At 36.4% G+C, this 57671-nt stretch carries 49 protein-coding genes, 2 rRNA genes, 2 pseudogenes and 2 riboswitches (1 of these 55 running past the window's edge); of the genes and pseudogenes, 10 read left to right on the top strand and 43 right to left on the bottom strand.

What is annotated here, in order from left to right; all coding sequences use genetic code 11:
- From JOC75_RS13810 to JOC75_RS13795, 5 genes and pseudogenes are all read right to left on the bottom strand, one after another.
- Window positions 1-404 carry the 5' end (the start) of a non-ribosomal peptide synthetase gene (locus tag JOC75_RS13810; protein WP_204954628.1) on the bottom strand. It extends 2692 nt beyond the left edge of the window, so 404 of the gene's 3096 nt are visible here — the first part of the coding sequence; it begins with the start codon at window positions 402-404; its stop codon lies off the left edge, out of view.
- A 135-nt stretch (window positions 405-539) separates the two neighbouring features.
- Entirely contained in the window at window positions 540-2291 is a 1752-nt protein-coding gene (locus JOC75_RS13805) for a methyl-accepting chemotaxis protein (protein WP_204954627.1), read from the bottom strand.
- Between the two features lie 302 nt (window positions 2292-2593).
- Window positions 2594-2685: riboswitch (cyclic di-GMP riboswitch) on the bottom strand.
- Between the two features lie 460 nt (window positions 2686-3145).
- Window positions 3146-3730 (bottom strand): pectate lyase, encoded by a 585-nt coding sequence (locus JOC75_RS23995; protein WP_338036591.1) that lies wholly within the window; start codon window positions 3728-3730, stop codon window positions 3146-3148.
- A 9-nt stretch (window positions 3731-3739) separates the two neighbouring features.
- Window positions 3740-4210, bottom strand: a pseudogene (locus JOC75_RS23990) (RICIN domain-containing protein); the annotation flags it as partial.
- 330 nt (window positions 4211-4540) lie between these two features.
- Window positions 4541-5530 carry a tRNA dihydrouridine synthase gene (locus tag JOC75_RS13795; protein ID WP_204954625.1) on the bottom strand — a complete coding sequence of 330 codons (990 nt, stop codon included), beginning with the start codon at window positions 5528-5530 and terminating at the stop codon, window positions 4541-4543.
- A gap of 497 nt (window positions 5531-6027) precedes the next feature.
- Here JOC75_RS13795 and JOC75_RS13790 point away from each other — a divergent pair, with 497 nt between their 5' ends.
- From JOC75_RS13790 to JOC75_RS13780, 3 genes and pseudogenes are all read left to right on the top strand, one after another.
- Window positions 6028-7581, top strand: a complete 1554-nt coding sequence (locus JOC75_RS13790; RefSeq protein WP_204954624.1) for an ABC-F family ATP-binding cassette domain-containing protein — start codon at window positions 6028-6030, stop codon at window positions 7579-7581.
- Between the two features lie 144 nt (window positions 7582-7725).
- Window positions 7726-8283, top strand: coding sequence for a methyltransferase (locus tag JOC75_RS13785; RefSeq protein WP_338036587.1), 558 nt, complete (start codon window positions 7726-7728; stop codon window positions 8281-8283).
- Window positions 8280-8705 (top strand): annotated as a pseudogene (locus JOC75_RS13780) (ATP-binding cassette domain-containing protein); the annotation flags it as partial. The gene JOC75_RS13785 and the pseudogene JOC75_RS13780, both read left to right, overlap by 4 nt.
- Window positions 8706-9380: 675 nt before the next feature.
- Here the strand turns inward: JOC75_RS13780 and JOC75_RS13775 are convergent.
- From JOC75_RS13775 to JOC75_RS13750, 7 genes are all read right to left on the bottom strand, one after another.
- Complete coding sequence (locus JOC75_RS13775) at window positions 9381-10991, bottom strand: ATP-binding protein (RefSeq protein ID WP_204954622.1); 1611 nt, start codon at window positions 10989-10991, stop codon at window positions 9381-9383.
- Between the two features lie 218 nt (window positions 10992-11209).
- Complete coding sequence (locus JOC75_RS13770; RefSeq protein ID WP_204954621.1) at window positions 11210-11698, bottom strand: CBO0543 family protein; 489 nt, start codon at window positions 11696-11698, stop codon at window positions 11210-11212.
- A 1183-nt stretch (window positions 11699-12881) separates the two neighbouring features.
- Complete coding sequence (locus JOC75_RS13765) at window positions 12882-13412, bottom strand: DinB family protein (RefSeq protein WP_204954620.1); 531 nt, start codon at window positions 13410-13412, stop codon at window positions 12882-12884.
- Between the two features lie 117 nt (window positions 13413-13529).
- Window positions 13530-13616 carry a WCX domain-containing protein gene (locus JOC75_RS24545; protein ID WP_476703448.1) on the bottom strand — a complete coding sequence of 29 codons (87 nt, stop codon included), beginning with the start codon at window positions 13614-13616 and terminating at the stop codon, window positions 13530-13532.
- Between the two features lie 631 nt (window positions 13617-14247).
- Window positions 14248-14628 carry a CPBP family intramembrane glutamic endopeptidase gene (locus JOC75_RS13760; protein WP_204954619.1) on the bottom strand — a complete coding sequence of 127 codons (381 nt, stop codon included), beginning with the start codon at window positions 14626-14628 and terminating at the stop codon, window positions 14248-14250.
- 239 nt (window positions 14629-14867) lie between these two features.
- Entirely contained in the window at window positions 14868-16247 is a 1380-nt protein-coding gene (gene rlmD / locus JOC75_RS13755; protein ID WP_204954618.1) for a 23S rRNA (uracil(1939)-C(5))-methyltransferase RlmD, read from the bottom strand.
- 433 nt (window positions 16248-16680) lie between these two features.
- The gene (locus JOC75_RS13750) at window positions 16681-17592 is read right to left on the bottom strand and encodes a diacylglycerol kinase (RefSeq protein WP_204954617.1); all 912 of its coding nucleotides are present in this window, start codon (window positions 17590-17592) and stop codon (window positions 16681-16683) included.
- A 296-nt stretch (window positions 17593-17888) separates the two neighbouring features.
- Between JOC75_RS13750 and JOC75_RS13745 the strand changes: the two genes are divergently transcribed.
- From JOC75_RS13745 to JOC75_RS13730, 4 genes are all read left to right on the top strand, one after another.
- Window positions 17889-18647: an AAA family ATPase gene (locus JOC75_RS13745; protein WP_204954616.1), complete on the top strand. Its 759-nt coding sequence runs from the start codon at window positions 17889-17891 to the stop codon at window positions 18645-18647.
- 300 nt (window positions 18648-18947) lie between these two features.
- Window positions 18948-19601: a hypothetical protein gene (locus JOC75_RS13740; RefSeq protein ID WP_204954615.1), complete on the top strand. Its 654-nt coding sequence runs from the start codon at window positions 18948-18950 to the stop codon at window positions 19599-19601.
- Between the two features lie 109 nt (window positions 19602-19710).
- The gene (locus JOC75_RS13735; protein ID WP_204954614.1) at window positions 19711-20268 is read left to right on the top strand and encodes a tyrosine-type recombinase/integrase; all 558 of its coding nucleotides are present in this window, start codon (window positions 19711-19713) and stop codon (window positions 20266-20268) included.
- A gap of 17 nt (window positions 20269-20285) precedes the next feature.
- Window positions 20286-21800, top strand: a complete 1515-nt coding sequence (locus JOC75_RS13730) for a potassium/proton antiporter (protein WP_204954613.1) — start codon at window positions 20286-20288, stop codon at window positions 21798-21800.
- 42 nt (window positions 21801-21842) lie between these two features.
- Here JOC75_RS13730 and JOC75_RS13725 read toward each other — a convergent pair whose 3' ends face one another.
- From JOC75_RS13725 to putP, 6 genes are all read right to left on the bottom strand, one after another.
- On the bottom strand, window positions 21843-22328 hold the full coding sequence (locus tag JOC75_RS13725; protein WP_204954612.1) for a hypothetical protein: 486 nt from the start codon (window positions 22326-22328) through the stop codon (window positions 21843-21845).
- A 283-nt stretch (window positions 22329-22611) separates the two neighbouring features.
- The gene (gatB, locus tag JOC75_RS13720; RefSeq protein ID WP_204954611.1) at window positions 22612-24042 is read right to left on the bottom strand and encodes an Asp-tRNA(Asn)/Glu-tRNA(Gln) amidotransferase subunit GatB; all 1431 of its coding nucleotides are present in this window, start codon (window positions 24040-24042) and stop codon (window positions 22612-22614) included.
- A 15-nt stretch (window positions 24043-24057) separates the two neighbouring features.
- The gene (gene gatA, locus JOC75_RS13715) at window positions 24058-25515 is read right to left on the bottom strand and encodes an Asp-tRNA(Asn)/Glu-tRNA(Gln) amidotransferase subunit GatA (RefSeq protein ID WP_204954610.1); all 1458 of its coding nucleotides are present in this window, start codon (window positions 25513-25515) and stop codon (window positions 24058-24060) included.
- A 13-nt stretch (window positions 25516-25528) separates the two neighbouring features.
- Entirely contained in the window at window positions 25529-25819 is a 291-nt protein-coding gene (gatC, locus tag JOC75_RS13710) for an Asp-tRNA(Asn)/Glu-tRNA(Gln) amidotransferase subunit GatC (protein ID WP_146950368.1), read from the bottom strand.
- Window positions 25820-26152: 333 nt separating this feature from the next.
- Window positions 26153-26530, bottom strand: coding sequence for an Hsp20/alpha crystallin family protein (locus tag JOC75_RS13705; RefSeq protein WP_204954609.1), 378 nt, complete (start codon window positions 26528-26530; stop codon window positions 26153-26155).
- A 113-nt stretch (window positions 26531-26643) separates the two neighbouring features.
- Window positions 26644-28107, bottom strand: coding sequence for a sodium/proline symporter PutP (gene putP / locus JOC75_RS13700; RefSeq protein ID WP_204954608.1), 1464 nt, complete (start codon window positions 28105-28107; stop codon window positions 26644-26646).
- A gap of 556 nt (window positions 28108-28663) precedes the next feature.
- Here putP and JOC75_RS13695 point away from each other — a divergent pair.
- A complete protein-coding gene (locus JOC75_RS13695) occupies window positions 28664-29083 on the top strand; it encodes a hypothetical protein (RefSeq protein ID WP_204954607.1) in 420 nt (139 codons plus the stop codon).
- An 86-nt stretch (window positions 29084-29169) separates the two neighbouring features.
- Here the strand turns inward: JOC75_RS13695 and pruA are convergent, their stop codons facing one another.
- From pruA to JOC75_RS13650, 9 genes are all read right to left on the bottom strand, one after another.
- Window positions 29170-30717, bottom strand: a complete 1548-nt coding sequence (gene pruA / locus JOC75_RS13690; protein WP_204954606.1) for an L-glutamate gamma-semialdehyde dehydrogenase — start codon at window positions 30715-30717, stop codon at window positions 29170-29172.
- A 303-nt stretch (window positions 30718-31020) separates the two neighbouring features.
- Window positions 31021-32214, bottom strand: a complete 1194-nt coding sequence (locus JOC75_RS13685) for a CamS family sex pheromone protein (RefSeq protein WP_204954605.1) — start codon at window positions 32212-32214, stop codon at window positions 31021-31023.
- A 15-nt stretch (window positions 32215-32229) separates the two neighbouring features.
- Window positions 32230-34236 (bottom strand): NAD-dependent DNA ligase LigA, encoded by a 2007-nt coding sequence (ligA, locus tag JOC75_RS13680; RefSeq protein WP_204954604.1) that lies wholly within the window; start codon window positions 34234-34236, stop codon window positions 32230-32232.
- Window positions 34237-34335: 99 nt separating this feature from the next.
- Window positions 34336-36573 carry a DNA helicase PcrA gene (gene pcrA, locus JOC75_RS13675; RefSeq protein WP_204954603.1) on the bottom strand — a complete coding sequence of 746 codons (2238 nt, stop codon included), beginning with the start codon at window positions 36571-36573 and terminating at the stop codon, window positions 34336-34338.
- 85 nt (window positions 36574-36658) lie between these two features.
- Window positions 36659-37342, bottom strand: a complete 684-nt coding sequence (gene pcrB / locus JOC75_RS13670) for a heptaprenylglyceryl phosphate synthase (RefSeq protein WP_204954602.1) — start codon at window positions 37340-37342, stop codon at window positions 36659-36661.
- Window positions 37343-37840: 498 nt separating this feature from the next.
- The gene (locus JOC75_RS13665; RefSeq protein ID WP_204954601.1) at window positions 37841-38200 is read right to left on the bottom strand and encodes a DUF3888 domain-containing protein; all 360 of its coding nucleotides are present in this window, start codon (window positions 38198-38200) and stop codon (window positions 37841-37843) included.
- Between the two features lie 360 nt (window positions 38201-38560).
- A complete protein-coding gene (locus JOC75_RS13660) occupies window positions 38561-38872 on the bottom strand; it encodes a YerC/YecD family TrpR-related protein (protein WP_204954600.1) in 312 nt (103 codons plus the stop codon).
- Between the two features lie 13 nt (window positions 38873-38885).
- Complete coding sequence (locus JOC75_RS13655) at window positions 38886-39932, bottom strand: DUF3048 domain-containing protein (protein ID WP_239589478.1); 1047 nt, start codon at window positions 39930-39932, stop codon at window positions 38886-38888.
- A gap of 37 nt (window positions 39933-39969) precedes the next feature.
- Entirely contained in the window at window positions 39970-41712 is a 1743-nt protein-coding gene (locus JOC75_RS13650; RefSeq protein ID WP_204954599.1) for an adenine deaminase C-terminal domain-containing protein, read from the bottom strand.
- A 113-nt stretch (window positions 41713-41825) separates the two neighbouring features.
- Between JOC75_RS13650 and JOC75_RS13645 the strand changes: the two genes are divergently transcribed.
- Together JOC75_RS13645 and JOC75_RS24365 are read left to right on the top strand one after the other, a co-directional pair.
- Window positions 41826-42107, top strand: coding sequence for a YgaP family membrane protein (locus JOC75_RS13645; RefSeq protein WP_239589477.1), 282 nt, complete (start codon window positions 41826-41828; stop codon window positions 42105-42107).
- Between the two features lie 444 nt (window positions 42108-42551).
- The gene (locus JOC75_RS24365) at window positions 42552-42656 is read left to right on the top strand and encodes an EYxxD motif small membrane protein (protein WP_338036586.1); all 105 of its coding nucleotides are present in this window, start codon (window positions 42552-42554) and stop codon (window positions 42654-42656) included.
- Here the strand turns inward: JOC75_RS24365 and purD are convergent.
- The 16 genes from purD to JOC75_RS13565 form a co-directional block, all read right to left on the bottom strand.
- Entirely contained in the window at window positions 42634-43905 is a 1272-nt protein-coding gene (gene purD / locus JOC75_RS13640; protein ID WP_204954598.1) for a phosphoribosylamine--glycine ligase, read from the bottom strand. The genes JOC75_RS24365 and purD overlap by 23 nt on opposite strands.
- Before the next feature lie 15 nt (window positions 43906-43920).
- Window positions 43921-45459, bottom strand: coding sequence for a bifunctional phosphoribosylaminoimidazolecarboxamide formyltransferase/IMP cyclohydrolase (gene purH / locus JOC75_RS13635; RefSeq protein WP_204954597.1), 1539 nt, complete (start codon window positions 45457-45459; stop codon window positions 43921-43923).
- A 19-nt stretch (window positions 45460-45478) separates the two neighbouring features.
- Window positions 45479-46045 (bottom strand): phosphoribosylglycinamide formyltransferase, encoded by a 567-nt coding sequence (gene purN / locus JOC75_RS13630; protein WP_204954596.1) that lies wholly within the window; start codon window positions 46043-46045, stop codon window positions 45479-45481.
- Entirely contained in the window at window positions 46042-47082 is a 1041-nt protein-coding gene (purM, locus tag JOC75_RS13625) for a phosphoribosylformylglycinamidine cyclo-ligase (protein WP_204954595.1), read from the bottom strand. Before purM ends, purN begins: the two co-directional genes overlap by 4 nt.
- A 128-nt stretch (window positions 47083-47210) precedes the next feature.
- On the bottom strand, window positions 47211-48623 hold the full coding sequence (gene purF, locus JOC75_RS13620; protein WP_204954594.1) for an amidophosphoribosyltransferase: 1413 nt from the start codon (window positions 48621-48623) through the stop codon (window positions 47211-47213).
- Window positions 48599-50827, bottom strand: a complete 2229-nt coding sequence (gene purL / locus JOC75_RS13615; protein ID WP_204954593.1) for a phosphoribosylformylglycinamidine synthase subunit PurL — start codon at window positions 50825-50827, stop codon at window positions 48599-48601. The genes purF and purL overlap by 25 nt, the downstream gene beginning before the upstream one ends.
- Window positions 50811-51494, bottom strand: coding sequence for a phosphoribosylformylglycinamidine synthase subunit PurQ (gene purQ, locus JOC75_RS13610; protein ID WP_204954592.1), 684 nt, complete (start codon window positions 51492-51494; stop codon window positions 50811-50813). The genes purL and purQ overlap by 17 nt, the downstream gene beginning before the upstream one ends.
- Entirely contained in the window at window positions 51491-51745 is a 255-nt protein-coding gene (gene purS, locus JOC75_RS13605) for a phosphoribosylformylglycinamidine synthase subunit PurS (protein WP_204954591.1), read from the bottom strand. The genes purQ and purS overlap by 4 nt, the downstream gene beginning before the upstream one ends.
- Window positions 51733-52464 carry a phosphoribosylaminoimidazolesuccinocarboxamide synthase gene (gene purC, locus JOC75_RS13600; RefSeq protein WP_204954590.1) on the bottom strand — a complete coding sequence of 244 codons (732 nt, stop codon included), beginning with the start codon at window positions 52462-52464 and terminating at the stop codon, window positions 51733-51735. Before purC ends, purS begins: the two co-directional genes overlap by 13 nt.
- Before the next feature lie 127 nt (window positions 52465-52591).
- The gene (purB, locus tag JOC75_RS13595; RefSeq protein WP_204954589.1) at window positions 52592-53884 is read right to left on the bottom strand and encodes an adenylosuccinate lyase; all 1293 of its coding nucleotides are present in this window, start codon (window positions 53882-53884) and stop codon (window positions 52592-52594) included.
- A gap of 15 nt (window positions 53885-53899) precedes the next feature.
- A complete protein-coding gene (gene purK, locus JOC75_RS13590; protein WP_204954588.1) occupies window positions 53900-55027 on the bottom strand; it encodes a 5-(carboxyamino)imidazole ribonucleotide synthase in 1128 nt (375 codons plus the stop codon).
- The gene (gene purE / locus JOC75_RS13585) at window positions 55014-55502 is read right to left on the bottom strand and encodes a 5-(carboxyamino)imidazole ribonucleotide mutase (protein ID WP_146950345.1); all 489 of its coding nucleotides are present in this window, start codon (window positions 55500-55502) and stop codon (window positions 55014-55016) included. The genes purK and purE overlap by 14 nt, the downstream gene beginning before the upstream one ends.
- A gap of 118 nt (window positions 55503-55620) precedes the next feature.
- A riboswitch (purine riboswitch) is annotated at window positions 55621-55722 on the bottom strand.
- Between the two features lie 86 nt (window positions 55723-55808).
- On the bottom strand, window positions 55809-56009 hold the full coding sequence (locus JOC75_RS13580) for an NETI motif-containing protein (RefSeq protein ID WP_204954587.1): 201 nt from the start codon (window positions 56007-56009) through the stop codon (window positions 55809-55811).
- Between the two features lie 300 nt (window positions 56010-56309).
- Entirely contained in the window at window positions 56310-56732 is a 423-nt protein-coding gene (fosM, locus tag JOC75_RS13575; protein ID WP_204954586.1) for a FosM family fosfomycin resistance protein, read from the bottom strand.
- 340 nt (window positions 56733-57072) lie between these two features.
- Window positions 57073-57188, bottom strand: a 5S ribosomal RNA gene (gene rrf / locus JOC75_RS13570).
- A gap of 347 nt (window positions 57189-57535) precedes the next feature.
- Window positions 57536-57671: ribosomal RNA gene (locus JOC75_RS13565) — 23S ribosomal RNA — on the bottom strand; the annotation flags it as partial.

Genomic DNA, 57671 nt, shown 5'->3' with positions numbered 1-57671 from the left:
TTACTCGTAGAATCCTTAATAATATATTGATTACGCTCCTCAGGATTTTCGGGCGTTAATGGCACATACACTGCCCCAGCCTTCATAACTCCTAGCATCGCAATAATTGCTTCAATACTACGATCCATAAAAACCGAAATGTAATCGCCAATTCGAATTCCTTGTGAAATCAGATAATTAGCAACCATATTCGATTTCTCATCTAAAGCCTTAAACGTAATTGTTCTATCTTGACCATCTGAAACGGCTATATGCTCTGGATACATGGTAGCTGTTTCCACAAAAACATCATGTAAGCCTTTATTAGTATGGAAAAATTGGTCTGTATGATTAATTTCTGACCATAAGCTCTCATCCACAACTGATAGTACCTTCACTGGCTTTTGTTTGACTAATGTTGGCATCTATAAACACATCCTGTCCATTTATTTGAAAATATCCTTAGTTTTCGTATATGATCCCTCTGCAAAGTTTTAGCACCAAAAACCTATAGAGACTTTTTCCCTATAGGCCTGGTAAATAAAAAGCAATTTTAAGTACTATACTTTTAAAGTTGATACTGCTTCTTCAAGACTATCAATTACTTTTTTCATATCCTGTGCCGAATCAACAATTTTATCAAATGAATCCTTCTGACCTTTAATACTATCTGTTAATGAAATAACTGTATCGCTATTTTGTGTTGTTAAATCTGTAAACTGTTCAAAAGTAGCCGTAATTTGTTGATTTTCTGCAGACATCTGTTCTGTTGCTGCAGATATTTCATCCATTTGAGCAGACACATTTTGCGCAGAATCAAGAATATCAGCAAAAAGAATTCCTGTCTCTTGTACAAGAGACACACCAGCGTTCGCGTATTTGACCCCATCATTGATTGAAATAACAGCTTCTTCTGTTTCTTTTTGAATATAATCTATTAATGATTTAATTTGCTCTGCAGAACCTTTTGATTGTTCAGCTAGCTTTTTCACTTCATCAGCAACAATTGCAAATCCTTTCCCATGCTCCCCTGCTCTTGCTGCTTCAATGGAAGCATTTAAGGATAACAGACTTGTTTGCTCGGAAATACTTGTAATCAGTCCAACAATCGAATGAATTTCATTAGAACGTTCATTAAGATTTCGGATAAGTTTTTCGGAGTTTTGAGACGATTGATTAATCAATCCCATTTGTTTTCCTACTTGATCAACTGAGTCACTTCCTTGCATTGCACGACTCTCAGTCTCTTTTGATCTTTCACTAACATTAGAAATATTACGAGCAACTGTCTCTACACCAACAGACAATTGTTGTAATGAAGAGGAAATTTCATAAGCAGATCCACTTTGAGATTCAAATCTTCCTGACATTTCTGACACGTCAGTAGTAATACGATCCATTTTTTCACTAGTTGCGCTTACAGAAGTGAATAATGAGTCATAGTTACTTGACGTATTCTTCGAAGCAGATCCAATCGAATTAATTAAACTACTTATATTATCCACCATCGCGTTAAAGCTAACGGCTACCCTACCTATCTCATCATTCGACTCTCTTAATCTCACATCGTAATTACCTGCTGTGACAGACTCGATCCCACTAGCAAGCTCACTGATTGGTTTATATAGTTTTCCTAATAAGAAATATTCCAGCACACCAATAACTACAACTACAATTAATAGAATCATACCTACAGTCATTAAAATATTTCTTTGACTATCTACAAAGCCCTGTGCGTTAAAGTCCATTCCATAATAAGCATAAACCTTACCATTTTCATCCACATACGGTTTAGCAACTGTAATCCACGTTCCTAAATCATCTGAATAAATATCAGAAACTACTATGTCCTTTTCAGCCGTCAGCTCTTTAACTAGCTTGACGATATTATCAGGCTGACCATACATATCCCCAATTGTTAAATCCGCTTCCGTTTTAAGTATGTCTAATAATTCTGACGGTGAAGCAATTAAACTCGTTTCTGATCCATTTTCTAGCTCAGTACCAAAAATATAACCTTGTGCAACTGAAGGTTGATAGTTTGATAAATCATCAAAATGACTAACCAAACGTTGAAGAGCTTCACTATTCTCATCATCTGTTTCCATTACTTCCATTACATCTTTAGGATCAATATCCTGTGACCATGTTTCAACAATTTGTTCAGCATCTGTTACTAGATCCTCTAACATAAACTTAGAATTAACAGAGTAACTTACCCCAGTTATTAAAATAGCAACTAAAGTAGTTGTGATGATACTAAATAAAATACTTTTTGTTTTTAATGATATATTTGAATACCATTTCTTCATTGTTGTACACTTCCCTTAAATTATTAAAATCTATTGTGAAATAACAAAAACATTGTCGACAAATATTTTATCGGCTATATCATCAAATTACTTAACTCTTTTAAAATTAATCTTTGTTAAATTTTGTTGTTGATTTCGCTAAAGGGAATCGCTTCCGTCGGCGGTCCGAGAGTCTCATACCTTTCACTACAATCAGCAAAGTGAAAAATCAACATAAAGCTTTAACATAGCCTAAAAATAAAGAGCTACCTCAATAAGAAGTAGCCCAAAAGAAGTCAAACAATCCCCAAAGTCGTTGATTGAAAAGCAACTGGCTGACCTATACTCTTATGTCTCGTATTTAGTCCCTATAGTTTTGCGTCCCATTTTTTCAAATAGTTTGCCTATATTAAATTTAGATATATAGCCTTAGGTAATATATCATACTTTTATCACAATCGCTATGCCGGAATAATAAGTCTGAATATTACGATTATATTAAATAATGCGAAAGAAAACAGGTTTTGATCCAATTGCTTTTTACTCCCTATTAAAAAACATATACGGCATATTGAATACGAGAAAATAGCAGAATATAAGATCCATATAATTCCAGAGTGTAATCCAAGGTACTAGTGATGGTGCAACCAAATGCAATTGTTGTATTTATAGCTAATATTCTACAAAAGGCAACCATAGAAATATTCGCAAAGAAAAGGACCGCCTCATTATTGACGGTCCTTTTTTTAAAGCTTCTTCAAATAATAATTCAATTATAATAGAATTTGCTTCACGTTGTTCATCATTGTAAGGTGAAAATTCTACTACCTTCCAAGGTGGTAATCACTCCCCTTAGAACTGCATCCTTACTACCACTAATTGAATTCTACATTGCCACTTTCTGATACATGCTTCACACCATACCATTTTTTCCCTACATTAGAATAACGAGTATTCACCATTCTAACTTTACTAGTACTGCTATCTGTTCGGAAAATTGCCTCGTTCATATCCGTGATAACAGAGCCTTCAATATAAACCTCTGTATGGAAAGTAGAGCCACCTAATTGACGAATCATTTTTCCCGCATCTCTCGCTGTAAAGTTTATAATATCTAATTGTGAAGGCGCATTGATTTGAAACATTTTGTCACTACCATGTTGAGCAGAACCACCTCGAATGACAACATGTCCTTCTTTTTTAATCGTCATTGCGTCCTCACCAATATCTTCCCAAACCACATTTTCTATTAAAGCATCACCATAGGTATGTACACCATCAGCTGCCGGTGCACCTAATACTACATTTTTCAATGTTGCTCCATCTTCTAATCGGAAAACCGATTTTTGACCTTCTTTTTGACTTCCATCTCCAACCGTTGTAGGATTTGCAACATACCTATTTCCCGACCCATCAAATACTTCACCGGCTTTTACTACGATTGTGCTGTTCACTACAATTGTTTCCTTTGGCTTTACTTCAACAAGCTTCCATTGTTGATTTGCTCCACCTAAATCATCATATTGTACAACATTTGCACCGTTTTCCTTAGACCTCTCATAGACTTCTAGTGCTTTGTTGCTAAAACGATTAATAATTTTAACGTAACCATTTCCTACATCAACAATTTTCCATTGTTGACTTTCACCATTCCAGTCCGTCCATTGTGCAACATTTGCACCATTGTCTTTATTCCAGTTACTTACTTCCATTGCCTTTCCGCTAAATACGTTTACAAATTTATGATAGCCTTGACCAACATCAATGACTGTCCATTGTTGGCTTGTGCCGCCCCAGTCATTGTATTGGGCAATATTCCCACCATTTTCAGTTGACCAACCATAAACTTCTAACGCTTTCCCACTTTGGCGGTTGACAAGCTTGTACTTTTTACTATTATCGTAGCTTGCTGCAAATGCGGGTTCTGTTACGACTAGCATTGAAAATAGTAGACCTAAAACAACAAATACTGAAACAAGTTTCTTCATTTTCCCATTCCTCTCCAAATAAATTGTAAGCTCTACCGGCCGGTTTAGATTACAAATCTATCATATAACAGCTATAGGAATTATTGGATACCGTAATAAGATCTTCATATAATTATAATATTCTGAAACATTACAGTATAAACTTTTACATAACAAACTTATATAGCAAAATTGACGAAAATAAGTCCAGTTCAATACCGTCCTTACACCCGCCAATTCACATAAACTCTAATTCTTTTATATCCTAGTTACTAGCCTACGCTATTACTCTGAATGAGAAAACTACTTCTCCGATTCCATCACTACATCGAAATTAGTTGACTCAAAGCTATCAAGTAATGCACGGACTTCATCTGTTGATTTAGTATTCATTAGCTGATTCCTTAATTCACCTGCACCTCGGAATCCTTTGACATATATCTTAAAAAAGCGATGAAGAGCAGTGAACTTACGTAGCTCTAAGCCTGAGTATTTATCATGAAGATCCATATGCAGCCTTAAGAGATCAAGCAATTCATTACTACTATGATTCTTCGGCTCTTTTTCAAAAGCAAATGGATTATGGAAAATACCACGCCCAATCATAACTCCATCAATATCAAATTGCTGAGCAAGCTTTAATCCAGTTTGATAGTCAGGGATATCTCCATTGATTGTCAGAAGTGTATCTGGTGCTACCTCGTCACGAAGCTTCTTAATTTCTGGAATCAGCTCCCAATGAGCATCTACTTTACTCATTTCATTTCTAGTACGCAGATGAATAGATAGATTCGCAATATCTTGTTTCAAGATATGTGTTAACCAGTCGCGCCATTCGTCTACTTCTGAGAATCCAAGCCTTGTCTTTACGCTTACAGGCAATCCTCCTGCTTTTGCAGCTTGTATTAAATCTGCTGCAACCTCAGGACGAAGGATAAGTCCACTTCCCTTTCCATGCTGTGTCACATTAGGTACAGGACAGCCCATATTAATATCAATTCCCTTAAACCCAAGCTTCGCCATATCCATACTCATTTCACGAAAGAACTCAGGCTTATCTCCCCATATGTGAGCTACAATCGGTTGCTCATCCTCTGTAAAAGTCAAACGCCCTCGAACACTTTTACGCCCCTCTGGATGACAATAGCTCTCCGTATTTGTAAACTCTGTAAAAAACACATCAGGTCTCGCAGCCTCACTCACTACATGACGAAAAACAACATCCGTCACTTCCTCCATTGGTGCTAATATAAAAAATGGTCGTGGTAATTCACGCCAGAAATTTTCTTTCATAATTAAATTCAAATCCTCTCAATATGGGATATCAATACAAACGCTTGTCCCAAAATTACACAGAAAAAGGCCTATGCTTATTTTTCTTCTTTTACACTTATACCATGCTTTAGCACTTTTTATCAAATGGATTGGGGTTGTTTGTTTTTACCAGATTGGAGGGGGTGGCGGGGATGAGTGTTTTCACTAAACAATCATCTATCCCATTAACTATCATTCTAAGCTCAAGTAAACACTAAAATAATAAACCAACTTTTCACTTTAAGAAATTATTTAGGATGCGCAGTAATTATCTTCTAGTATCAAAAGAGTCCCTCTAAAATCTATAATATATGTAGTTGCTTTAGTGAACCTATTCTTATAATAAAGAAGGGGCAGACTTCAATTTAGCCCGTGAATTGAATATCATTTTGCAAAAAAATAAATTCAAGATAGAAAACCTAGTCTAAATCTAGTAAGATATCCACATGAGATATTAGAAGATAAGGGGTTAAAAAATGAGCGTATTAAACGTACAAAATTTAAGTCATGGATTCGGTGATCGTGCAATTTTTAATGATGTGTCTTTTCGACTTTTAAAAGGCGAACACGTTGGATTAGTTGGGGCAAATGGTGAGGGTAAGTCTACTTTCATGAATATTATTACTGGTAAGTTGCAACCCGACGACGGGAAAGTGGAGTGGTCACGAAAAGTTCGTGTTGGTTATCTAGATCAGCATGCTGTACTGCAGAAAGGTACTACGATGCGTGACGTTTTGAGTTCTGCTTTTCAATATTTATTTAATGCTGAAGCAGAGATCAATGAACTTTATGCAAAAATGGGTGATGAAGGTGCTGATATCGATGCATTACTTACTGAAGTTGGAGAGCTGCAAGAAACTTTAGATAGTAATGATTTCTATCAAATTAATGCAAAGGTTGAAGAAGTTGCTCGTGGTCTAGGATTAGACGATGTTGGACTCGATCGAGATATAGATGATCTTAGCGGTGGGCAACGTACGAAAGTTTTGCTAGCTAAGCTTTTGCTAGAAAAACCAGAAATCCTATTACTAGACGAGCCTACAAACTATTTGGATGAACAGCATATCGAATGGTTGAAGCGATATTTACAGGAATATGAGAATGCATTTATCTTAATTTCACATGATATTCCATTCTTAAACAGTGTTGTGAACTTGATCTATCACATGGAAAACCAAGAGTTAAATCGCTATGTTGGTGACTATGATAACTTCTTAAAAATACATGAAATGAAGAAGCAACAGCTAGAGTCTGCATACAAGCGTCAACAACAAGAAATTGCTGATTTGAAAGATTTCGTTGCTCGTAACAAGGCAAGTGTTGCGACTCGTAATATGGCAATGTCTCGTCAAAAGAAGCTCGACAAAATGGAAGTTATCGAATTAGGTAAAGAGAAGCCAAAACCAGAGTTTAACTTCAAAGAAGCTCGCGCAGCTAGTCGTTGGATTTTCGAGACTGAAGATCTTGTTATTGGATACAACGAACCACTTTCTCGCCCACTGAATTTAAAAATGGAACGTGGACAAAAAATTGCATTCGTTGGGGCAAACGGTATTGGAAAATCTACCCTTTTAAAAAGTATTCTTGGGTTGACTAATCCGATTTCGGGTAAAGTGGAACGTGGTGAGTATCAACACATCGGATACTTTGAACAGGAAGTTAAAGAGTCCAACTATAACACTTGTATTGAAGAGATCTGGAGCGAGTTCCCAAGCTTGAATCAGGCTGAAGTCCGTGCTGCTCTTGCAAAATGTGGATTAACGACGAAACATATTGAAAGTAAAATCGAAGTCCTCTCTGGAGGCGAGAAAGCCAAAGTTCGATTATGTAAAATTTTAAACACAGAAACGAATTTATTAATTCTAGACGAACCTACCAATCACTTGGATGTAGATGCAAAAGAAGAACTGAAACGTGCATTAAAGGCATACCGCGGAAGTATCTTGATGGTATCACACGAACCTGATTTCTATCGTGAAATTGCGACTGACATTTGGAATTGTGAGGATTGGACTACGAAAGTGTTTTAAATAAAGTTTAAGGGGTATCCCAGTTGAATTTTACTGGGGTACCCTTTTTCTCTTATTTCAACATGGGGTTTAGCCTCTACGACAGCACCTTAATTTTTGGGGGATTTTTGATATGTTATTACTTTCCCATGACCATTTGGTACAATGAGAGAAAAACTAGGGGCTATAATGTTTATGCTTTCTATCATTGTTTTTTCTATAGTGTTTTTTGCATTTATTTCCATTGTATATTCGACCATAAAAAATGGGATTTCACCTATGCCGACATCACCAAAAGTTAAGAAGGTTTTGGTTGTTAATCTCCCTTCTCATTCTGTAACTCAAATTGCTGAGCTTGGTGCGGGATGGGGAACATTAGCTTTTCAACTTACAAAAAAATATCCTAGTGCAACGATTACAGCTTTTGAAAATTCACTCATACCATACACATTTATGGTCATTAGAAAATTTTTATTCTCTCAAAACAATCTGATTGTTTCGCGAAAAAATTTTTATAAAGCCGACTTTTCAAATTATCACTTAATCGTTTGTTACTTGTATCCTGATGCCATGACTCGTTTAGAAAAACAATTTCACAAGCAGCTAACCAAAGAAACCATTGTCATTTCACATACCTTTGCCATCCCAAACCGCAAACCTAACAAAACAATTATAGCTAGTGATCTATATCAAACGAAGATTTACTTTTACTACTATTTTTAAAAAGTATTCTTGGCTTAATTGATCTAATTTCGGGTAAAGTTGAACACAGTTAGTATCAACACATCGGCTACTTCGAGCAGGAAGTTAATCAGTCTAACTATAACACTTGTACTGAAGAGATTTGGAGCGAGTTCCCAAGTATGACTCATGCTGAAGTCCGTGCTGCTCTAGCAAAATGTGAATTAACGACGAAACATATTGAAAATATAGTTGAAGTCCTTTCTGTTGGCGAAAAAGCCAAAATTCATTTATGCGAAATTTTAAACACAGAAACACATCTATTAATATTAGACGAACCTACCAATCACTTAGATGTGGACGCTAAAGAAGAACTGAAGCGCGCTTTAAAGGCATATCGTGAAAGTATCTTGTCGTTATCACACGAACCTGATTTCTATCGTGAAATTGCGATTGATATTTGATATTGTGAGAATTGGACTACATAAGTGTTTTAAATAAAGTTAAGGGTATCCCAGTTGAATTGTACTGGGGTACCCTTTTTCTCTTATTTCAACATTAGTTTATAACATAGGTATAACATATGAACGGTTCTAGTGTTTCTTCTGTGTTTACTAAAGTTTCCTCATTATCCCTTTACTAGCCATAAGAATATTGTTCATTAAAAAAGTGATTTGAAATTAGCTATAGCTTACAATAAAAGGAAGCACATCTTAATTCTCTGAGACATGCTCCCCTAATATTGCTTATTTTATTTCGCAAGCTTTGATTCATACGCAGAGAGGCAAAGGTTCTGTTGTTTCAGAAGCAGTAGAACTGTCCCCATGCATCAAAACACAATCGCTCATTCCGTTAACGATCATATCGCTGTTTCAGTATGATAAAGTTTTGCTTAATAGCCTTAAACGAAAATTGAATTGACAAGGATATAACAGGAAAAAGACCCGAAATCGTAAAAATTGTTTAACGAAATCAAGGTCTGACTGGTAACTATTATCACTATTCCAACAGGCACATAGATAAATAGTTATTTTTTTATTTAACAGGTGCTCAATGTTAGGAGAATCCTTAGAAATTAACATTATAGTCCATAGCATCTTATGCTCTATTCATCGTGTCAGCTTAAAATTAAGATAATCTTAATTTGTTTCCTTGTGAAGAGGGAGCTCAATTACAAACGTTGTCCCTGTATTTTCAATACTTTTAGCCGTGATTTGACCACTATGATTCTCAATGATTTTTTGAGAAACGGAAAGTCCTAAACCTGTGCCTAAGTCCTTTGTTGAAAAGAAAGGTTCAAAAATATTCATAAGGATAGCTGGTTGAATACCCTTCCCATTGTCCCTGAACATAATCTGGATAGTGTGATCTTTAATGTCCGTACAAATTCTTACAGTAAGTGGGTTATCACCTTCTGCTTGTAATGAATTTTGAAATAAATTAATAAATACTTGAAGAAGTTCTTCACGATTACAGAAGATATAGTGTTTTTCCGCATGTGAAGGTATATCAAAATCTAATTCTACATTGTAAAGCAGCGCTTCACTTTTAAGGAAATTCCATAAGTAATCTGTAAAAAAACATTTAACTTGAATTTTCTCAAACGCTTTCTCTGAAGGCTTTGCAATACTTAGAAAATCAGTAATGATTTTATTTGCACGATCAATTTCGGGAATTAGTAATTCGGTAAACATTTGCCCGATGTCTCTCCTCACTTCTTTTTCAAAATATTGAAGATACCCACGAACAGTTGTAAGTGGATTTCGAATTTCGTGCGCAATTCCCGCAGCAATTCGGCCTGCTAGTACTTGCTTTTCAGCTGCCTTAATCTTTTCCTCCATTATATAGCGATCAGTCATGTCACGTAGTTGTCCGTATGCACCAATAACCATTTCACCCTCATAAATAGGTTGGGCATCAAAGAGACAAATGATGGGATCACCAGTAGAGTTATGAAAAACGACTTCTTTACTATCATAACTTACTTCAGAAGTTAGGACATATTTGAAATAGTTTCCTATAATAGGAAGTTCATAACTACTAGAATTAGTAAAAGTATGATAAAAGATTTGCTTCGCAAAGTCAGTAAACTCTATAATAATCCCAGTTTCATTAGTAATAATGATTCCGTTTCTAGCTCCACTAAGCATTACTTGATTAAATATATTAAGCTTTCGATTTTGTTTTCTTAATAGCAACTCTCGTTCAATGGAATCTACTAGTTGACTAAGCATAGGCATAAACATGGAGTTATGAAAGTTAATTGGGACCATGATACTTATACTTCCAAGTAAATTATCCTCGTCTTTGTAATGAAACGGAGCACCGTAACATGCAATTTCGTGTAGAAACGTGTGGTAATGGTTCTCACCAATCACCTGTACCGGATGTCGCTGTTCTAAAGCCAAACTAACTACATTAGTTCCAGTATCTTCTTGTCTAAACAAACTTCCTATTGTGATACCTAAATGATCGATATTAGTTTTCATTTGTTCGTCCCCTGCTAATTCTAATAAGTAACCGTCAGAATCAGAGATTACGACTAATATATTAGTTTCTGGTAAAGAATGAATTAGTTTTTCTGAAAAGAAACGAACAACGGACAAGATTTCATTATAAATTTCTTGTCTCCTTTGAATCTCTTGTTTGGATAAAGTGACTATGGGACGAACGATCTCATCGGGATCCATCCCTATTTCTTTACACTTTTGCTTAGAAAGTGTGATATAACGTGGTTCCTTTTCGTTCAACTAGTAACACCTCAATAATAATAAATGAAAATTGTATTATAACATGAATCACTTGTCTTTTAACAAAGGGATTTTGCCCTTGGACTGCGCAACAATTTGTTCTGGTGTTCCTCATATATTTATTCAATATGCAGGCTACCGTTAGTGATACAAGGGATTACGACGGGCTTTATGTGCTACCGCTATTTCGTTAGTTGACCAACCATAATACATTTTCTTTAATTAATTTGATTATCTAATTTTCTTACAATCCCAATTACCGTTCTTGTTAATAGTGATTTAAAAATTAGACTACAAAAGGTATAATACCATTTCCATTTTCTACTCCATTCAATTAAATCCGTCTTTTTCTCCGCCAAGATTTCTATGAAAAAAGGTGGTATTGTAATAAAAATAAGCTTATAAATAATTGGAAGAATTTTGTCCTTTTGTGTCATTTGATTATAAAGAATGGTGAAAGTTGGGTATAGAAAGAAATCAAACAGTATATGAGTGTCAAATGATTTCGAAAATAAACGTACAGGATACTTCACTATTTTATGCTTTGATAAGATATTATCAATTAAACCGTTGGTAACGGCATTGAACAAATAAACGATTATCCAATCTTTTACTGGAGGCTTTCTGATAAGTAGAGGAATGAGTATCACTAAATTTATAATTAGTGTAATTCGTAAGAGCTTCTTCTGGGTTTTATTTTGTTTCATAACAAACATCCTTTTATGATTAAAGTTCTTATTAGGATGCTCATTCATATAGGTAATTATGAACTCGTAAATAAAATGGTCTCTGTTATGTCATTGAAAACACACATATATTAAGGCTGGGTAATATTTAGTAAAGTTCCGCCACGTTCTATTTTTTCATTTAACGCTAAAAAGCAACAAAGTAAAGAGTATTGATTTAATCTCCAAAAGGTTCAAAAAAAAGTTACTAATCATTCCCTTAAATTGTCTTAAAAAATACTCCAATAAAAGTCTGATCCTACACAATCTGGCCTGTTTACAGAAGAAAGAGATATGTTTAGAATCTTAGGTTTCATCCATTTAGACGTGTAATAACACTTACCTTTTGTTAATTGCTCTATTTTAAAAGGGATTTAAGATGCTTTATCTAATAAAGTTTAGTTGAGTTAATTATTATTTAATGAAGTGATGTTCTTATTCTATTCCTAAAGAAGCACTCTAGTATCCAAATCATATCGAGCTAATTTGATAAATAAATTTGATTTGGTTTTTACCACGCTACGAATCCATCAAAAGAACTCATTGCCTTTACTGTTTTATATCTTCATTATATGGTTCACCATAACATCTATAGAGCGAAATTTATTGTTCAAAGATAATATAAGAGCGCCACCTAATAGGTAAGCGCTCTAAAATCTTCAAGGTGTTACACTTCAACATCTTTTCTTTAAAAAAGCCCAAACTGCAATTTTTTAAGATTGTCTCATACGAAACACTTCACAAATATCTCAAGATACTTCTTATCGTTTGTATTTTTAATACGGGCGCATGTATTCATTTTGAGAGATCTTATTTAGAAGGTTGTCACTATAGTTCTTTAACCAATTGGGCATAAACTAACTATAATCAAACAGGTCGTACCCATCATTGAGACCACTATAATCCTTCATTTTCGGATCAGTTAACTCCCCGAGAAAATACATTATACCAAACTGTACAAAATAGTCGTGTTAACCCGACAAATGACAAATAAAGAGAATGAACCAACAATGCAGATTAGCCATTCTCCTGTATTTCGGTTTATCATTACATAACTTCTCCAATGGACGTAAATGGTCCTAGTCCAGCACCCTACATGAAAGAGCTGCGCGATATACCCTCTACAGCTTGCTAGACATGTGAAGCAGATACAAATTCCACATTGTCATTTTTCTAGGACATTTAACAATCGTTCAAGCTGCAAGAAATGATGCCTGAAGTGCATCTCTACCAGTAAAAACCACTCCGTAGCATTTAATGCACCGAATTTTGGATGAATAATTTTATCGCCGTCTGGAGCCTGATTCAATGCTCTTTCTATTCGTTTCATCCTTTCCACTACGTCTCGAAGTCCTTCTATCAGCTGCTCCTTACCCTCCGGCTGCGGTGTTGTATACGACGAAGCTGGGACCTTTATCCGAATCGGCGGAAAACTTCCTAGCTCAAATAAAACCTTGCCATCCTCCGTTTTTCCCTTCGTTACCCCCGTTACATCATCGCCTCCAGCCAAACATTGCTCAATGTTACGCAGCATATAATGCGCCGACTGAATCAAATGCACAAACAGCTGCCCAATGGACCAATCCTCATCGTTTGGTGCTACAAGTAATTGTTCCATTGTAATATCTCCCAATTCTAATAAATAGCGTTCAACACTCTTTTCAAACACTTGCAACGCATCAGCAGTACTTCTCATAAAAACACACCCCTCATTCTTCTTGATTCACTCCAAAATATAAATATGCTACTGACGACAGTGTCAGTAGCATATTTATTTTTTTTTGGCTTCTTCCCGAATCTGGAAGCGTAAAGACTACGGTTTTAAAACCTCAACCTCTCCTCCCCAGCTCAGGATATAATGCAAAATCACCTCCGGCGTTCTAACGTGAAAATGGATCAAGACATTCTTTCAGCTCCTCTACCTCTTCCATCTAAAAGCTAGTCGACTCAAGAAGTAGGATTCTAAAATTGCCGAGCCTCCGCGCATGGTTAGGGGCGAACTTGTACCATATTCGAGGCTGGAGCCTACCAGCAATATCATAAAGCGGATACGGTGCAAAAGTGGTCATTAAAATGCAAAAAAACCTGATCACCAAACTTGCCCTATTTGTGAGGCAGAAAGTGTACCTTAAATTGAATTTTCCTTTGGAATGGATGCACCAACTCGAATAACCCTTGAACGAGAAAGCATCACATCACTCCAACGTCTATCAGAAAATACTGAAGCAGATATACTTAGCTACATGGATTCGGCCCAAGTGCAATATTAAAACTTAAAGCTCATTAAGCGGGGTTGATTTATCTTTTAAAAGAGATTAACTTAAGACTTCCTTCAAATATACTGCTACTTCTACTTTCCGCTTTACCACTATTGTGATACGGTTCACCTTGGTTATATAAGAGGCAAAAAACAAGCATCAAATAATCCTATAATTGAAAAAAGAGTGCGATAATATTATCGCACCTTCTTAATTACTCTTCTAAAGCGTTTCAAATTTAATAATAACAAATGCCATTTTAAATAATTTTCATTAACTCTGACTATTTATTGCTAATAATAAGTTGGAAATTGCAATAGCATTCCAAATTATATGTAGTAGAATAGGGACAACTAATGATTTTGTTAACTTATAAAGCAGTAGGAAAATAGCACCAATAATAGTTATTGAGATTGTATGACCATTATGTAGTAATCCAAATATTACTGAGGATACTACAAATCCAATCCAAAAATTATACCTGTCCTTTAAAAAGCTAAAAAGGATTCCCCTAAATATGATTTCTTCCTTTATTGGCGTTAGTATTGTAAATACAAGGTATAAAAGAGAAACACTTAACCAATTAAAAGATAAATCAGATAAACTAAAAGTCTTAATTTGATCTACTCCATCTTCAATACGTAGAAGTTTCATAATTATAAATTGACTTACAAAAAATATTAAAAAGGATAAAATTAAATAAACATATGTTTTCCAATCTGTCAAAGGAAATAATGAGAACTTCTCCCTTAAACAACTTGATCAGATAAGGAGATCAGCTTGTTACTTCACAAATTGGTTGATAGGATAGAAATTAATACAGACGGAACAGCTAATATTTATTATCGATTTAAAGAACCAGCTGATCCATCCGTTCAAGATTGTTAAATTTTCTATTTTAATTCTATCAACGCACAGCACTCGACATGCGTCGTATGCGGAAACATATCAACAGGCTGAACCTCAACCGTCTCATATCCACCCTGCTCCAACACCTGCAAATCCCTCGCCAATGTCCCTGGATTACATGAAACATACACAACACGCTTTGGCTTCATATCCAAAATCGTCTTTAGCAGTGCCTCATCACAGCCCTTGCGCGGTGGATCAACAACAATCACATCTGCCGTATTACCTTGCTTGTACCACTCAGGAATAACAACCTCTGCTTCACCAACAGCAAACTCAGCGTTCTCAATTCCATTAAGCTCTGCATTACGTTTCGCATCCTCGATTGCTTCTGGAACAATTTCAACGCCAAATACCTTTTTCGCTTTTTGAGCAAGAAATAGCGAAATCGTTCCGATTCCACAATACGCATCAATCACTGATTCTTCACCTGTAAGCTTTGCATATTCTAATGCTTTGTCATAAAGCACCTTTGTTTGCTCAGGATTCACTTGGTAGAAGGAACGTGCTGAAATGGCGAATTTGATATCACCGATCTTGTCGTAAATATATTCCTCGCCCCATAGGACCTTTGTTTCGTCACCGAAAATGACATTTGTTCGTTTATTGTTTATGTTTTGAACAACTGATTTAATCTGTGGAAATTGCTCTGTTATTTTTGACAGAATTTCATTTTTGTGTGGAAAGTCAGTTGTTTTAGTCACGAATACAACCATTAATTCTTTTGTCACTAATCCATAACGGACCATAATATGACGCAGCCAGCCTTTGTGCTTTTCTTCGTTATAAGCACGAATTCCGTATTCTTCACATATCGTCTTGACGTATTGCACGATTTCGTCATTTTCAGCTTGCTGAATCAGACAACGCTCCATATCAATAATGTCATGACTTCGCTTTTGATAAAAGCCTGCAACAAGTCCACCTTCACGTTCACCAACAGGCACCTGTGCTTTATTTCTGTAATTCCACGGATCCTTCATTCCTAGAGTTTGATGAACCTTTACCTTCGTTAAATCTAGCTTTCCGATACGAGCTAGAACCTGCTCTACTTGTTTTCGTTTAAAATCAAGCTGTCCCTCGTAGCTCACATGCTGTAATTGACAGCCCCCACATTGTGAGTAAATCGGACAAGGAGCTTCAATACGATTTTTACTTTCTTCATAGATCTCAATCAATTTACCAAAAGCAAAACCCTTCTTAATACCGATAACTTTGATTTTCGCCTTTTCATCTGGCAGTGCATTTTCAACAAAAATTGGAAAGCCTTCTATTTTAGCAACTCCAGCACCTTCATGTGTTAGGTCCTCAAAAGTCACATCATAATATTCATTCTTCATAACTGGTGCTTGTAATTTTGGCATCATGTTCTTCCTTTTCTACCTTACTTCTTTCATCTATATTACCATACTCAATCTCTATAAAAAAATCTTCGGATAAAGGTGTATTCGCCCCTGTTAGTTATAAGTCTTTTAGCAACAATCATCCTCATGTGTTAAATCGAGCCTTACTACTTGTCCATTTTCCACCTTGATATGTTCATCTAATAATAAGCAATTTAGATCTTTTAGTTTTTTATAACTAGGTATGACACCAAGGGTTTATTGTGCGGAAGGTGCGAGACTCCTGCGGGAGCAGCGGGACAGGTGAGATCCCACAGGCGCTATGCGCCGAGGAAGCTCACCGCCCGCCCCGCGGAAAGCGAGCAACCTGTAGCACAATAAACCCTTCCCTATACCAAAGCTATAATGGTTTATAACTATAAAAAAACTTGGCAATATCACTAAGCCAAGTTTCCTACTCTTCCATTTGTCTCGCCTTATCAGATGACACAACAATATCAATATGCTGATACATATTAACAAATTCACCCGGAAGCATACCGCCATATTCACCATCTAAGTTAAGCTGCATTTTATCCTTATTAGAGACCTTTACTCTATTGGCCTTCGTATAAATCACATGCTCATCATTAATATGCTCGCCTCTTAGTGCTAAGCTTGCCACACGAATGAATTCCGCTAGATTTGCTTTTTTCAAAATTAATAAATCAAACATCCCATCATTTAGCTTCGAATCAGGTGCAAGCTTTTCAAAGCCACCAACTGAATTTGTAAGCGAAACGAGGAATAACATGATTTCTCCTTGAAACAGCTTGCCATCATATTCAATCTCTACCTCGGCAGGACGAATCGAAGGAAGCATTTCCATACCTTTTAAATAATAAGCAAGTTGTCCAACAACTGTTTTCAGCTTACTTGGCACTTCATACGTTAATTCTGTTAAGCGACCTCCACCGGCAATATTAATGAAATAATGATCATTCACTTTACCAATATCGATTTTCTTTGCTTCTCCATTCAAAATCACTTCAACAGCTTGAAGAACATTATTTAATGGTATGCCAATAGCTCTGGCAAAATCATTTGTCGTTCCAACTGGAATAACAGCAATCTGTGGTCGGTAATCTAAATTAGCAATCCCGTTAATCACTTCATTTATCGTACCATCTCCACCAGCTGCAACAATTAAATCAAAGTTGCGTTCAGCAGCGATCTTTGCTGCCTCAATTGCATCTCCCTCACATGTTGTCGCATGGCAAGACGTTTCGTAGCCCGCTTGCTCGAATTTTTGTAAAACCTCTGGTAGGTGTTTCTTAAAAAGCTCCCGACCTGAGGTTGGATTATAAATGATTCTAGCTCTTTTCATTCCCCATCATCCTATTATCTAAGAATGTATTTCTAACACTGAACAAGCAATAATTATACCTCTATGTAAAAATATCGCAAGTATCTCTATCTTACTTTGTCCTATTTTACAAACAATGAAACATTTATTTTCCCTTGTCTATATGTAAAATTCACAATTTGTAGATCGATCAGTTCATTTCTTTTTATTCCCAATTAATATTATCATCATGTTTTCAAATAAATGTAAAGCTTTAAACTCAAATAGTTGAACTTTTGTTAAAATATAACTAGGCATTTTTAAGCGGAGGATTGTAAATGGACAGAGAATATAATACCCAATACATTAGAAGCATTTATTTAAAAAGAGATGAAGTTCCATCATTTCAAACATATCCATTTCATTTACCAAGTATAAAGTCTCTTACAGAATTAGCTTTACATCCTGATGTAACATTTATTATCGGTGAAAATGGGATGGGAAAATCTACATTGTTAGAGGCAATCGCATTATCTATTGGATTTAATCCAGAAGGTGGTTCTCTTAACTTTAACTTTTCTACCTATGACTCACACTCAAGCCTTGAGAATTATCTTAAAATCGTCAGGGGTATCGCTAGACCTAAAGATGGCTTTTTCCTCCGAGCAGAAAGCTTTTATAATGTTGCCTCAAGTATTGAAGCAATGGATAGTGAACCTGGTCAAGGGCCACGTGTGATCGATTCATTTGGCGGAGTCTCTCTTCATGAACAATCACATGGTGAAGCCTTCTTCGCAACCTTTAACAATCGATTTCGTGGAAACGGCATATATATCCTAGATGAACCAGAAGCAGCACTTTCTCCACTAAGACAATTATCCATGTTAACAAGAATTCAAGATCTAGTGAAGGAAAAATCTCAATTTATTATCGCTACACACTCACCAATTATTATGGCCTTCCCTTCGGCAAAAATTATTGAATTAACAGAATCAGGCCTTCGTGAAACAAAGCTCGAAGACACCAATCACTACACAATTATGAAGCAGTTTTTTGATGATAAAGATCGGATGCTTCATCATTTGCTAAGAGAATGAAAAGGTAGATAGCTTGATGAATTAAAAATAAATTGACAAAGAAACTTCTCAATTCAATAATAAATTATAACCAATTTTTAACATTAGAGGATGGTAGAATTGAGAACAACATTTAAATACTTAACAATTTTCATATGGACAGTAGCATTTCTTTATTACCTTGATATTTTTATACCAAAAAACATTTGGTACTTTGTCTTAGGATTTCTAGGTCTATTTTTAAGTTACCTACTAATTAACAAGATTTTCGATAGTATACCTTATAAACAAAAAAGATAACTTTTTAAGGAGATATCAAAGATGGTCAGAAATAAAGCTGTCCTCATTGCTTCAGCTGTGTTTTTCAGTGTATGTATGTGTTTATACTTCCCGTTTCCTAACAACCAAACATTAGACGCACGTGAAACAGTCATGTCCTTCCCAATCAGAAATCAAGATGGCTATCTGCCCCTTGGTATATTTGGTGCACTATTATTTTTAATCTCCTTGATTTTACTTATTGTTGGTTTGAAGAAATATCATTTCCGCACGATTGTATTCGTTATGATTGTTTACTCAATTTTACCTAATTTCCTCATATCGATTTACCAAGAAACGTTGGCTAGTGGTATTTCAGCCGTTTCATATGATGGCAATGGAACTTGCAATTTTGATTCTGTAAAGGATGACGTATTAAATGGGGAATGTAAACTTGTTCTACATAACCGTAGCAATGAAGAGATATCCTTTGAATTGGAATTTTTAGATTCCTATCATTTTGAAGATGATTTGCGAATGGAATCACTAATGAATGTAAATGGACCACATATGATTACGATTGAAGCCAATCATAAAGAGACACTTCAAATGAAGGAATACCTCGAATTATATGATGTGCCCAATCATATCCATAGTGGATCATCGAATAATATAAATATAAAACTAATTGATGCAGAATCTTCCCGCATTTTATAATCCTTAAGCTCAGAGCCATGAACTCTGAGTTTTTTATTGAAGCAAATTCCTTTGATGTAACATAACCCTATTGTATAATCATATTATGTAACATAAGGGAGTTTTCATTATGAAAAACGTTGAAGCGATAAAAAGTGAAGAACAACTAGCTTCTATGCAAGCTTATTTAAAAGCTCGTTCTCACCGTGATTATTGTTTACTTTTGTTAGGCATTAATACAGGAATTAGAATTTATGATCTCTTACACCTACGTGTGGGTGAGTTTCTTAACAAAGATCATGAAATCAATGATTTTTTGCATTTTTCTATTTATAAAAACCCTCCTATTTATCTTAATGAAAGAGTACGTGACGCAGTTGCTGCTTGTATATCACATGGCTCTCTACGTCCAGAAGATTATTTATTTAAATCAAAAAAAACATCAGAGCCGATTACACGACAGCAGGCCTACCGAATTATTAATGACTCTGCAAAACAAGCAGGCATTACTGAAGCAATTGGTACACATACATTAAGAAAAACATTTGGTTATCACGCATATAAAAAGGGTATCGCTATTTCATTGATACAAAAGCGACTTCAGCAATCATCTCCCTCCGAAACAAAACAATACATTGGGATCATGAACGATTCTTCTATTGAAATCAGACTTGATGTAAATTTATAAAAAGTGAGTTGTTGTAAATGTTTGAAGAAATCATTCACACAGACACATTTGTATTATTAACAAGTATCCTCTTAATTGCCGGTGTTGTAACAACTAAATTTTCTGCTAGACTCGGTGTTCCAGCACTTGTTCTCTTTATCGTGATCGGAATGGTTATGGGAAGTGATGGATTAGGATTTATTCATTTTGATAATGCGAGCACCGCACAAATGATTGGTGTGTTTGCTCTTGTGATCATCTTGTTCGAGGGTGGACTGCAAACAAAGTGGAAAACATTACGCCCTGTAATTTTGCCTTCACTTTCTTTAGCAACATTTGGAGTTCTGTTAACATCAGGAATTGTTGCTAGTGCTGCTTGGTTTATTTTAGATTTAGGCTTGCTCGAATCATTATTATTTGGTGCGATCGTTGGATCAACAGATGCTGCTGCTGTATTTGCGGTGTTAAAAGACCAAAACATTAATGAACGAATCGGCACAACATTAGAAGCAGAATCTGGCTCAAATGACCCGATGGCTGTGTTTCTAACCGTTGCTATGATCGAGCTCATCACAATGCCTGATACGAGTATCATTTCGTTAATTGGTACATTTATTTTACAAATGGGACTAGGTGTGATTATTGGTTTTCTTGCTGGAAAATTAGTCGTAAAAGCATTAAACCGTATCAATCTGGATTCTAGTGGTCTTTACCCAATTTTTGCAATTGCCTTTGCTCTACTCACTTATGGAGTAACCGCATTTATGAATGGTAGTGGATTACTTGCTGTTTACATTTTAGCGATCGTGATTGGTAATTCAGAAATTGCCTACAGACATTCTATTTTCCGCTTTTCCGAAGGCTTTGCATGGATGATGCAAATTTCGATGTTTGTAATACTAGGATTACTCGTTTTTCCTTCTGATCTATTTACATGGGATGTTATTTTAAAAGGCTTATTACTTTCATTTATTCTTATTTTTGTCGCGAGACCAATCGCGGTATTTGCTTCAACAATCAATTTGAAATATACAAATAAAGAGCTCATCTTTCTATCATGGGCAGGGTTAAAAGGTGCGGTACCAATCGTACTGGCCACATTCCCATTACTAGCAGGAATTGAAGGTAGTCAATTAATCTTCAACGTAGTATTCTTCGTTGTTTTAACAAGCTGTCTTATCCAAGGTGCAACAATCACAAACCTTGCAGACAAGCTGGGCTTAACAGGTCCTAAAAAAACAACGCCTATGCATTCACTCGAACTTGTGTCTTTAGGAAAAGTAAACACAGAAATGATCGAATACGAAATTGAAGAGGACTCTGTCATCGCCGGCCAAACATTGCTCGATATCGAGTTTCCTGAAGGGGCTTTAGTCAATGCAGTCATCCGTTATGACCAGCTCATCACCCCAACAGGTAACACAAAAATCAAGCCGGGTGATTTCCTCTACATTCTGACTTCGAAGAAAAGCAAGCAGTCGTTAAAGAAGCTTCTTGAGGAGAAGAAGGAGCAGGAAGTTGTTGAGTCAGTTGAGGAAAAAGATACAGATTGATTATTAAGAGCTTGGATTAGTCCGAGCTCTTTTTTATATTTTTTAAAGTCCAATAACGTCCTCTGCTCCCCAAACTGCGAGCTCGTCCCCCGGACATGCAACGACTAGCCAAGTCTCCTCATCTAATTCGTCATAAGTGCTCCCAACCTGCCAGCTTTCATAATCTTGATGATGTCCCCATATGAAAAGCACCTCACCAGAGTCAAACGTTAAAAACAAATGTGGTCTTTCATCATGTAATGAAACCTCGGTTATTTTTTTCAAACGCAATTCGCAAAGTAATTTTGCGGATTCGAGCAGATCTAGCTTCGGCAATTCATTTTGGTGAGGGATCTCTTTTGGCATTGATTGATAAAGGCAAAAGTCGCTCTCAATATTGAGATATACCTGACCATTTATTTTCTCAGAATTTGTTTCTGTTTCTGAAAGTAGTAATTTAAGGCCGTAGAAATTAAGACCTTCAATTGTTGCTCCTTTGCATAGGAAGTTTAGTATGTTTAAAGCAGCTTTTTTGTCTTCTGGATTCATTTTGTCCTCCTAATGCTCATACTTAGGCATGGTTTTTGTTCCTAGCTGTAGTCTTGATTCTATATATTTGCTCTTTTCACCTGTTTATTTGCTGATTTGGTTCGTTTATTTGCTGATTTCTCCTTTTTATTTGCTATTCTGGCTCTTTTATTTGCTGTTTTCCGGAATATATTAGTTTTTCGACAAAAAACGACACGCAGGCATCAGCATCCCACCACACCAATTCCACGTGCCCACCACCATACAAAAAGGATGAAATCATTAAGATTTCATCCCTTCTAACTTATCTTTTTTGAATTTCTTCCATCAACAGCTTATTCACCAACGGAGGGTTTGCTTGTCCTTTTGTTGCTTTCATAATTTGGCCAACAAGGAAGCCGATTGCTTTTTGTTTACCGTTTTTGAAATCATCAACAGATTGAGGATTTGCGTCTAGTGCATCGTTTACAAATTTACGTAACGTTTCGTCATCAGAGATTTGGACTAAGCCTTTTTCTTTGACGATTTTCTCAGCGTCTCCACCGTTTTCGATTAGTTCTTTGAAAACCTGTTTCGCAATTTTAGATGAAATCGTGCCATTTTCGATTAGCTTGATCATGCCTGCTAATCCTTCTGCTGTTAATGCAACATCTTTAAGCTCTTTTCCTTCAGCATTTAAATACGCTGACACTTCACCCATAATCCAGTTCGATGCTTGCTTAGCTTCTGCACCTGCTGCTAAAGTTTGTTCAAAGAAATCAGACATTTCTTTGGTCATTGTTAATACCTGTGCATCATATTCTGGTAAGCCAAGGTCATTCATATAACGCTTGCGGCGTGCGTCTGGAAGCTCAGGAATTGAAGAACGAATACGTTCCTTCCACTCATCATCAATGTATAGCTCAAGAAGATCTGGTTCTGGGAAATAACGATAATCGTCAGAGCCTTCTTTTACACGCATTAGGATTGTCTTTTTCGTCGCCTCATCATAACGACGTGTTTCTTGATCAATCACCCCACCAGAGCGAAGCACCTTTTCCTGACGCTTTTCTTCATACTCAAGACCTTTTTGTACAAAAGCAAATGAGTTTAGGTTTTTAAGCTCTGTTTTTGTACCGAATTTTTCTTGTCCTACTGGACGTAATGAAATATTTGCATCACATCGAAGTGAGCCTTCTTCCATTTTACAATCTGACACCTCTGTGTATTGAATGATCGCTTTCAATTTTTCTAAATAAGCATATGCTTCTTCAGGTGTACGAATATCTGGCTCAGATACGATCTCTACAAGTGGAGTACCTTGACGGTTTAAGTCAACTAATGAATAACCATCACCAGAGTGAACAAGCTTACCAGCGTCTTCTTCCATATGAATGCGGGTAATTCCGATACGCTTTGTTTCACCGTTTACTTCAATATCAATCCAGCCATTTTCTCCGATCGGTTTGTCAAACTGAGAAATTTGATATGCTTTCGGATTATCTGGATAAAAGTAATTTTTACGATCAAACTTTGTTTCTGTAGCGACTTCACAATTCAAAGCCATACAAGCCTTCATTGCAAAATCAACAACCTTTTTATTTAAAACAGGTAATACACCAGGATAACCTAGCTCAACAACTGTTGTGTTTGTGTTAGGCTCAGCACCGAAGTGGTTTGGTGCACTTGAAAATATTTTAGATTCTGTTTTTAGTTCAACATGGACCTCAAGTCCGATGACCGTTTCATATTCCATTGTTTTTCACCCCTTTTACAGTTCAGGTTTTGCTTTATGATGATCTGTTGCTTGCTCAAATGCATGTGCAACGCGGTAAATTGTGCTTTCGTCAAAATGCTTTCCGATAATTTGTAAGCCAAGTGGTAATCCGTTTGATAAACCACATGGTACTGAAATTCCTGGTACACCCGCTAAGTTTACTGGAATTGTTAAAATATCGTTTGCATACATTGTTAATGGATCTTTTACATTTTCACCAATTTTAAATGCTGGTGTTGGTGTTGTAGGCCCGATGATCACATCATATTTTTCAAACACATCTTCGAAATCTTTTTTAATTAATGTACGTACTTTTTGTGCTTTTTTATAGTAAGCATCATAATAACCAGAGCTTAAAGCAAATGTTCCAAGCATAATACGACGCTTCACTTCGTTACCAAAGCCTTCTGCACGGCTTTGCTTGTACAACTCTATTAAGTTTTCAGCATTATCTGAGCGATGTCCATAACGAACACCATCAAAGCGAGAAAGGTTTGCTGAAGCTTCTGATGAAGAAAGTAAATAGTAGGTAGCTAGAGCATATTTTGAGTGTGGTAATGAAACCTCTTCCCATGTTGCACCAAGTCCTTCTAACACTTTTAACGAATCTAAAACAGATTGCTTCACTTCTTCTTGAACACCTTCACCTAAATATTCTTTAGGTACAGCAATTTTCAAGCCCTTCACATCACCTGTTAATGAAGAAAGAAAATCAGGTACATCAACATTTGCAGACGTGGAATCCATCTCATCAACACCTGAAATTGCTTGAAGAAGAAATGCATTGTCTTCAACATTACGTGTTATTGGTCCAATTTGGTCTAAAGAAGATGCAAACGCTACTAAACCAAAGCGAGATACACGACCATATGTAGGCTTTAGACCAACAACTCCGCAGAATGATGCAGGCTGACGAATCGAACCACCAGTATCAGATCCTAAAGAAAATAGTACTTCTCCTGCTGCAACTGCTGCTGCTGAACCACCACTAGATCCACCAGGAACAGTTTCAAGATTCCAAGGATTTCTCGTTAGCTTAAAACCTGAGTTTTCATTAGAAGAGCCCATAGCAAACTCGTCCATATTTAATTTACCGATTGTTACGGTTTCAGCACTTTTCAAATGTCTCACAACAGTTGCATCATAAATAGGATCAAAGTTTTCTAGAATTTTACTCGCACAAGTTGTACGAAGATTTTTCGTGACAATATTATCCTTCACACCAATTGGCATTCCAAATAAAAGTCCGAATTCACTACGACTATCTAGTGCCTCATCTAATTCTTTCGCATATGTACGTGCATTTTCTTCATTTAATGTTAAAAATGCTCCAACCTTGTCATCAACCTCTTGAATACGTTTATAAGAAGTATCAACTAAATCAGAAACAGTAATTTCTTTTTTATGTAAAAGTTCTTTTAATTCAGATATTTTACGATCAAAAAGCTCCATGCTTGTCCCTCCCTTATTCTAAAATTGATGGTACGCGAATATAACCATCTGCATGATCTGGCGCGTTTTTCACAACCTCTTCATTATCTAATCCCTTTTTCGGAATATCTTCTCGCATGATGTTCTTCATATCTAATACATGAGATGTTGGTTTCACATTTTCTGTATCCACTTCATTTAACTGTTCAGCAAATGTAATGATCGCATCTAATTGTTGTGTTAAAAGCACTGCTTCATCATCAGTAATTGCTAAACGAGCCAAATTTGCTACGTGTTTTACTTGATCTGTTGAAATTCTAGACATTTCCTCTCACCTCCAAAAAATCGTACAATCACAATACTCTGATGATACCAAAATAGTGCATAGTTAATCAACAATTCGTATAAAAAGCCTACATTTAATGAGGAGCTGGGTTGAGGTTAAATTGTGGATTTTGACTTATTTGCTGATTTATTATTTGCTGTTAGAGCTTATATATTTGCTGTTTCTCATACTATATTTGCCCTTTTTAGCGATATATTTGCTCATTCCCGCAATATATTAGTTTTTCGACACAATCCGACCAACACCCATCACCACATTAGTTTCACGCTCACCGCTAGCTCAGCTAGTGGCAGAGCACTACACTTCCTATCTCTACTCAATCTCGATCTTCGTCGGCTTCTTCTTATCTAATGTAATCTCAAGTAATCCATGACGATAAACAGCCTTCATATTGCGTTTAATCACATAATCAGGCAAATGAACCTTACGCACACCGCCTATTTTCCGTGTTTGATTTGCCTGCTCTTTCACTTTAATGACTAACTCATCACCGCGAATTTCCACATCAATACTTTCTTTCGCTACACCTGGTAATTCAGCTAGTACCTTAAATTGATGGTCTGTTTCTACAACCTCAACCCCAAAACTAGCATAATCATGCTTCCTAAAAGCACCATCTATCGTATCTAAAAGCGTATGCTTAGGTCGCTTTTTGAAAAAATCATTCATCATTTTCATTGGATCAGACATCCCGCATCCTCCTCATTTCCTTACTTCCTATATAATATGAAGAAAGTGGGATTTTGCCTCAAAAAAAGGGGTCAGACCCCATAAAGGTGTCTGACCCCTCCTATTATTTAAGATTATGCTTTGGCTTGCTCGAACTCTTCTTCCATTTCTTTTGATGGAGCTTCTGTTACTAAGCTCACAACCATTACTGCAATCCATGCGAAGATAAATCCTGGTACGATTTCATAAAGGCTGAATTCAATAACCCCTGAAGTCGTTAATTGCTTCCATACTACTACTGTAACTGCTCCTACGATCATTCCTGCCAGAGCTCCCCAACGATTCATACGTTTCCAGAAAAGAGAGAGAATGATTACAGGACCAAATGCAGCGCCGAATCCTGCCCACGCATAACTTACTAAATCTAATACTGAGCTATCTGGATTTGAAGCTAGTAAAATCGCAATTAATGCAATAGCCGCAACTGAAATACGACCAACCCATACTAGTTCTTTCTCAGAAGCATTTTTCTTTAAAATAGCTTTATAGAAATCCTCTGCTACAGCACTTGAAGAAACTAATAGCTGAGAATCAATTGTACTCATAATTGCAGCTAATATTGCCGCTAATAGAATACCAGATACCCAAGGGTCAAATAAAACATCTGTGAAAATAATAAATACTTGCTCTGCATCTGCAATTGGACTCTCCGCAAAGTAAGCAATACCTGCAAATCCTGTGAAAATTGCTCCGAATAATGCAAATACCATCCAGATTGTACCGATCATACGTGCTTTAGGTACATCTTTAACAGAACGTAATGCCATAAAACGTGTAAGAATATGTGGTTGACCAAAGTAACCTAATCCCCATGCAAGTAAAGAGATAATCGCTAAAGCTGACATACCAGAAAATGCATCAAGGTAAATAGGATCAAGTTCTCCTACTCGGTTTACTGTATCATTCCACCCACCAAGCTTACTTACTGCTACGATTGGAACAATAATTAATGCTAAGAACATTAGTATCCCTTGAATAAAGTCAGTCCAACTTACTGCTAAGAAACCTCCAAGGAATGTGTAGGATACGATGACAATTGCACCAATCCATAATGCTTGTGTATAAGATAGGCCAAATGAAGCTTCAAACAACTTTGCTCCACCAACCATACCTGATGATGTATAGAACGTAAAGAATAGTAAAATTACTAAAGCTGAGATAACACGTAAAAGCTTTGATCCATCTTTAAAACGATTTTCAAGAAAATCAGGAATTGTAATCGAGTCGTTTGCAACTTCTGTATAGCTACGTAAACGTTTAGCAACGAATTGCCAGTTTAAGTAAGCACCAATAGCTAAACCGACTGCAAGCCAAATCTGATTCATACCACCAGATGCGTATACTGCACCAGGTAAGCCTAATAATAACCAACTACTCATATCTGATGCACCAGCACTTAGTGCGGCAACACCAGGACCTAATCTTCTTCCACCTAATACATAGTCTGAAAGATTACTAGTCATTTTATAGGCAGCGAGACCGATACCTAACATACCAACTAAATAAATTATAAACGTAATTAATACACCTGTTTCCACTGATTAGTCACTCCTCTCCGTAAAATTTGTAATGATTGAAATTACAACTAAAACTAACATTGGTACAAATAACCAAAACCAAGTTGCTCCTGTAAGTGCGTAATCCATTGAGTAGTCACCTCCTAAAATTGCTGTCAACAAATCTCTATGCAAGCTTATGCAATTTAATGATGGATGATAAAAAATAGATTAGTAGTACCACATTGGCATAACCCTTAATAATCGTAACACAATTTGACAAGCACAACAAATCAAAGGCTTGTTCAAAATTTACCAAATGAATAAATATACATAAAAACGAATTAATTAGGCATAATATCCTACTTTAAGTTATATCTATTCATAAAAATTAATAAAATTAAATTTACAAAATCCATAAAAATTCATTATTTTTTTGCAGATTCATGTCAGATCCACCTAAAAAAAATTAAAAATTTTGCACCACTTATTTCTTAAAATAATCTCAATATAAGATGGGGATTTTTTGAAATTATAGAAGAAAATATGATTACATGATAAAATTTGTACAAGATTAATAAAATCAGGAGTGGATATGATGAAGAAATTTTTAATCAGCTTTGGTGCTATATTAGTTTTAATTGGAGCAGGCGGTATCGTTAATCATATATCAATGACCTTTAAAGCTGTTCAAGAAGAGCAGGAAATGTACGGTGGATCTCTTGAATTTATGATGCTACAGCTTAGCGGCTCAATGGGCCCTTACCTAACACTTATAATAGGTGGAGGTATCATTATTGCTCTTTCCGCCTTTTTACACGAATATCAAAAGCATAATGAGCTAAATTCACAGCTCATACAAGTATTATCTGAGCAGTTAAGTACAAAAGAGGTCATTGAGAAAAGCGCACCTCAGTCTAAACCAGATAACCTTAAACTAAACTCTGATTCTACTTCTACTTCTGACCTTGATGAAACTGAACAAAAAAAGGACGAGCGTTTGTATTGGAATGGATGAACTAAAAGCAAATAACTAGTACATTTCAAGAAAAAATCCTTAGTACTCCCATCACATGGTGCACTAAGGATTTTTTTAGTTAAGCTTTAAAGCATCTCAGATGTTGTTTTTGCTTGCATATGAAGCAATAAATAATCTGGTCCGCCTGCTTTAGAGTCAGTACCAGACATATTAAAGCCACCAAACGGCTGATACCCAACAATTGCTCCTGTGCAGCCACGATTAAAATAAAGATTTCCAACATGAAAGTCTTCTCTTGCTTTCTCAATATGAGCACGGTTGTTTGTTAGCACTGCGCCTGTTAATCCATAATCTGTGTTGTTGGCTATCTTTAGCGCATGATCAAAATCCTTTGCTTTGCAAAAAGCCACAACCGGACCAAAAATTTCTTCCTTCATTAACCGTGCATTTTCATCCACATCTGCAAAAATAGTTGGTTCGATGAAAAATCCCTGTGAATTATCACCATGACCTCCCGCAACTAATTCTCCTTCTTTTTTCCCTATTTCAATATAACTCATGATTTTGTCAAATGCTGCTTGATCAATAACAGGTCCCATATACACAGATGGAGATATCGTTTCACCCAATGATAAATTTTTCGTTAATTGAACAGCACGATCTAACACCTGTTCATACACATCCTCTAATATAACTGCTCTTGAACAAGCCGAGCATTTTTGACCGGAAAAACCAAACGCTGACGCAACAATTGATTGAGCGGCTAATTCTATATCAGCAGATGAATCAACAACAACCGTATCTTTTCCACCCATCTCTGCAATAACACGCTTTAACCAGATTTGACCTTCATGTACTTTCGCTGCTCTTTCATAAATTCTCACTCCTACATCGCGAGAGCCAGTAAAGCTTATAAAGCGTGTTCGTGGGTGGTCAACTAAATAATCCCCAACCTCTGCACCACTTCCTGGGACATAATTAACAACACCAGCAGGTAAACCCGCTTCCTCTAGCACTTCAATAAACTTAGCCGCAACCACTGGTGTTGTACTAGCTGGTTTTAAAAGAACTGTATTTCCAGAAACCACTGCAGCAGCTGTCATACCAGCCATGATAGCGAACGCGAAATTCCAAGGCGATATAATCACACCGACGCCTAACGGTATGTAATTAAACCGGTTATACTCAATAGGACGACTTTCAATTTTTACTCCATCCTTTAATGATAACATTTGGCGCCCGTAATATTCCATAAAATCAATTGCCTCAGCTGTATCCGCATCAGCTTCATTCCATGGCTTACCAGCTTCTTTTACTAAAAGCGCCGAAAATTCATGCTTACGTCGACGAACAATAGCAGACGCACGAAATAAAATATCTGCTCTCATCTCAGGCTTTGATTTTCTCCAGGTTTCAAAGGTTTCATCAGCAATGTTCATTGCTTTTTCAGCATGCTCTTGTGTTGCCTTAGAAACTGTACCAATTACTTCTTGTTTGTTTGCTGGATTCACCGAAACAATTTTATCCTTTGTTGAAATCCGCTCGCCACCGATCACTAAATCATAATCTTTATTTAAATAAGATTGGACCACCATTAATCCTTTCTCAAATTCCAACTTGTTTTCTTCAACTTTAAAATCAGTAAACGGTTCATGTTTGTAAGGTACAACCATTTCCTTCGCCTCCCCGTAAATAGTGAGAAAAACCTCTTCGATCCCATCTCAGTCAATCATCTTTTACCTTGAAACAAAACGAGAGCACACAAAAAAAGCCTACATATCAAACTACAAATGACAAAAAGCTTTTCGGTTTGGCTATTTATCATTCTTGGTTCATTCGTATGCATATTGTTATTTAGAAATGATTAACTTTTAGAAACAATGAAATCTATTAGCAAAAGTGTTTTAGTGTCATTTTCTAATAGGATTGAAAAAAGGATGACTCAAAGTTGCTTAAGTCATCCTTTTGATTTTATTCTATTTATAAATATGAACAGTCGGCTCTTCTTGATTTGGTTCTTTTAGAATAAGCGCTTCTTGGTTATCTGTTGACATCACGTTCACTTCTAAATCAATATAATCTGGAAAGTACTCCATTACCTTTCCTGTTACGAACTGCGTGAAGGCAATAACCTCGGCTTTACTATAAAATTGCATTGGGATTTCAATATCTAAATGGCTTAGCTCACCGTTTTTATAAAAGGCTTTACCGATCACTCCTGTGTAATTCGGGAAAAATTCCTCTATATCTGATTTAAATCGATTAAACATTTGGGCGTCATCTCGATAAGCACTTGTTGCGTCATTTGAAGGAAAGAAGAAATATTCTTCATCAATATCAACCCATTTACCAAGATCTCTACTACCTTCTTTTACAACTGCTTTAGCAACAAAATTCCCTGGAACGATCGAAGATTTCTTTTCTTGTTCAAAGATAGCGATCGTAATCGGAACTTTCTCTAAACCTTGCGTGCTTCTCACACGGTTAATCACTTCCTGAGCTATTTCCTTACCTTTAGCCAAAAGCTCTGCGCGATCAATGTTTTTCTCCCGCGCATATCCATCTTCCTGTTTATAATAATGAACAGAATTCATAGCTAGACCGATAACAACACCACCTAATTCTGCTGTTTCATCTTTACGAATTAAGTAATTGTGCTCTAACATATGAGCCAAATAAATTGGATTTTCAGAATTAAGCTCTTCTAAGCCAGCGCCATTAGCAGGTTCTGGTAAGGCGGGATTTAACCCAAGCTCTTTGTATTCTTTTCCAGCCTTTTTTGCCTCTGCTTGAGCAATTTTTAGAGCTTCACCCGTTTTCTTACGGCTTACCCAGCTTCTGATATCATCACTTTTAATATATTGACCTTCTTGATACACATAATTATCTGGTGAAAATGTATCTTGAGCGACTCTCATTAACCCTGTTTCAAATTCATCAATATCTAACCTTGTATTCAATTGCTTTGACACAAGTCCTCTAGCTTCCCCAGGCTTAAAAGGCAAAATCATCTTATAGTACGAATCAGAAATATTGTACTTTGGGATAATCGCTTTTTCCTTTGACTCATCATTCGTTTCCTGCACGATTTCTTCTTGCTCTCCAAAATTAGGTGCACAAGCTGATAATAACAGAATACTAGCAAGCACCATAAATGATATTTTTTTCAAGTGATTACACACCTCTTATCTATTTAATTCCTCAACAAGCTTAGCTTCATCCCATACTTCTATATTTAGCTCTTCGGCTTTTTTCAACTTACTTCCAGCAGCTTCCCCTGCGACAACTAAATCTGTGCTTTTACTCACACTACCAGTTACCTTACCACCAAATGCCTCTATTCTTTCTTTTGCTTCATTTCTTGAAAGCTGCTCTAATTTCCCTGTTAACACAACCGTTTTACCAGCAAAATAAGAGTCACTATCTTCAACTTTAACTAATTTTGGACCTTTATAAGTCGTATTAACCCCTAGTGACTGAAGCTCAGAAATAAGCTCTTGAACATCTGGATTAGCAAAATATGTAGAAACACTATCAGCCATTTTATCGCCAATTTCATTAATCGCAATAAGCTCTTCTACTGATGCTTGTTGAAGCTGTTCAATTGTTTCAAAATTTTGTGCTAATGTTTTGGCTGCTTTAGCGCCAACATGACGAATACCTAACCCAAACAACATTCTCTCAAGTGAATTATCCTTAGATTGCTCAATGGCTTTTAATAAATTATCTGTGGATTTCTCACCCATTCGTTCAAGCTGCATTAGCTGATCTTTTGTTAATCGATATAAATCTGCAACATCCTTAATTAAGCCTTCTTGAAATAACTGAATCACAACACGTTCACCAAGACCATCTATATTCATGGCATTTCTTGAAACAAAGTGAATCAGACCCTCTGTGATTTGTGCTGGACATTGTGGATTGATGCAGCGAAGAGCTACCTCACCTTCAATTCGAACAAGCTCACTTTCACAAGCAGGACAATGTGTTGGCATTGTAAAGGCTTCTTCATCACCTGTGCGTTGCTCAACAAGTACATTTACTACCTCAGGGATAATATCACCTGCTTTTTTTACAACAACTGTATCCCCAATTTTAATGTCTTTTTCCTTAATCAAGTCTTCATTATGAAGTGAAGCACGCTGAACTGTTGTTCCAGCCACTCGAACAGGCTCTAAAATCGCAGTCGGAGTAATAACCCCTGTTCGACCTACACTCAATTCGATATCCAGTAGCTTTGTTGTCACTTCTTCTGCAGGAAACTTATAAGCTATTGCCCAACGCGGACTTTTTGCTGTAAAACCAAGCTCATCCTGCTGTGCTAGTGAATCTACCTTAATCACTATACCATCTATATCATAAGACAGCTTGGATCTTTGTTCCAAAAATCCCTCGATAAAAGAAATCACTTCCTCAATAGAAGCAAATTTTCTTCGTTCAGGATTCGTCTTAAAGCCTTCTTTTTCAAGCAAATCTAATGCTTCACTATGGCGTTCAATACCTGTACCACCAAGATCAGCAATACTATAAACAAAAATATCTAAATTTCTCTTTGCTGCAATCTTTGGGTCAAGCTGTCTAATTGAACCTGCTGCAGCATTACGTGGATTAGCAAATGGCTCTTCTTCAAGCTCTTCACGTTGTTCATTTAACTTTTCAAATGATTTCTTTGGCATAAATACTTCACCACGAACTTCAAATGAAAGCTCATTTTTTAGTCTTAAAGGAATCGAACGAACTGTTTTCAAATTCTCCGTTATGTCTTCACCAGTGGATCCATCACCACGTGTTGCACCTTGAACAAATAAGCCATTTTCATATCGTAATGATACAGCTAATCCATCAATTTTTAATTCAACAACATATTGAACATCCTCACCTACAGCTTGGATAACACGTCTATCAAAATCACGTAAATCTTGTTCATTGAATGCATTTCCCAGACTTAACATCGGTGTTTTATGAACAACCTTATTAAAAGCATCCAGAATTACGCCACCAACCCTTTGTGTTGGAGAATCAGACGTTTTTAATTCTGGAAAATTCGTTTCTACTGAGATTAGCTCCTGCATAAGACGGTCATATTCAGCATCAGGTACACTTGGCTTATCTAGTACATGATATTCATAGTTGTATGTATTTAAGAGCTCATGAAGTTCTTCTGCTCTTTTTGTTGCTGATTGTTTATCCATTCAGATGTCCAACCCTTTCTACTGAGCTTAATTTTGCTTATACATAGGTTCAATATAACCACCATTCTTATATACGAATGATGGTTATATTAGGTTCTATTAAACTTTAGAAATTGGAGCAAATTTTGCAAGTAGTCTCTTTATACCAACTGGACTTGGAAAGGCAATATCTAGCTCTTTACCTTCTCCAGCTCCTTTAACACTTACAACTGTTCCCGTACCCCATTTTTTGTGTGCCGCTTTATCGCCAACTGCCCAACCAATTTCATCTCCACCAGTTGATGCAGCAATTGGTCTTGAAACAGGCGGACGTTTTTCAGACGTTCGTGATGAACTGAAAGGTGATGAGGTAGACTGCCTAGATTGCTTAGCAGCAGCTTTTACTTTTTCATTTAAATTCTCAATTAACTCACTAGGAATTTCAGAAATAAAGCGAGACTCTGGGTTCATGCTTGTCCGACCAAAGAGTGTACGCATTTGTGCATTTGTAATAAACAGATCTTTTTCAGCTCTAGTTATTCCAACATAAGCAAGACGACGTTCTTCCTCCATCTCATCTTCTTCCATTAATGAACGACTATGAGGGAAAACACCCTCCTCAAGCCCAATTAAGAAGACAACGGGAAACTCCAGACCTTTAGCAGAGTGAAGAGTCATTAATACAACAGAATCCTTTTGCTCTTGATCATCTTCCTCTAGCTTGTCTATATCTGCTACAAGTGCTAAGTCAGTTAAAAAGGCAATTAGACTTTTGTCATCATTTGTTTTCTCAAACGACTGTGTCACAGACAAGAACTCATCAATATTCTCTAATCTACTTTGTGCTTCTAGTGTTTTTTCCTGCTTAAGCATTTCACGATAGCCTGACTTTTCAATAATCTCTTCTGCAAGCTCTGTTACTGATAAATAGTCCTGCATATTTACTAAGTTATTAATCATTTCTCTAAACTCAATAATGGCATTTGTTACTTTAGCACTTACACCAATTTGCTCAATTTCATATAATGCACTGAAAAGAGATAAATCATTATTTATAGCATAGTTCGCGATTTTATCAAAAGAAGTGGAACCAACTCCACGCTTTGGTACATTGATTACTCTTGTTAAACTAATGTCATCATCTGGATTTGATATTAATCTTAAATAAGCAAGCAAGTCCTTAATCTCTTTACGATCATAGAACTTAATACCGCCGACAATTGTATAATTCAAATTAGATTTAAGAAGAACTTCCTCTATAATACGAGATTGTGCATTCGTACGATAAAGAATCGCAATTTCGGAAAGCTTCTTTTCACCCGAATCAACAAGCTGCTTGATTTTACCTGCAACAAATTGACCTTCAGCTGATTCACTGTCAGCTCGATAATAAGTAATTTTTGCACCCTGCTGATTTTCAGTCCAAAGCTTCTTCGGCTTACGATTGGAATTATTTTTTATTACTTCATTTGCAGCTTGTAAAATTAATTTCGTTGATCGATAATTTTGTTCAAGTAAAATTACACTAGCGTTCGGGTAATCCTTCTCAAACGAAAGAATATTTGCAATATCCGCACCACGCCAGCGATAAATTGACTGATCTGAATCCCCAACAACACATAGATTCTTAAAGCGTGCAGCTAATAGTTTTACAAGCATATATTGCGCTCTATTCGTATCCTGATACTCATCAACATGAATAAACTGAAATTTTCGTTGATAAGATTCAAGGACTTCAGGAACAGTTTGGAACAATTGAATTGTCTTCATAATAAGATCATCAAAATCTAATGATTGATTTTTACGAAGCTTTTTTTGGTATTCTCTATAAACATCACTCACCATTTGCTCATAATGACTACTAGCCGATTTATCATATTCTTCTGGTGTAATTAGTTCGTTTTTTGCACTACTAATAGAACCTAGCATACCTCTAGGATCATATTTTTTAGGATCAAGATTTTTCTCTTTGAGTACTGTTTTTATGACAGACAATTGATCTGTCGTATCAAGAATGGAAAAGTTACGATTAATACCCATTCTGTCACTATCTCGACGCAATATTCTTACACACATTGAGTGAAATGTTGAAATCCATATATCATCAGCACCAGGTCCAAGGATAGCCTGAATTCTTTCTTTCATTTCTCTTGCCGCTTTATTTGTAAAAGTAATCGCAAGGATATTCCAAGGAGCTACTTGTTTTTCTGTCATTAAATAAGCAATTCGATGTGTCAAAACACGGGTTTTTCCACTACCGGCACCAGCCATTAATAATAATGGTCCATCGGTTGTTTTTACTGCCTTTTGTTGCATGTCATTCAAACCTGAAAGCAATTGATTTGATAGGAATTGCAACTTCTCCACCACCTTAATCAAACGTATGTTCTATAATTGATTTTACCCTTTATCTAATCTATGTTCAATGTTTTACCATAAAATTCTATTTTACAGCTGCTACGGTTTGTAAAGCAGCTTTCAAATCCGTGTAAATTACATTTCCTACTACCACTACATCAGCATGCTCTGCAAAGCTTTTTGCTTCATCAGCAGACGATATTCCTCCACCATAAAATAGCTTAGTATTTGATAATACCTTTTTAGTTTCTTTCACAACATCTAAATCTCCTAATTTTCCACTGTATTCTAAATAGAAGATTGGTAAATGAAACATGTTTTCTGCGACACGGGCATAAGCTTTAACATCTTCTATTGATAGATCTGTTGCGGCTTCTGTTAGCTTTGCAGCTTTACAGTCAGGATTTAATATGCAATAGCCTTCAACTACAATTTCATCCCAGTTCATAATTTCTCCATATTCTTTAACAGCTTCTTGGTGTAAATTGATCAGCCATTTTGTACTGTTACTATTCATGACGGATGGGATAAAGTATAAATCAAAGCCTGGAAGAATAGATTCTACAGTTGAAACCTCTAAAACACAAGGTATTAGATAGCGTCTGATTCTAGCCATTAAGTTTAACACATTATCTTCTGTAATATTGTCACTTCCACCAACAAGAATGGCATCTGTGCCAGATTCACATACTTTTTCTAGGTCTTCGTCACTGATTTCTTTATCGGGATCGAGTTTAAAGACATGCTTCCACTCGTTAATATCATACATTGCTGGACTCCTCCATTCAAAAACATCCAATCTTTATTATAGCAAATTACTAGTAGGCACAAAAACTTAAATAGAGATGTATTAAATGGATAATTTGCTAAGTTTGGTCATTGTAGTAGAAGGTAAAGTTTTATGAGCAAACAATCTATTACTTTACAACCAAAAGCAGGCTTACTTTTTTTAGCTCGCTTAAATTTGCCTGTTGATTTCCGTTGCAGGTGTTCGCTTTCCGCGGGCGGTCCGGGAGCCTCCTCAGTGCTTTGCACTTGCGGGGTCTCCCTCTGACTCGCATTCCCGCAGGAGTCTCACACCTTCCACTACAATCAACATAGTGCTGAGATAGAGTTTTAAGTATTCAATATATAAAATTATTCACAACTTTTTACAACGTATTGAGGTTAATAAGATACAAATTCAACGACGCACATATGTTTAACCAAGAAAAAAGAATTACTATTACTTTCTTAATTTTTAATAGTAACAACTTGGTATTAATAACTATTTATATTTTTGATGTTTATAACTCGTAACACTTACACCTGAAGGTACAACTTCTAGAGTTAATGTATCCTCTCCAATATAGTTGTGTGCTTTCTCAAAGGGGAATATTTTTATAACTACTGTAAAACTAAAGACTCTACCAGTCTGTGTTCGTTCTATGCTAATTATTTCTGTATCATAAAGAGCATATTGAGTAAGTTCTCCATAATAACCAACTACAGCATTGTCTATATGTGTAGTTAGTGTGGTAAGAAATGCATCAGGAAGTAGATATTTATCATTTTCCGCTTTCAAACTAATTGGTGAAAGTAATATTAAGCTTATTACCATTAAAGAAATAACAAGACACTTTTTCATTTGTTATCCACCTTGTCTTTTTCTTTCTAATATCTCAACTACAAATAACAGATATGCAACTGACTTTTATTTGAGCTATTCTTCAAAGATTGTAACTTAGTAAAGTACACTATAGTGGAATGTAGCGGAAGACACTTGACTCCTGCGGGCGCAGAGGAAAGCAAGTGTCTGCAGCGAAATGAAACGGATTTATTTCTATCTAATACCAACTTATTAAGTTTGCTAACACTTTAAATGTTTCACAACCCCTGTACCAATACAATACTTGTTATTTAAAATTTTAAATAACAATAAAAAAGAAGCATTATCAACCTAATGCTCCTTGCTCCCTCTATATAAACTCACACCAACATGAGCTTTCTATTCTTCTTCAACTTCCTTTTCCCCATGAACTCGCTCTAGTGCCATTGTGTAAGCATCATTACCATAATTCAAACAACGCTTCACACGAGAAATCGTTGCTGTACTAGCACCTGTTTCTGTTTCGATTTTATGATACGTAAACCCTTCACGCAGCATTCTAGCAACCTCAAGTCTTTGAGCTAAAGATTGAATCTCATTGACTGTACAAAGATCATCAAAAAAACGATAGCATTCCTCTAAATCTTTTAAAGACAAAACAGATTGAAAAAGCTGATCTAGTTCTTTGCCACGTAGCTTTTCTATTTGCATATTCATTCTCCTTTTAATTTTGCGATTGTGATATAAATGATTTCGATAAATCAGGAACAATATTGATCCACGTTCTACCCGGAGCTAGCTTCACAACTTCTCCGTCTTTAACAGGAACGATTCGTCCATCGTGGTTTTCCCATTGTATTTCCTGTTTTGTTCCATTTTGAAGGAGAATTGCATTTCCTCCAGAAGTTAAATTAAGTCCTCTTCTACCATAATCATCTATAATTCTGTGTTCCATCTCAACAACGAACACATTTGCTAATGTAACAGGTTCTCCACTTTCCAAATCTACCGATTGTTCATTACCACTATAACGGATATAGGCTTGCTCAGCTTGATTATACTCGTAAGTTGCTTGCCATGTAGCGGAGTTGTCATATTTTATGACAAACTTGTTCAGAGCTTCTCCTTGTACCTTTTCCACATCTTCTTCAGAAAGAAACTCAAAAGGCTCAACTTCTGCAGTTACTTCATAACCTAATTGATCTGCACCCTTTAAAATGTTTTCTTTTGAAATATATGAATTATGTGGTGCTTTACGGTGATCTGCTCTCCAAAACAGAGTGCCATCATAAAACAGACCATTTATATAGTCTGCTTCTCCAGCTTCAAGCATCTCTTTTGCATCTGGGCTCCATCCATGACTAACATATAAAGAATTAAAACCTTTACTTAAGTCAATATAATAATCCCTTGCACTTCTAACAGGTCCTATAATATCTGGTATTTCACTTTGAAATACCGCTAAAAATCTTGTTATATTACCCTCTGCAAGAACTTCATACACAATATCAGCTTTGTATAAACCTGATTGTGGTCTTGCGCTAGGATGATTATTAATCATTACCGCTACAGGACGTTGAGTCAGCTCTTGTTCCTCTGCTTCTAACCCTGTTAGAGGAAATGAAACGCTTTCTTCAACTTCAACTGCTACCGGTTCTTCCTTCACTTGAACTGGTTCTTTTTCTTTAGTGGAGGTCTTTTCCTCATCATTACTACATGCACTCACTATGAGCATAGAAAGAATAATAAATGATAATTTTCCCTTAAACAAATTAACACAACCTTATCGTTTTTTCCACTTTTATATTTTAACGCATTATCGATGGAAAGAGTACCGTTTTTTTCATCACATCAAAAATACCTCTTGGTGTAATTCTTATATATGGTAGATGTGTTGATGATAAAAACAACAAAGAATAAACCGGATCATCAAATGTATAGCCTCGTTCAATTAAGAGTGCGTTCAATTCTTTCTGCTTGTGAATCACATCTGTAAGCTTGTCATTTGATGCACTTCCATTTAAATGCAATGGCATTTCAAAGATCACTTCATCATTTTCAGTTAGAACCATCCCACCACCGATTTCTTTCATCCGACGAAAAGCTGATACCATTTCCTTTTTATTTTTACCGATAATAATGACATCACCAGTTGTTGAATAGGAGCTTGCAAAGCCTTGCACTTTATTGGCAAAGCCTTTAATAAAGGTGTTGATTCTCCATTCACCATTTCGATCAATAAGAGCTAAAAAGCTTTCATCATGTTGATACGATAGGTCATTTGCAGATCCATCAATTGTAATCGAGTATGGTTCCATGATGACCGCATTTCTCATTTTCATACCTAAAGGCATAGAAAACTGTAAATCATCTATTGTTAGCTCCCAATTTATATCGGCCTTCTGTAGCCCATAATCTCCCCAATTAATTTCTTGTTTTACTTCTATCTTTTCATTATCTTTACGAAGCCATGCTCCTTTAGACATAACACTTATTGGATCAGGTTGATCAATGCTTGATAAAATATTTAGTGTTGCCACTTTTCCAGGAGCTATTGCACCAATTTGGTCGTCAATTTGATAATATTTTGCCAAGTTAAATGAACTCATATTATACGCATCTATAGAAGGCACATTACATTCTAATGCAATATCTATACAACGATTAATCATTCCTTCTTCATAAAAAGAAGGAGTTGCTCCATCTGTTGTGTAATACAAAAAATCATAAGTTGCTAACCCTTCATTCTCAAGTTCCTTTAATAATTTTTCTAAATCAGGACGTATAGAGGAATGTCTTAAAGCAGCTGTATAGCCCATTTTCAACCGCTTAATCACATCTTTACCTGTCATTGATTCGTGATCACTATCTACACCGAAAAGCTTCATCTTCGTTAATGTATTCTCTGAAGCTCCAGGGAAATGTCCTTCCATTCTTTTTCCCTTTCTCTTTGTTTCTTGTAACCAGTATAATAGCCAATCATCTCCATCGGCCAGCTTTGGCCATCCTGTTAATTCTCCACCTTGTAAAACAGAGTCATGTTCTAGCCATTTCTTCACAAAGTCATGGGAAAGTACTTTTTCTTCTGAATGGACTTCTGTTTGTAAATCGAAGCGTGCCCACCAATAATAATGGAAATGTTGCTTCTCTAAATCATCGATTAAAGTAAGCGCTTTCTTTTTCTGGCATTGTAAAAGTAAAAAAAGATTATCACTAATTAATGTTGTTGTCCCTGTTTGTGACACATAACTTGCTAAAGTATGGGGATTATATAATTGAAATGGATGAGCATGTGGTTCAATATATCCTGGTACTACGACTTTTGTTGAGCAATCTATTACCTCAGTATTCGTCGTGATTTCAGGCAAATTGTTCCCAACATAAATAATACGATCTTCTAAGATCCAAATATTTGCTTTAATCCATTGTCGTAAATAAGAGTTCAAATATGTTGCGTTTTTCAATACAACAGTTGGTGCTATTTTATTTGCTAAAACATCAATTTGTTTTCGTATTGTACTGTTTTTCCATCTGAATTTTTTTTCGGGCATAGTAAACCCTCCATTTGTAGTTTGTAGCTTATTACTATGTTAACATATGGAAATTATTAACGCATTAACGTTTTATTGCATTTTCATGACAAATTTCTGGGAGGATTGTAATAATGATTAGACCAAACATTGGAATTGTTAACGCATTAATCAGAATCACATGTGGACTTTCACTACTATCTTGGGCTACATCCAAGTATTGCAAAAAGCCTTGGAGAGATTCATATATCATCGTGATCGTTCTTGCTGCAATGAAAGTTGGCGAAGGAATCCTCCGCTTCTGTCCGATCACATATATATTCGAAAACAACACAGAAACATTTTTTGTAGATGAAGACGATGAGTATGAAGATGAGGACGAGGAAGAATTTGAAGAGTCATACAATCCTTCTTAATAATAGAAGCACAAGCACCTTAAACAGCCCCGACAAGCAGGAAAAATCGCTCTTTGAATAGCTGGCTCCCTAAGCTATTTGTTTATTTTTCCCTTAAGTTGGAGCTAGGCACTATGTACTGAAATTTCATACTTTCTTATCCAATAAAAAAACGGGCCTGGTTAACACCAGCCCCTTTTCTTTATAAATGATAAATATTATTGAAAGTAGAGAATCTACTATCATTTAATTCAATTCTTATTTTTATTAATTAGAAAAACAAAAAACTTTTTAGGTTGCTAGTAACGGAAGGTGCGAGACTCCTGCAGGAATAGTGGGATAGGTGAGACCCCACAGGCGTTTACGCCGAGGAGGCTCACCGCCCACCCTGCGGAAAGCGAGCATCCTGCAGCGGCTAGCAACCTACACCATACAAATTCAAAACCAAATTATGGAGGTATTACTATGTTTCTAGAATATTTAACAGATATGTCATTCATTTTTATTGCGCTAATCGGCGGGATTGTCGCATTATGCTTTGCTTATATTAAGAAGAAACGCCGGACTTAATTGCCTTGTTGCCGATATCTTTACGATAAAAAAGAGCAGGACAAGCAATTTGATCGACTAGCTTATAAGCCTGTTCTTGTGCATCACTAATTGTTTCACCGTATCCTGATACAACTAAAACGCGACCACCATTATTAACAAACTGATCATTCACTTTTTTTGTTCCAGCATGAAAGATAACGGCATCGTCTGCTTTTTCTGTTAACTTTCCAATTGGTTGACCTTTTTCATAATCATTAGGATAACCCTGTGAAGCTAGAACAACACCTAAAACAGCTTTTGAAGACCATTTAAGTTCAACTGGCTGATCATTAAGAATGGCTAAAAGTGATTCAACTAAATCAGACTCAAGTCTTGGTAATACTACCTGTGTTTCAGGATCACCAAATCTTGCATTAAATTCAATAACCTTTGGTCCTTCTGACGTTAAGATAAGACCCGCATATAAAATGCCTGTGAAGTAGCGTCCTTCACTGATAAGAGCTTTTGCAGCTGGTTTTAAGATGGTTTCAACAGCTGTTTGGACCACAGTCTCAGAAATTTGTGGAACTGGAGAATATGCACCCATTCCTCCAGTGTTTGGTCCTTCATCATTGTCATATGCACGCTTATGATCTTGCGCTATAACCATTGGGTAGACTTTTTCACCTTTAACAAATGCCATTAATGAAAATTCTTCACCAGCAAGAAATTCTTCGATAACAACTGAGCTTGATGCATCACCGAATTTTTCATTTTCTAGCATGTCTGTGACACTTTCTAATGCTACATCAAGAGTTTCAGCAACGGTTACACCCTTACCAGCAGCTAATCCGTCAGCTTTGATAACAATTGGTGCACCTTTTTCATTAATATATCCTTTTGCCTGCTCAACATCTGTGAATGTTTGGTAGTCAGCAGTTGGGATATTGTATTTAATCATTAATTCTTTTGCAAAGTTTTTACTTCCTTCAATAAGAGCAGCCTCTTTTGTTGGTCCAAATACTTTAAGGCCAGCTTCTTCAAAGTCGTTGACAATCCCGTTTAACAAAGGTACTTCAGGTCCGACGATTGTTAAACCAATTTCTTCTTTCAATGCAAAAGCTAATAAAGCTTCATTATCATTTTCACTAATGTCTACTCTTGTTGCAAATTCATTCATTCCATCATTTCCTGGAGCAACGAATACTTCCTCTACAAGCTTACTTTGTGCGGCTTTCCAAACAAGTGCATGCTCACGTCCGCCCTGTCCTATAATCAGTACTTTCATGCTTTACACCTCTTCTTAATGTTTAAAATGACGTACTCCTGTAAAGACCATTGTAATTCCATATTCATCAGCCATACGAATAGAATCTTCATCACGAATTGATCCACCTGGTTGAATAATAGCTGTAACCCCAGCTTTAGCAGCCGCTTCAACTGTATCACTCATAGGGAAAAATGCGTCAGAGCCTAATGCACTACCTTGTGCTTTTTCACCAGCTTGCTCAATCGCAATTTTCGCCGCGCCAACACGATTCATTTGACCAGCACCAACACCAACTGTCATTTCATCTTTTGCTAGTACAATTGCATTTGACTTAACATGCTTAACAACCTTCCAAGCTAGCTTAAGATCCTTCCACTCATCTTCTGAAGGCTCGCGTTTTGTTGGAATGGTTACTTCTACATCATCAAGTGAAAGTGTATCCTCATCTTGTACTAGTAAACCACCGTGAACTGATTGAAGCTGCATATCTGCCTTAGAAGCTGCCGTTACATCAATTGTTAACAAACGAAGATTTTTCTTGCTTGTTAAAATACCTAATGCTTCTTGGCTAAATGATGGAGCAATAACGATTTCTAAGAAAATTTCATGAAGCTTGTGAGCTGTTTCGGCATCAACCTCATGATTAACAGCAACAATTCCGCCAAAAATAGACGTTGGATCTGCAGCATAACAACGAGTAAATGCTTCAAATACTGATGTACCAACACCAACTCCACATGGATTCATATGCTTAACAGCAACTGCTGCTGGTTCATTAAATTCACGAACAATTTGTAATGCAGCATCTGCGTCTTTGATATTGTTAAAGGAAAGCTCTTTTCCATGAAGCTGTTTTGCATTTGCAATTGATGCTACTGGAACAAATGGCTTTTGATAGAACGTTGCTTTTTGATGAGGATTTTCACCATAACGTAGAGATTGCTTTTTCTCAAACGTATATGTAACTGTTTCTGGATCTTCTTCACCAATTTTATTTGTTAAAAATTCAGCAATTAAAGCGTCATATGCAGCTGTATGTCTAAATACCTTTGCTGCTAAACGTTGCTTTTGAGTTAATGAAACTTCTCCAGAAGCTTTTAATTCTTCTAAAACTGCACTGTAATCTTGAGGATCAACAAGAACTGTTACATCTTCATGATTTTTTGCAGCAGAGCGAAGCATTGAAGGCCCACCGATATCAATGTTCTCAATTGCATCCTGGAACTCAACATCAGGCTTTGAAATCGTTTCTTTAAATGGATAAAGATTCACAACAACCAAGTCTATTGTTTCAATGTTGTTTTCTTTTAATTGATCCATATGACTAGGATTGTTACGAACAGCTAATAATCCACCATGAATATTAGGGTGTAGTGTTTTCACACGTCCGTCCATAATTTCTGGGAATCCAGTTACTTCAGAAATACCGATTACGTTTAATCCGTTTTCCTCAAGTAATGATTTCGTCCCACCAGTTGAGATAACCTCAACACCTAAATCGATTAACTCTTTTACAAAAGGAACTAGATTTTCTTTATTAGACACACTAACAAGCGCACGTTTCACTGACATATTTTTTCCACCTCTAGCTTTATTTTGACACCAATTCTTTAATAACCTTAGGGTATAACATATGTTCAACTTTATGGATCTTCTTAGCTATAGCTTCTATTGTATCTTCAGCTTCAATCTCAATTGCTTTTTGGGCAATAATCGGGCCTGTGTCCATTCCTGCATCAACAAAATGAACCGTAACACCTGTTACCTTTACACCAGCTTGAAATGCTTGTCCTATAGCATCTTTCCCAGGAAATGCAGGCAATAAGGAAGGATGAATATTGACAATTCTATTTACGTAGGCGTTTAAAAGAGTATCACCAATTAACCGCATATACCCAGCTAAAATCACAAAATCAATCTTGTTGTTTTCTAAAACAGACAAGATTGCCTGTTCGTAATCTGCTTTTGTTTCGTATTCTTTAGGAATAAAGCAATATGCAGGAACATTGACTGATTGAGCTCTCTCAATCACACCAGCCTGTGGTTTATCACTAACAACAAGACTAATCTCTGCATCTGTTTCACCAAGCTTTATCGAATCAAAAATTGCTTGAAAATTGCTGCCATTTCCTGATGCAAAAATAGCTAGTTTTTTCATGCAATCGAGCCTCCACCAAATGTCACACCAGTACCCTTTGTCACACGGCCAATTATATAAGCCTTCTCACCATTTTCCTCTAATTGTCCAATAACATCATGTAAAAGCTCTTCTTTAACCGCAAGAACAAAACCGATTCCCATATTAAAGACATTAAATAGATCTTCACCTTTTAGCTGTCCTTGTTCTTTTAAGAAATCAAAAATCTTCGGAATTGGCCATGAACCATAATCGATTTCAGCACCTGTTCCTTCTGGTAACATTCTTGGGATGTTTTCAATAAAACCGCCACCAGTAATATGTGCCATACCATCAACTTGATATTTTTTAATTACATCAAGAACTGGTTTAACATAAATTCTCGTTGGTGTGAGTAGCACTTCACCTAACGTTTCAGTAAAAGGCTCATATACTTTTTGTAAATCAAGCTTTTGATCTTCTAATAAAACTTTACGCACTAATGAGAAACCATTGCTATGAATACCACTTGATGAAAGGCCAATTAATACATGACCTGGCTCAATATTTTGTCCTGTTACAATATTGTCTTTTTCAACAACACCTACAGAAAATCCTGCCACATCATATTCATCTTCTTCATATAGCCCAGGCATTTCAGCCGTTTCACCACCAACTAAAGCACAACCAGATTGCTCACAACCATCAGCAATTCCTTTAACGATTTGCTCAATTTTCTCAGGGATTGCTTTACCTAACGCTAAATAATCTAAGAAAAATAATGGTTCAGCGCCTTGAGCTAATATATCATTGACACACATAGCAACAGCATCAACACCTATGGAATCATGCTTGTCAGCCATAAAAGCAAGCTTTAACTTCGTCCCGACACCATCTGTACCAGACACAAGTACTGGCTTCTTATAATTTAACTCACTTAAATCAAACATTCCACCAAAACCGCCAAGACCACCCATTACACCTAAACGCATTGTTTTTTCAACATGCTTCTTCATTCTTGAAACAGCTTCATAGCCTGCTTCAATGTCGACACCAGCTTGCTTATAAACGTCAGACATGCCTGCTTCCTCCTTAAGAAACCTTAGTAAATAGAACAAACTCTCATCTAATGTAGAACAGGAATCGAAATATCGATTCCTATCAATTTTTTATTATTGTAAAAACATTTTGGCTTACGCTTTTCTATTTAAGCTTTTTCGTGCGGTAAAACTGTATCTGGATAAATTTCAGTAGGATAACGACCTGTGAAGCATGCTAAGCATTGTCCTTTGAATTCACCTTCATATGGACGACCAATTCCTTCTAATAATCCCTCTACACTTAAAAAGGCAAGACTGTCTGCACCGATAAGCTCACGAATTTCTTCTATTGAATGATTTGATGCAATTAATTCTTCATGTGTTGATGTATCAATTCCGTAAAAGCAAGGATTTGCAATAGGTGGTGAACTAATACGAACGTGAACCTCTTTAGCACCTGCATCGCGAAGCATTGTTACGATTCGTTTACTTGTTGTTCCACGGACAATTGAGTCATCAACCATAACAACACGTTTTCCTTCTACAACACCACGAACAGCTGAAAGCTTCATTTTCACACCTTGTTCACGTAATTCTTGTGAAGGCTGGATAAACGTTCTGCCAACATAACGGTTTTTGATTAATCCCAGCTCATATGGAATGCCTGTTAATTCAGCAAATCCAATCGCAGCAGAAATACTTGAATCAGGTACACCTGTCACAACATCAGCAGCAACCTCAGATTCAACGGCTAAACGTTTGCCTAAGTTTTTACGTGCTGTATGAACATTAATTCCATCAATATTGCTATCTGGACGAGAGAAATAGATGTATTCCATACTACAAATTGAACGATTAATATTCATTGAAAAACGCTCAGAGCGAATTCCTTCGTCATTAATAATTAATAATTCACCTGGTTGAACATCTCTTTCATATTTTGCTCCAACTACATCAAATGCACATGTTTCAGAAGCAATCACATAAGCATCTCCCAAAACTCCGATAGACAATGGGCGTAGTCCATTAGGATCTAGCGCAACCATCATTTCCGTTTCTGTCATGATTAAAAAAGCATATGCTCCTTTAATGACTGTTAATGCACTTTTCACAGCTTCCTTCATATCTTGATAGCCACTTCTTCTGATAAGATGTGCTAACACCTCAGTATCTGAAGTTGTTTGGAAAATACTTCCCTGGCTCTCAAGCTGATGCTTAAGCTGTGTTGCATTCACAAGATTACCGTTATGAGCAAGCGCTAAGCCACCACTATGTGATTTAAAGAAAAGGGGCTGAACATTTTCATAACCGCCCCCACCTGCCGTTGCATAACGAACATGACCAATAGCTGCCTTACCTGATAATTCATTTAGTCTTCCATTAGCGAAAACCTCTGAAATCAGACCTAGACCTTTTGCACTTGTTAATTTTTCACCATCAGTTGTAACAATCCCTGCACCTTCTTGACCTCTATGCTGTAGACTGTGTAAGCCATAATACGTAATTTGAGCAGCGTCTTTATGACCCCAAATTCCGAAGACACCACATTCTTCATTTAATCCTTTGATTTCAGTAAGCACGGGATAGCCCCTTTCCATGCAGCCTTAAGTTCTTCTACAGATGCATCTACAAGAGTTTCATTGTTTGTGTTTTTAATAACAAGCTTATTAGAATCAGTTACTTCACCAATACATACAGCATCTACTAATTGTTCAAATGCTTGTTGGTTTTCTTTTTTCACTGAAATGATAAAACGAGTTTGTGATTCACTGAATAGTGCTGCTGTTGCATCACCAGTAAGTGTCACTTCAGCTCCTAAGTTTTTACCACCAAATAATGGCTCAGCTAGTGCAACAGCTACTCCACCTTCTGAAACATCATGTGCTGATGCTACAGTTTTTGCATGAATCGCTGATAATAGCTGATCTAATGTTTTTCTTTCTTTTGCTAAATCAAGCTCTGGAGATTGACCAAAGATTTTACCGTACGTAAGCTTTTGTAGCTCACTACCACCGAACTCAGGCTTTGTTTCACCGATTAAATAGATAAGATCTCCAGCTTCTTTAAAGTCTTGCGTTGTAATATAATCTGTATCTTCAATTAAACCAACCATACCGATTACAGGTGTTGGGTAAATTGCTGTTCCGTTTGTTTCATTGTATAAAGATACGTTTCCACCAATAACTGGTGTATCTAACACGCGACAAGCTTCACTAATACCATCTGCTGATTTTTCAATTTGCCAGAAAATTTCAGGCTTTTCAGGATTACCAAAGTTTAAGTTATCTGTAATCGCAAGTGGTGTTGCACCTGAACATACAATATTACGAGCAGCCTCTGCTACAGCAATTTGCCCACCAACCTCTGGATCTAAATAAAGATAACGAGAGTTACAGTCAGTTGTCATAGCTAAAGCTTTCTTTGTATCACGGATACGAACAACGGCAGCATCTGAACCTGGTGCAACAACTGTGTTTGTGCGAACCATATAATCATACTGATCGTAAACCCATTCTTTACTTGCAATTGTTGGTTGCTTTAATAGATTAATAAGTGTTTCTTTATAGTTATCTACTGAAATAGGTGCTACGTTCATTTGTTGGAACTCTTCATAGTACGCAGGTACTTTTGAAGGCTTATGATAAACAGGTGCTTCTTCAGCTAACGCGTCAACTGGAAGCTCACATACTACTTCACCTTTATGGAAAAGACGAAGCATTTTGTCGTCTGTTACTTTCCCAACTGATACTGCTTCTAAATCATATTTCTCGAAAAGGTCAACGATTTCTTGCTCTCTGCCTTTTTCAATAACAAGTAGCATTCTTTCTTGAGATTCAGAAAGCATCATTTCATAAGGAGTCATTCCTGATTCACGTTGTGGAATAAGATCAAGGTCCATTTCTATACCAGAACCAGCTTTACTTGCCATCTCTGCTGATGAACTTGTTAATCCAGCTGCTCCCATGTCTTGGATTCCAACTAACGCATCATTTTTAATAACTTCCAAGCAAGCTTCTAATAAAAGCTTCTCCATAAATGGATCTCCAACCTGTACCGCTGAACGATCTGCACCAGAATCGTCAGTTAACTCTTCAGAAGAGAATGTTGCACCATGAATTCCATCACGACCAGTTCTGGCACCAACATACATAACTGTGTTGCCAACACCTTTTGCTTGGCCTTTTTTAATGTCTTCATGATTAATCAACCCTACGCACATAGCGTTAACAAGAGGATTTCCTTCATAAGAATCATCAAATTGAATTTCTCCACCTACTGTAGGAATTCCGATACAGTTACCGTACCCAGCAATCCCAGCAACAACCTCTTCAAACAAATACTTCACACGTGGAGATTTTAGTTCTCCAAAGCGTAAAGAATTTAAAATAGCAATAGGTCTTGCTCCCATTGAGAATACATCACGGATAATCCCACCAACACCAGTTGCAGCACCTTGGTATGGCTCAATAGCTGAAGGGTGGTTGTGACTTTCAATTTTGAAAACAACCGCTTGATTGTCACCAATATCGACAATCCCCGCTCCTTCTCCAGGTCCTTGTAGAACCTTTTCACCTGTAACAGGAAATTTCTTTAAAATAGGCTTAGAGTTTTTATAACTACAGTGCTCAGACCACATAACAGAGAAAATACCGATTTCTGTGTAATTTGGTAAACGACCAATAATTTTTTCAATCAGAGCAAACTCGTCATCACTTACACCCATTTGTCTGTAAACTTTTTCATCTTTAATCATCTGGTTAGTTGGTTCAAGCAGTAGTGACATGAGATTCCCTCCAGTTTTTCACGATCGATTGAAATAATTTTAATCCGTCAGCACTTCCAAGTAATTCATCAACTGCACGCTCAGGATGTGGCATCATCCCTAATACATTTCCGCGCTCATTTGTAATTCCAGCAATATCTACTAAACTGCCATTTGGATTTTCTTCGTACGTAAACACAATTTGATTGTTTTCTTTAAGCGTTTGAAGTGTTTCTTCATCACAATAATAATTCCCTTCTCCATGTGCGATAGGAACTGAGATGATCTCATCCTTATCATAAGCTGAAGTAAAGGCAGTGTTATTATTTGCAACCTTTAAATGAACTGGTCTACACATAAACTTTAAATTTTCGTTTCTTTTCATAGCACCCGGAAGTAATCCTACTTCTAATAAAATCTGGAATCCATTACACACACCAAGAACTGGCTTACCAGCTTCAGCTGCTTTAACTACTTCCTTCATTACGTTTGAGAAACGAGCAATAGCTCCAGAGCGTAAGTAATCTCCATATGAAAATCCACCTGGTAAAAGAATGCCGTCAAATTGGCTTAAATCTGTTTCATCATGCCAAACATATTCTACTTCTTCACCAAGCTCATCTTTAATCGCATGATACATATCTACATCACAGTTAGACCCAGGGAAAACGATCACAGCGAATTTCACTTTGTGACAACCTCCTGTACCTCATAGCTAAAGTCTTCAATCACTGTATTAGCAAGTAGTTTTTCACACATTTCACGAACAGCTACATCTAAATCACGATCAGATTTCTCAATCGTTAATTCCATATATTTACCGATACGAACGTCTTGCACTTCATTATAAGACATACTGTGTAAAGCACTCTTAACAGCTGTTCCTTGTGGATCTAATACACTTTCTCTTAACGTGACATAAACTTTTACTTTGTACATGTTGATTGTCCTCCAAGTCTAGTTAAAATAACTTCATATGCATCTGTTAAACTGCCAATATCTCTTCTAAAAACATCTTTATCAAATTTTTCGTTTGTATTGATATCCCATAAACGACATGTGTCTGGTGAAACTTCATCAGCTAAAATAATGGTTCCATCCTCAGTGATTCCGAACTCAAGCTTAAAATCAATTAAGCGAACATCACAAGCTTGAAAATGTGCTTTTAGCACGTCATTTACTTTTCTAGCAAGTGTTTTTAAGGTTTCTACTTGCTCAGGTGTTGCTACTTCTAAAAGTGCAATATGATCCTCAGTAAGTAACGGATCACCTAATTCATCATCTTTATAGTAAAACTCAACAAGTGGGTTTTTAATTTCTGTTCCCTCTTCAATGCCAGTCCGTTTAGAAAGACTTCCTGCTACAACATTTCTCACAACAACTTCAAGTGGGATAATGGTTACTGATTTCACAAGCTGCTCTGTTTCAGATAATCTTTTTACAAAGTGATTTTCAATATTGTTTGCTGTAAGCTTTTCAAAAATCAATGTCGAAATCTCATTGTTTAGACGACCCTTACCAGTAATTTCTTCCTTTTTCACACCATTAAACGCTGTAGCAGAATCTTTATAAGAAACTAGTAAAATATTAGGCTCATTTGTTTTATAAATACGCTTTGCTTTTCCTTCGTATAGTAATTCAAGCTTTTCTGTGTTCATAAAAGCCCTCCTAAACAGAATTTTGGGAACATTCACTGTAAAAATGATGATACTGTTACATTTTCTAACCAAGTTTTTTGATCAAATAGATAGCAAGGGGCTATCTTAGACCCTTGCTATTTCTGTTTTAAAGACCTAGACGTTCAAAAATTGCGTCTACACCTTTTAGATGGTAGTTATAATCAAAGCAATCTTCTATTTTTTCAGCAGATAAGCGAGAAGTGATTTTCTCTTCGCCTTCAACAAGTCCACGGAATGGAACTTGCTTTTCCCAAGCTTCCATCGCTTTTGGTTGAACAAGATCATAAGCCTCTTCTCTTGTCATACCTGTATCGATTAAAGCAAGTAACACACGTTGTGAGTAAATCAACCCTTGTGTACGATCCATATTACGCTTCATATTTTCAGGAAATACTGTTAAGTTTTTCACGATGTTTCCAAAACGATTTAACATATAGTTAAGAGCAATCGTAGCATCTGGTAAGATAATACGCTCAGCAGATGAATGTGAGATATCTCTTTCATGCCATAATGGAACATTTTCATAAGCTGTTAACATATAGCCACGAATCACACGTGCAAGACCTGTCATGTTTTCAGAGCCGATAGGGTTCCGTTTATGCGGCATTGCAGAAGATCCTTTTTGACCTTTAGCAAATGCTTCTTCCACTTCACGAGTTTCACTTTTTTGCAATCCACGAATTTCTACAGCAAACTTTTCGATAGATGTTGCAACTAATGCGATAGCTGCCATATATTCTGCATGACGATCACGTTGTAATGTTTGAGTTGAAATTGGTGCTGGTTGTGTACCTAATTTTTCACAAACATATTTTTCAACAAAAGGATCGATGTTTGCATATGTTCCAACTGCTCCAGAAATTTTCCCAAACTCTACGCCAGTTGCTGCACGCTTGAAACGATCTAAATTACGCTTCATTTCTTCATACCAAAGACCAAGCTTTAAACCAAAAGTAGTAGGCTCTGCATGAACACCATGAGTACGGCCCATCATCACTGTATATTTATGTTCTTGAGCTTTTTCTTTTAAAATTTGCACAAAGTTCTCAATATCTTTTAATAGAATGTCATTTGCTTGCTTTAATAAATAAGAAAGAGCTGTGTCTACTACATCTGTTGACGTTAATCCGTAATGTACCCATTTACGCTCTTCTCCAAGAGTTTCAGAAACTGCTCTAGTAAATGCAACAACATCATGACGAGTTTCTAATTCAATTTCATTAATACGATCCACATCAAATGATGCATTTTTACGAAGAAGTGCAACATCCTCTTTAGGAATAACACCTAACTCTGCCCATGCCTCACATGCTAGAATTTCAACCTCTAACCATGCTTTGAATTTGTTTTCTTCTGTCCAAATTGCACCCATTTCTGGTCTAGTATAACGCTCAATCATTGATTTGCCTCCGTCCTATTTTAAACCCCAAATTTGATCAATCTGTTTTAATTCTTCTTCTATATCGTCACTCATAATCGTGATATGCCCCATCTTACGCTTAGCAATTGGCTCTTTCTTACCATAAAGATGAAGCTTAGATCTTTCTAATAAGTAAAGATGTTCATTAACCACCGATAAATCGTCACCTAACAAATTCACCATCACACCACTTTTTCTTAATGTAGTATGACCCAATGGTAGATTACAAATTGCACGAACATGCTGTTCAAACTGATCTGTTTCACATAAATCAATCGAATAATGACCCGAATTATGAGGACGTGGAGCTAATTCATTAATATAAAGCTCCCCAGTCTCCGTTAAGAACATTTCAACTGCTAGTGTCCCTACTAATTCAAAGCTATGTGAAAGCTTAATTGCTAGCTTTTCAGCGTTAGAAATAACCTCTTCTTCAACACGAGCTGGTACAATACTTTGATATAAAATATTGTCTTTATGAATATTTTCAGCTACCGGAAATGTTTTTGTCTCACCACTAACAGATCTTGTCACAATAACTGAAATTTCTTTTTCAAAAGGAACCCATTTTTCTAAAATACACGTTCCTTGGTTAAGTAATTGGTTTGCTTCTACTAAATCTTGCTCTGAACGGAGAACAACTTGACCTTTACCATCATAGCCACCTCTGCACGTTTTAAGCACACTTGGGTATTGAAGAAGCTCTACAGCGTCATTTAATTCAGCTTCTTTATGAACAATTCGGTAAGGAGCTACTTCACAGCCAGCATTTACGATGGCAGCCTTCTCAGTTTCACGATCCTGAGTTAATAATAATAAAGAGCTTTTTTGAGGAAGATATGCATGCTCCTCTAACCATTTCAGTGCTGTATAATCTATATTTTCAAATTCGTATGTGATCACATCACTTACGCTCGCTAATTTTTTTATAGCAGCTAAATCATCGTAACTCGCAGTAATCTCTATATCTGCTAGTTGACCACAAGGACAATCCTCTGTTGGATCTAGCACAGCAATCTTATAACCTAGCTGTCTAGCAGCAATCGCCATCATCCGGCCTAATTGACCGCCACCAATGATTCCTATTGTTTGACCAGGTAGAATTTGCTTATTCAAGCTCATCACTACTTTCTAGTACCTTTACACGTAGCTCGTTTCTTCTATTATCTAATACAGCTGCTAATTGCTCATCAAACGCTGAGAGAAATTGTGCTGCTAACAAGCCTGCATTTGTAGCACCTGCCTTACCAATTGCTACAGTTGCAACTGGTACACCACCAGGCATCTGAACAATGGAAAGCAATGAATCCATACCATTTAATGCTTTTGACTGAACAGGTATTCCGATAACTGGTAACGTCGTTTTTGCTGCAACCATTCCTGGTAAATGTGCTGCACCACCCGCACCAGCAACAATAACCTTTAAGCCTCTATCTCTAGCAGTCTCAGCATATTCAAACATATAATCAGGAGTACGATGAGCAGAAACTACCTTTTTTTCATAAGGAACATTTAATTCATCAAGTATGTCACAAGTATGCTTCATTGTTTCCCAATCAGATGTACTTCCCATAATAACTCCAACAACCGGATCCAATCTATTCCCCACCTTTTACATATCTTCATCCTATAAAAATAGCCCGATACCTAACTTTCTCATAAAAAAAGAGAAAGCTAGTATATCGGGCTCGGATCTAACTAAATACCGAATCGTTTATACTTACACTTTCCCTCATAGTCCGATGATTTACGGTCAGCGGGTAGAAACTTCTGGGCCATATTCCCAATTTTATATGAGGTTACCGTTAATTAATTATTTACATGTTTTATATTAACAATGAAGCTATTCGATGTCAACGTAAAATCGAACGATTTATTTAATATATAATTTAATGTTCGTCTTTTACACTAACTTCCCTTCAAAAACGATCTTTCTACCACACGGTACATGTTCTACCATATTTTCTCTCATTTCTTCCTTGAAAATCGGCTGCTCCGTTCTTCTCACAGGAAAATAGCCCTCATCACTCATTCTTTGCAAGCAATCATCAATTGTTTCATTTTCTTCAACAATAAATTTCTTCTTACTTGGTTTCCTTGTCATCTTTTCTACTCCCTTTATCTGATCCTGATTATGTATAAATCATTATAGAATTCCCTTGCTATTAATAATATGTAGATAGTTGTCTTCACTTTAGTTTATATAGAGTAACAATTACTACCCTCAAAATCAACAACATCTGACAAATTCCCTTGTGCTTTTCTACGAAATAAATTTAGTATTTGATTGTTGCTTGTTTTTTATACTTTAAGTTAGTAGAATTGAAATCATTTCATTACGCTCCACTATAGTGTTAACAAGCAACAGAAGGAATAATGAAGTATAGCACCTTGTACGATAACCTCAATTATAAAATTGCATATGAGTTTTTTCATTTTGATAATAATCTAATCGATCCTGTAAAGTACCAGTATGAAACTCAAACTTATGTCCATCTAAATCAGTGAAATATATAGATTTCTTATCTCGTTTATCTCTCTCACGACCTGATAATATATTCACCTTTAATTCAACCAATTTGTTATAAATAGCTGTAAAATCCTTATCTTCAATCGTGAATGCTAAATGAGTGTAAGAATGTTTAATCTCATTACGTGGAATATCACTTTCCTCATTAAGAGCAAGCCATAATCCGTTTAAATCAAAATAAGCAGTTGACACTCCCTTAACTAATAGCTTTGCATCAAAAACCTCTTTATAAAATTCGATCGATTTATCTAAATCAGATACGGAATATAATAAATGATTAATACCTTTAACTTTCATCTGTGCACCTACTTTTTTTGTTTGTTATTTTCTAGAAGAAAAATATAGAGTATATAGTTTTATAAATTCATTATTATTAACTTACTATATTAATTCTTTTTTACAAACAAAAAAGACCAGTATTTCTACTGACCTTTCTATTCTATATGTGATGTTTTCTATAATAAGAGAAATGACATTCATGTTTATCACATAACATGCTCGAATTTCGGCATGTTATGTTTTTAGTCTCTACCTTTATACATAATCTCGTTCTAGCTTAATCAATAGTATGATCTCTCTTGACCTTTTTCACGCACAAAAAAAGACCAGTATCTCTACTGATCTCTTTTCATTCTTTACTTGGCGACGTCCTACTCTCACAGGGGGAAACCCCCAACTACCATCGGCGCTGAAGAGCTTAACTTCCGTGTTCGGCATGGGAACGGGTGTGACCTCTTCGCCATCATCACCAAATAAATGGTTTACGGCTTCCGATGAACTTCACATTTCTGCGTCATCGATGCTCGTCAACATCCTCACGTACTAAAAGTACGCTCCGGTGTCTCCTCTATCGATTCCTTGAACTGTTCGTTCCTCGAAACCCTTTTACTCTTTACAGAGTCTTCGGGAATATTATATTCCTTCAAAACTAGATAACGATTGTACAATTCAATTCAACTAAGTTTTCGCTCTTATTTTGTCCAGCTACAGAAGCCAAATCCTACGGTAATTTCACTCTCTCGGACGAAGTCAAAGAACAACTTCTACTCGATCGCTCCAATTCCCTATGGATTTAAGCGGGCTTCTTCCGCTTTTCTATTTAGGTTAAGTCCTCGATCGATTAGTATCTGTCAGCTCCACACGTCACCGCGCTTCCACCTCAGACCTATCAACCTGATCATCTTTCAGGGATCTTACTAGCTTACGCTATGGGAAATCTCATCTTGAGGGGGGCTT

The organism is Metabacillus crassostreae (genome assembly GCF_016908395.1).
Lineage (GTDB): Bacteria > Bacillota > Bacilli > Bacillales > Bacillaceae > Metabacillus > Metabacillus crassostreae.
The sequence above is the reverse complement of the archived record's forward strand: the minus strand, read 5'-3'. Positions and strand labels throughout refer to the sequence as shown.

What these genes read in the sequence shown, in the direction of transcription:
- purD (WP_204954598.1), bottom strand. Translation starts at nt 43,905, where the DNA reads ATGAAAGTACTGATTATAGGACAGGGCGGACGTGAGCATGCACTTGTT.
- purB (WP_204954589.1), bottom strand. Translation starts at nt 53,884, where the DNA reads ATGATTGAGCGTTATACTAGACCAGAAATGGGTGCAATTTGGACAGAA.
- JOC75_RS13665 (WP_204954601.1), bottom strand. Translation starts at nt 38,200, where the DNA reads ATGAAAAAGTGTCTTGTTATTTCTTTAATGGTAATAAGCTTAATATTA.
- JOC75_RS13740 (WP_204954615.1), top strand. Translation starts at nt 18,948, where the DNA reads ATGGTCAGAAATAAAGCTGTCCTCATTGCTTCAGCTGTGTTTTTCAGT.
- pruA (WP_204954606.1), bottom strand. Translation starts at nt 30,717, where the DNA reads ATGGTTGTACCTTACAAACATGAACCGTTTACTGATTTTAAAGTTGAA.
- JOC75_RS13805 (WP_204954627.1), bottom strand. Translation starts at nt 2,291, where the DNA reads ATGAAGAAATGGTATTCAAATATATCATTAAAAACAAAAAGTATTTTA.
- gatC (WP_146950368.1), bottom strand. Translation starts at nt 25,819, where the DNA reads ATGTCTAGAATTTCAACAGATCAAGTAAAACACGTAGCAAATTTGGCT.
- JOC75_RS13705 (WP_204954609.1), bottom strand. Translation starts at nt 26,530, where the DNA reads ATGTCTGATCCAATGAAAATGATGAATGATTTTTTCAAAAAGCGACCT.
- fosM (WP_204954586.1), bottom strand. Translation starts at nt 56,732, where the DNA reads ATGAAAGTTAAAGGTATTAATCATTTATTATATTCCGTATCTGATTTA.
- purH (WP_204954597.1), bottom strand. Translation starts at nt 45,459, where the DNA reads ATGTCAGTGAAACGTGCGCTTGTTAGTGTGTCTAATAAAGAAAATCTA.
- gatB (WP_204954611.1), bottom strand. Translation starts at nt 24,042, where the DNA reads ATGGAATATGAAACGGTCATCGGACTTGAGGTCCATGTTGAACTAAAA.
- purK (WP_204954588.1), bottom strand. Translation starts at nt 55,027, where the DNA reads ATGAGCTTGAATAAGCAAATTCTACCTGGTCAAACAATAGGAATCATT.
- JOC75_RS13750 (WP_204954617.1), bottom strand. Translation starts at nt 17,592, where the DNA reads ATGAAAAGAGCTAGAATCATTTATAATCCAACCTCAGGTCGGGAGCTT.
- purC (WP_204954590.1), bottom strand. Translation starts at nt 52,464, where the DNA reads ATGAACACAGAAAAGCTTGAATTACTATACGAAGGAAAAGCAAAGCGT.
- purL (WP_204954593.1), bottom strand. Translation starts at nt 50,827, where the DNA reads ATGTCACTACTGCTTGAACCAACTAACCAGATGATTAAAGATGAAAAA.
- pcrB (WP_204954602.1), bottom strand. Translation starts at nt 37,342, where the DNA reads ATGTATGATATTAACGAGTGGAAGCATGTCTTTAAACTCGATCCCGAT.
- JOC75_RS13735 (WP_204954614.1), top strand. Translation starts at nt 19,711, where the DNA reads ATGAAAAACGTTGAAGCGATAAAAAGTGAAGAACAACTAGCTTCTATG.
- JOC75_RS13785 (WP_338036587.1), top strand. Translation starts at nt 7,726, where the DNA reads ATGAGAGAAAAACTAGGGGCTATAATGTTTATGCTTTCTATCATTGTT.
- JOC75_RS13725 (WP_204954612.1), bottom strand. Translation starts at nt 22,328, where the DNA reads ATGAATCCAGAAGACAAAAAAGCTGCTTTAAACATACTAAACTTCCTA.
- JOC75_RS13770 (WP_204954621.1), bottom strand. Translation starts at nt 11,698, where the DNA reads ATGAAACAAAATAAAACCCAGAAGAAGCTCTTACGAATTACACTAATT.
- purM (WP_204954595.1), bottom strand. Translation starts at nt 47,082, where the DNA reads ATGTCTGACGTTTATAAGCAAGCTGGTGTCGACATTGAAGCAGGCTAT.
- JOC75_RS13760 (WP_204954619.1), bottom strand. Translation starts at nt 14,628, where the DNA reads ATGAAACTTCTACGTATTGAAGATGGAGTAGATCAAATTAAGACTTTT.
- JOC75_RS13645 (WP_239589477.1), top strand. Translation starts at nt 41,826, where the DNA reads ATGATTAGACCAAACATTGGAATTGTTAACGCATTAATCAGAATCACA.
- JOC75_RS13790 (WP_204954624.1), top strand. Translation starts at nt 6,028, where the DNA reads ATGAGCGTATTAAACGTACAAAATTTAAGTCATGGATTCGGTGATCGT.
- JOC75_RS13745 (WP_204954616.1), top strand. Translation starts at nt 17,889, where the DNA reads ATGGACAGAGAATATAATACCCAATACATTAGAAGCATTTATTTAAAA.
- JOC75_RS13730 (WP_204954613.1), top strand. Translation starts at nt 20,286, where the DNA reads ATGTTTGAAGAAATCATTCACACAGACACATTTGTATTATTAACAAGT.
- rlmD (WP_204954618.1), bottom strand. Translation starts at nt 16,247, where the DNA reads ATGCCAAAATTACAAGCACCAGTTATGAAGAATGAATATTATGATGTG.
- JOC75_RS13660 (WP_204954600.1), bottom strand. Translation starts at nt 38,872, where the DNA reads ATGCAAATAGAAAAGCTACGTGGCAAAGAACTAGATCAGCTTTTTCAA.
- JOC75_RS24365 (WP_338036586.1), top strand. Translation starts at nt 42,552, where the DNA reads ATGTTTCTAGAATATTTAACAGATATGTCATTCATTTTTATTGCGCTA.
- purS (WP_204954591.1), bottom strand. Translation starts at nt 51,745, where the DNA reads ATGTACAAAGTAAAAGTTTATGTCACGTTAAGAGAAAGTGTATTAGAT.
- purN (WP_204954596.1), bottom strand. Translation starts at nt 46,045, where the DNA reads ATGAAAAAACTAGCTATTTTTGCATCAGGAAATGGCAGCAATTTTCAA.
- JOC75_RS13795 (WP_204954625.1), bottom strand. Translation starts at nt 5,530, where the DNA reads ATGAAAGAAAATTTCTGGCGTGAATTACCACGACCATTTTTTATATTA.
- JOC75_RS13580 (WP_204954587.1), bottom strand. Translation starts at nt 56,009, where the DNA reads ATGACAAGGAAACCAAGTAAGAAGAAATTTATTGTTGAAGAAAATGAA.
- JOC75_RS13695 (WP_204954607.1), top strand. Translation starts at nt 28,664, where the DNA reads ATGAAGAAATTTTTAATCAGCTTTGGTGCTATATTAGTTTTAATTGGA.
- JOC75_RS13650 (WP_204954599.1), bottom strand. Translation starts at nt 41,712, where the DNA reads ATGCCCGAAAAAAAATTCAGATGGAAAAACAGTACAATACGAAAACAA.
- JOC75_RS13765 (WP_204954620.1), bottom strand. Translation starts at nt 13,412, where the DNA reads ATGAGAAGTACTGCTGATGCGTTGCAAGTGTTTGAAAAGAGTGTTGAA.
- gatA (WP_204954610.1), bottom strand. Translation starts at nt 25,515, where the DNA reads ATGGAGCTTTTTGATCGTAAAATATCTGAATTAAAAGAACTTTTACAT.
- ligA (WP_204954604.1), bottom strand. Translation starts at nt 34,236, where the DNA reads ATGGATAAACAATCAGCAACAAAAAGAGCAGAAGAACTTCATGAGCTC.